The sequence below is a fragment of the Dyadobacter sp. HNCC25DJ185 genome (assembly GCF_056895195.1).
The window spans coordinates 173,015-230,685 of sequence record NZ_JBXHAR010000009.1 but is presented as its reverse complement, the minus strand read 5'-3'; the positions used below and the strand labels follow the sequence as shown (position 1 = coordinate 230,685).

Below are 57,671 nucleotides of genomic sequence, written 5' to 3'. Positions count from 1 at the left end.
GGGCGTTTTCCAGTTTGGCCAGGAAATTGGGAATGATACCGGTTACAAAACCCTTGTTATCCATTGCGCCGTCGGCTACCCGGCCCATCAGTCCCATGTTTCCGCCCCCGTAAATCAGTTTGATATTTCGTCTGGCAAGTTCTGCTCCAAGCGCATAGGCCGATTCGGCATAGATTGGTTTTTTCCCTGGATTTGAGCCACAGTATACGACAATGGATTGCATTGCATCGGGGTTAAATGTTTGACGATGATCCCTGTGAAAGAATGTTTTCAGCGAGCTCCCTTAAATCTAGTTCACCGAAAGTTCCCGAGCTCATCAAAAGCAAGTTAGCATCTTTCCAGGTGAGCGATTTCAAAAATGTCACGAGCGCTCCGGAATCCGTAAAAACCTGGAGGTCGTCCCTTTTGAAGGCTACTTTAATATCTTCTTCGGAAATGGGTTCAAGCCTTTTATGTTCTACCGTCAAAGGATTATAGTAAACAACGGCGATGTCAGCAGCTTTGAGTTTTCTTCGGTATTGTTTTAAAAAAGCTTTATTCAAACTGCTGAATGTGTGTAACTCGGCACAAGCCACTAACAAGCGGTCGGGAAACTGTTCTTTTAGAGCTGTTGTGGTTGCTTCAACTTTGGAAGGGGCATGCGCAAAATCACGATAGATGCTGACCGATCCTTTACTGCCAAGCAGTTCCATTCGTTTTGACGCACCCTTAAAAGTTTGAATGGAACGGTAAAACTCTTCGTCAGTGATTCCCAGCCTTTCACAGACGACCTTAGCACCGCTGATATTTTTCATGTTGTGACTTCCAAAAACCAGGACAGGCACATCACCTTGCTCTGCAGTAATCAAAATCGTTTTCCCATTCACAATCTTGTTGGGATGCACGTTGTAAGGGGCGCTTACCACATCGGGACGTCCTTTTTGTCCAATCACATCCAGCATATCATCGGTTTCGTCGAAAATAATGGCACCTGCCTTGGGCAAAGAGTCCGCTAGCAGCTCAAACTGTTTTACGTAAGACTCCCATGTTGGAAAAACATTAAAATGATCCCATGCAATCCCGCTTATTAACGCAATGTGAGGTTGGTAGTGCATGAATTTGGGCGTGTGGTCGATGGGAGAAGTAAAATATTCATCCCCTTCAATTACGATCAATGGAGCATTTTCCGACAACTTCACCATATTCTCGAAGCCTTCGATCTGGGCTCCGACTAGGTAATTGAAAATGCGGTTATTGAATTTGAGTACGTGGAGGATCATGGAAGTAATAGTCGTTTTTCCATGACTTCCTGCGATTACTACGCGTTGTTTGTTCTGGCTTTTTTCAAAAATATATTCCGGATAAGAGTAAACTTTTATTCCAAGTTCACGTGCTTTCGCAAGTTCGGGATTGTCCTGCCTTGCGTGCATTCCCAGTATTACCGCTTCCAGATCTGGCGTAATTTTCTCGGGGAACCAGCCCGTAGCTGGTGGTAGCAGCTCATACCTGGCCAGGCGGCTCAATGATGGTTCGTATATCTCGTCGTCCGAACCGGTGACAATGAATCCTTGTAAATGAAGTTCGATGGCAAGGTTGTGCATGACACTTCCACCGATTGAAATGAAATGTATTTTAGGCAAAGATGGATTTTGACTCATTGATGATTGAATACTGATTCAACACGAAAGTTAGCAAGAAATGGTCTTTGAGCCAATTACAACATCATCTTCCGTCCTCTTTCACAAATTTTACATGGTACTCCTCGCCATTCGTTCTGGTGATCGCAATGATGTAGGATCCGGAATGGAGGTTTTGTACATTGATTTCTGGCTCCGGATTATTGGAATGATACACAATACGACCCACAGGATTGATGATTTTAAGGGATTTTACATTCTTCCAGTTACTATCGGTAATGGTAATTTTATCGGTTGCCGGATTGGGGTAAGCCATTATAAGTGAGCCTTCTTTTCCGAAATTCACGATGACGATTCGGCTGTAAGCGAACGTTTGGTCCTGATCGATCATTTTCAAACGGTATAAATTCTCACCTGAAAAAGGTGTTTCGTCGGTGAAACCATAGTTTGTTACTGTTTCCAATGTTTCGACGCTCGCGGCGACGGTCCCGATTACCGCCCATGTCTTGCCATCGGGGCTGCGTTCTATCTCGAATTTCTGGCTGTTTTGCTCTTCTGAAGTTGCCCATTTCAGCTGGGCCGTCTGGTTTTCCTTACTGACAGAAAAACCGATCAGGGTTACCGGAAGGGGCGGCGTGACATTTAAGGTCAGGCCAGCCGTTTTGGCCCCGCACCCGCTCCGGTTGGAAGTCACCGAATAGTTATAGTCTCCCTGGACATCCGGTGCTGCAATGGTGATTGAGCTACCCGTTTTATTAGCGGCCCCTTGTCCCTTCCATGAGAAGCTGGCATCTTCGCATTCAGGACCGGAGCAATTGACAGTTAATGTAACAGTTGTACTTGTATTGGGTTTGGCATTGGAAGCGCTGGCCTGTATTGAAAAGTTGCAAGGCAGGTAATCTGAGCCATCCCAAATATTGGCCCAATACCCCAGATCGGTCATTTTAATGGATTTTGGTTTTAAATCAGTTTGAGCGAAATTTTGGCCGCCATTATTATTCCATGCTTCAAACAGAAATTGGCTGGTAAAAACAGCAGGGAAAATGTTGACTTTTATTGGTGTTGATCTTGCCGGAGGCTGATAGGAAGGTTTAATGAATTGCTCGCGGGCTGCTGCGATGGCGGGGGCAATTTGCTGGATCTCGTTATCATCGTAATGCATGGCCAGGTGAACGTATTCAGCCCCATGCTTAAAAGCCCTGGGAAACCATTCTGTGCCTATGCTGCCATTGATCCCGGATATCCCGATGGTTTGTCCCAGGTCTACTGGATCGAATTCTACTGCAGCGATCTTATTGCTTTTTGTCCCTTTGATGCAATCTATTCCCATGATCTTTTTCCACAGATCCGAGGGGTCGTTTCCGTCTGTATGATAAATCCCGTCGGATAATTCGAGGGCCAGAGGTAAGGTACTGCTGTGCAGATGCCAGTTGTTGCCCTGTATCGTCCCGAAATCCGAAATGAAGTGGAGGACTTTGATGGATGGGCTACGGTTTTTGACGGTTCCATAAAACCCTTTAAAGAGGTTCAAAAGTCCCCAGCCTGCGAACCTGTGCAAATCCCTGCCCATTTCTGAATTATAATTGCCATCTGTGGGCTGTGGGGCGGTGCTGATGGGATAAGTCTGTTTTCCCCAGATAACATTGGTTTGATGAGGATAGCGTGCAGGCAGAAATTTAGTCCGCCATGCCTGCTGTGCCTTGGCTTCGTACATGCCTGAATAAGTGACGGAATTAATGATTCTCAAAGGCATGTAAAATTCCTCAGACCCTGTGCAACCCATCGCCGCGTAGAGAATTCTGGAAGTGTAAGGCTGCAGTTGTGCCAATGCGTCGTCTACAAAAGCCAAAAACCTGCCGGTAGCATATTCGGAATAAACAGAGGGATTGGTATCGGCAATAGCGTCGCGAAGGAACGTGCCGTCGTAAAGCTGCGCGATATCGGCGGTGGCCAGGTAACTATCTGTCCAGTAACCTGGCCTTAAATAGGAAAAGTGCAGTGCTACCTTCATGTTCGGGTTCAAGTCCAGTATCGACTTGATAGCGAGTGTCATCTTTTGCCGTTGGTAGTTACCCAATGTGGGCTCATATTGCTGCCACTGGATATGAAGGCGCACTGCAGTCACGCTGGCATCCTTACCGTTGTATTTTAGTTTCGCAAATTTCTGAATGTATTCCCATTGGCCCGAGTGAATGCCGTTGGCAGCATTCCTGTCAAATCCATATCCCGTGGTATTGAGGATGATCTCCCGCTGGGCATTGACCGGAGATGCATAAACGATAACAAGCAGAATGAATGTTTGTAAGGTCGGGAGTTTTAAAATAGAGACAAACTTCAAGATAGATGGTGAACCGTTCTTCAATTGCATAAAAATTGCTTTCTGGTGGCTAAACTATTTTAGATTTAAACATACTACAAATTGTAGAATAAATACTATTAAAATGTAGAACTTATTGGAAATAAATCAATAAGTTATGAACAAGGCCTGATCAGGACATTGCCGGCGACAACAGAATAGAAGAAGAGAGTAATGTGTAAGATAGTGGTGGTTAAACCACTAGTTTTTGGTCTTTTCTGGAACTAGAATTGAACGGAGAGAATATTAATCTGGCTGAAAGTTAAAAGAATAAAAATAAAGTGCAATGGTTACAACGAAGAATTCGTACGAAGGAAAACAAAAAGAGCATTCGACCGTAACGTCGAATGCTCTTTTTGTATATTGAGTATTTAAGCTAACTTCTTGTATTTGATTCGTTTGGGCACTGCCTCCGTACCTAGTCTCTTTTTGCGGTTTTCTTCATATTCCGAGAAATTACCTTCAAACCAGTAAACCTGTGAGTCACCCTCGAAAGCAAGGATATGTGTTGCGACGCGATCGAGGAACCAACGGTCGTGGGAGATGATCACCGCACAACCAGCAAAGTTTTCCAGACCTTCTTCCAATGCTCTTAATGTGTTGATATCAAGGTCGTTGGTTGGTTCATCCAATAAAAGAAGATTGCCGCCTTCCTTTAGCGTCATTGCGAGATGTACACGGTTGCGCTCGCCACCGGAAAGATTTCCAACTTTCTTTTCCTGATCGCCGCCTCCAAAGTTAAACCGGCTCACATAGGCCCGTGCATTGGACTGCTTACCTCCAATCATGATCCAGTCATTACCGTCGGCAATGCTTTGATAAACAGTTTTGTTTGCATCCAGATTATCGTGTTCCTGGTCCACATAAGCTAGCTCAACGGTATCACCCACATCAAAATGACCTGTCAAAGGTTTCAGCTGACCTGTAATCAATTTGAAAAGCGTCGTTTTCCCAGCACCGTTAGGCCCGATAATGCCTACGATTCCATTGGGCGGCAGCGCAAAATTTAGATTTTCATATAAAAGCCGGTCGCCAAATCCCATGGAAACCTGATGTGCTTCAATAACCTTATTGCCAAGACGAGGTCCTGCCGGGATAAAAATTTCCAGTTTCTCTTCTTTCTCGCGACCTTCCTCCCCTAATAATCTTTCGTAGGCTCCAAGGCGGGCTTTCGACTTGGCTTGCCGCCCTTTTGCTCCCATTCTGACCCATTCCAGTTCACGCTGCAAAGTTTTTTGACGTTTGGATTCTGTTTTTTCTTCTTTTTTCAGGCGTTCTTGTTTTTGTTCCAGCCAGGAAGTGTAGTTGCCTTTCCAGGGTATCCCTTCGCCACGGTCCAGCTCCAATATCCAGCCAGCGACGTTATCAAGGAAATATCTATCGTGCGTAACGGCGATAACGGTTCCTTTGTATTGCCTTAAATGCTCTTCCAGCCAAAGTACCGATTCGGCGTCCAAGTGGTTGGTCGGCTCATCGAGTAGCAACACGTCGGGCTGCCTAAGTAAAAGCCTGCAAAGCGCTACCCGCCGCTTTTCGCCACCTGAAAGTGTGGAAACCAATGCATCCGAAGGAGGACACCGAAGCGCGTCCATGGCTATTTCCAGGCGGTTATCGAGGTTCCAGGCATCCGCAGCGTCCAGTTTTTCCTGTACCTCACCCTGGCGTTCCAGTAATTTGTCGAAATCGGCATCCTCTTCGCCGAAAGCTTCATTGATCTGATCAAACTCCTTCAGCAAGTCTACGATTTCCTGAACACCCTCTTCCACGATCTCCTTCACTGTCTTGTTCGGGTCCAGTTTGGGCTCCTGTTCAAGCATCCCCACGGAGTAACCGGGAGAGAACACAACGTCCCCCTGTATATCCTTATCAATACCCGCAATCACCCGGAGCAGCGTAGACTTACCTGAACCATTTAAACCTAAAACCCCGATTTTAGCACCATAAAAAAAGGATAGATAGATGTTTTTAATAATATGCCGGTTTGGAGGAATGATTTTGTTAACCCCCGACATTGAGAAAATAATGGTTTCGTTACTCATTTTTTGTTTAATTTGTGCGTAACAAATATCGTTATATATCCCTACACTTAGCAGATAAAAAAATTGAAAGAATGGAAAATGCCACATTGAATGATGAATACGGCTATGTCAAAGACAGCAAAGTATTTTTAAAGGGGTACCTGGATTTCCCCGACCGGCAAATTGGAGAAGTAAAAAGGACAGAGCAGGAAGCGATAGATTATTTCAAGAATCGTTTTAATATTGTCCTGAACAAAGTTGAGCAACTGGAACAGGAAATAGACGAGGCACTGAATAAAGGCTCTTACCTTACTAAACTGATCCAATTGCAGCGCAAGTTAAAAGGTTTTGATGCACTGGGTGATTTTGTCCCCCTGCTGCAGAGGCTGGAAGAAAAAGAAGAATACCTGAAAGGGCTTATCGAGGTTAACCAGCTGAAAAACCTGGAAATCAAAAGGGCGCTCATCGAGGACGTGAAAGCGGCCGCCTCAATAGAAGACTACGCGGCGGCTACCGACCAGATCCAGGAAATCAAGGCGAAGTGGATACGTACAGGGCCGGTTGAAAAAGAATTTCAGGAGGAGGTTGAAACGACGTTTCAGCAGATTCTGGACGATTTTTTCCAACGCCGCCGTGATTATTTCGACGAGCAGAATAAGATCAATCAGTCGCGTATAGAGGAGTATGAACGCTTGATCAAGATTACCAAAACATTAAGTTACTCGCGTGACCTGGACGACGCTTATGCAAAAGCTAGGGATGTACGCAACGCCTGGAACAATGTCGGTGAAGTACCTCCGAAACGTTTCTTTAAGGTCAACAAAGCATACCGTCACTTCCTTAAGTTGTTTTACGATAAGTACAACCTGGCCAAGGGAATTGAGCCGAAGGTACGCATTGACCCTCGTATCGTAGAACAGCAGAAGCTGCTGCAACAAGCCGAAACACTCTTGAAAGGTCCGGATATCATTGAGGCATCGCAGGAGGCAAAAGTTCTTTTGAGCAAGTGGAAAGAGATCAAAATACCGTTTAAGCTGGCGGACAAAGAGCTTGCAGAGCGTTTCCGGATGGTTTGCGATAAGATCTTTGAATTGAGCTATCTGGCACGTGTGATCAGCCGTAAATACCCGGCGTTTGAAATGAAAAGCCAGGAGGAACAGCTCCGTACCAAATACCGCGAACTGGAATGGCTTGCAAAACGTGAAAAAAGCGACCTGGAATTCGCGATATTGGAATTTGACAGAACGGCAACCGGAGACCCTGAAATCGACAAGCAGGCTGCGGGGCGCATTAATATTCAAAAACGCAAAGTCCAAATGAAGGAACGTATCCTTTCTGAGTTCGAAAGGAAATTGAAATCAATTACGGGGTAATGATTCACCGGGTGAAGATTCACCGGGTAATTCTTTCAAAGAAGATTTGTTAATCACAAGATTGGATTGCAATACCCTGGTCTCAAATTCGACCGGGGTATTTTTGCTTTCGATGAGGTCCAGTAACAATGATGTTGCCTGCTGGCCCATTTCAAAGGAAGGCTGAGTGATAGAACTGACCGGCGGGTCGAGCAATGAAGACATCGCCAGATCACAGAAACCAATTACCGCTACGTCGTCGGGCATTTTGTAACCGAGTTGCCGTAATGCCCAATGAACGCCCATTGTAATCCGGTCACTTGCGCCGAAAATGGCATCCGGCCGTTCACGTAACGCCATGAGCTGATAGGTCCTTTCTGTTCCTCCGGCCTGCGTGATCTCACTGTGTAAAACCCACTCCTCCTGGAAGGGGATGTTATGCTTTTTCAGTGCGTCTTTGTATCCTTCAAGCCTGAACCGCGTAATCGAAACAGTTTTAGGGCCTGCGATATGTGCAATGCGCCTGCAGCCCCGCTTGATCAGGTGTTCGGTCGCTTCAAAAGCACCCTTATAATCATCCACCCTTACTTTATGTGTCTGCATCGCATCGCTGACACGATCAAAGAAAACAACCGGAATTCCCTGTTCCTGCAAAGAAACAAAATGGTCAATGGTTTCGGATTGGCTCGAGATCGCCACCACCAGCCCGTCGACGCGCCTGGACGCAATGTGCCGGGAAGCAGACCGCTCTCTTTCCAGTTGCTCGTGACTTTGGTAAATCATGGTATGGTACCCACGGCTATATGCAATATCCTCTACGCCGCCTATTGCAGAAGAATAAAAGCGGTTTGCAATGTCCGGTACGATCACACCGATGGTCTGGGTACGGTTTTTCAACAGACTGATCGCGATCGGGTTTGGATAGTAATTAAGCTCCTCGGCCCTATCCATCACTTTTTTCTTGGTTTCCTCGCTGATTTCGCTGCTGTCGCGAAGGGCGCGTGACACTGTGGATTTGGATATGTTAAGCTGTCTTGCAATCTCTTTGATCGTAACGGAAACCTTCTTCATAGGTGATATTGGAATAATGCAATCATGCTATTTTTTCGGGAAATCAACAAATCGGTCCATGTTGCACAAATTGCCAAAATCCTGAAAAGGTTCCGGGAAATTTGCGCAACCGGGAACGGTTCCGGGAACGGTTGCGTAAATTAATTGCTTTTTTTCAAGATTTATTTTTGTGTATCAACGAATCAATGTTTAACTAGGTTTAGTCTTGACGTGACAATCGTACCAGGCACCACTACAAATCCAGGAAATTTTCTATAATTAAGCTAGCTCAAGTTAAATGGAACCGCAATCCTTTACCAACACATTAAAGTCTGTTTGCTCCCAAAAAAATGTACTGGAAAATCTGTTTGGCAGAGTGGTAGCGAGCGGAGACTACCATGCTTTCCGCGAGTTGTTTACGAACCATTACAGATCGCTTTGCAATTACGCTATGCGGGTAGTCGTTACCCGCGAAATTGCTGAGGAAGTGGTGTCTGATGTATTCGTGAAACTTTGGAAAAATCGTGACCAGATTGAGGTGCATACCTCATTTCAGGCTTACATTTACAGAGCTGTTCGCAACCAGGCGCTGGATTATCTGAAATTAAGGGTCCATCGCCAGAATGAAAGGGAATCGCTGGAATCAGTCCAGTGGAACCTGACACACGCAGATCATTTTACTCCAGTGGAGGAATTGTCTTTCAATGAATTTTACGCGTATATCGAAGGGTGCATCCAGGCGTTGCCCCGTCAGTGCCAGCTGATTTTCCGGCTGAGCAGAGAGGAGGGCCTTCGTTACAGGGATATCGCTGAGCGTCTGGAAATTTCCGTGAAAACCGTAGAAACGCAAATGAGCCGCGCGCTCAAAGTCTTGCGTGAGCGGGTACCCGAACATAGGCTGGTGGCTTAAAGCTGTAGGTATATTGGTGGGTAGCCTGTATGGTGGTTGCTAACGAGGGTGTCGTCTTTGAATAAAATTATAAATCATATTAACTCGTCAAGCGATCTGGGCCGCAAGGCAAAAGGCTAACAACTAAAAGCCAGCCCTGAGCCAATCGCTAACAGCTTTTTTAAAATGGCATTAGAACAAACATGGCGCTGGTTCGGTCCTAACGATCCGGTCTCACTGCAGGATATTCGGCAAGCAGGGGCAACAGGGATCGTAACTGCATTACATCATATTCCCAACGGCACGGTATGGGAAATAGCGGAAATCAAAGAGCGGAAGGAGTTAATAGAGTCTGCCGGATTAACCTGGTCAGTGGTAGAGAGTGTGCCCGTCCATGAAGCGATCAAGACCCGCACCGGTGATTTTGAAATGTACATCAGCAACTACCAGCAAACTTTATTCAACCTGGGTCAATGTGGTATTGATACTGTATGTTACAATTTCATGCCTGTTCTGGACTGGACGCGCACCGATCTGGATGCTCCGATGAAGGATGGGTCGACCGGTCTGAGGTTTGATGCAACACATTTTGCCGCTTTCGACCTTTATCTTCTGGACAGACCTGAGGCTGCGGAGTTGTACAGCGAGGAGCAAAAGACCAAGGCGAAAAGCTGGCTGGACAGTGCTTCTGACGAAGAAATTTATAAGTTAACCCGTAACATCATTGCAGGTTTGCCGGGTTCTGAGGAAAGTTTTACAATCGAAGAGTTCCGGAAAGTATTGGCGACCTATCAAAACATTGGCGACCTGGAATTGCGGACTCATTTGTACCAGTTTATCCAGGCTATCGGCCCTGTCGCAGAGGACGCGGGTATCAGGCTTGCGATCCACCCGGACGATCCTCCATACCCGATTTTAGGCCTTCCGCGTGTGGTGAGTACGGAAAACGACGCCCTGATGTTGCTGGAAGCTTATGATAGGCAGGCAAATGGGATTTGTTTTTGTACCGGATCTTATGGTGTCAGACCTGATAATGACTTGCCGGGAATGGTAAACAGGCTGGGGGCCCGGATTCATTTCATTCACTTGCGCGCTACTAAGCGAGAACACGACGGCAGTTTTTACGAAGCCGATCACCTCGATGGCGACGTGGACATGTACGGTGTAATGAAGGCGCTGGTATTGGAACAAAAAAGGCGTGAAACGGAAGGGAGAAAAGACCTCCGAATGCCTTTCCGTCCTGATCATGGGCACCGGATGCTTGACGACCTGTCGGCCAGCAAAAGGACAAATCCAGGCTACACCGCCATAGGCAGATTACGCGGGCTGGCAGAATTAAGGGGGTTGGAATATGGAATTGAAAGGGGTTTGTATTAATCCCGAAATCCCCAGAATGGGGACTTTTATATGAATAAGGCTTTCGTTCAAAAGCCTCCTCAGGGGGTTGGCGCGAAGCGAAAAAAGCTCACTAAAAAAATGACAACGATAGCTACCGCACAAAAAACCTTTATCTCCGAGGATTTCCTTCTTCGCTCCAAGACAGCGCGGATCCTTTACCATGACTATGCGAAGGAGATGCCGATTATCGATTATCATTGTCATCTTCCGCCGGACCAGATTGCAGGCGACAAGCAATTTGAAAACCTGACGCAGATATGGCTTTACGGTGACCATTACAAATGGAGGGCGATGCGGGCAAATGGCATCGCTGAAAAATATTGTACTGGTAATGTGAGCGATTGGGAGAAGTTTGAGCAATGGGCTGCGACTGTTCCCTATACCATGCGTAATCCGCTGTACCATTGGACGCACCTGGAGCTGTTGCGCTATTTTGATGTGGACATCCTCCTAAATAAAGATACGGCTCGAGAAATTTACGATGAATGTTCAGCCAAATTGAGACAGCCGGAATTCTCGGTCAGGAATCTGCTGACCCGCATGAATGTAAAGGTGATCTGCACTACCGATGATCCTACCGATCCATTGCAATTTCACAAGCAAATTAATGAAAGCGGGTTTGAAATAAAGGTTTTACCTACTTATCGTCCGGATAAGTCGATGCTGCTGATCGACTCTCCTGCGGATTTCACAGAATATCTTTCCAAACTGGGACAGTCTGCTGGAATAGAGGTTAAAACATATGAAGACTTACTATCGGCCTTGCAAAACCGGCATGATTTCTTCGCCTCTATGGGTGGAAAACTTTCGGATCACGGACTGGAACATATTTATGCTTCCTATGATGAAGTTGCGGCAAAAGAAGCATTTCAGCTTGCGGTGAACGGGCAGTTGCCGTCGGACGCTCAGAGAAATGCATTTAAATCGGTTTTGCTGTATGAGCTGGCCAAAATGGACCATGCCAAATCCTGGACACAACAGTTCCACCTAGGTGCACTGCGGAACAACAATGCCCGTATGCTGCGTGAAACAGGCCCCGATACAGGATGGGATTCGATTGGAGATTACAGCCAGGCGCAGACCCTGTCGAGATTCTTGAACAAACTGGATTCCACCGATCAATTGGCAAAAACAGTGCTGTATAATCTTAACCCGGCAGACAACGAAGTATTGGCGACAATGACGGGTAATTACAATGATGGGAGTATAGCGGGTAAAATGCAGTTTGGCTCCGGATGGTGGTTTCTGGATCAAAAGGACGGAATGGAGAGGCAAATGAACGCATTGTCCAATATGGGGCTTTTGAGCAGGTTTGTTGGAATGCTAACAGATTCAAGAAGTTTCTTATCGTATCCAAGGCATGAATATTTCCGTCGGATACTCTGTAATTTGATTGGAAACGATGTGGAAAATGGCGAATTGCCAAACGACCTTCCGTGGCTTGGAAAAATGGTTGCAGATATTTCCTACCATAACGCAAACAGCTACTTTGGTTTTTAGTAAATGATATTTGATGTGATATAAATCAATAGCCCCGGCAGATTGTTGTGGGCTATTTTGATGTTTAATACTTATTTTTGACTAATCGTCGATTTTTTCAGGCCTCTGTCGGATCGTTTCGGCAAACAGGTAATTATTAACTAAACATGGCTCAAATAGTTTCCTTCGGAGAAGTCCTGATGCGGCTCTCCACCCCTGGTTTTTCACGTTTTGAACAAGCCCGTCAATTCAATGTTACCTATGCAGGCGGCGAAGCCAATGTAGCTGCCGCACTCGCCTACTGGGGTCACCATTCTGCTCATGTAACGCGTTTCCCGGATTCACCCATAGGGAAAGCAGCTACGCAATATCTCAATTTTTTGGGGCTCGATACGTCGCATATCGTTTATGGAGGAAACCGGATCGCGGTTTATTTTTTAGAAACAGGCGTGGCCATGCGGAGCAGTCAGATTGTGTACGACCGTACCAATTCGGCCCTCGCAGAAATTAAACCTTCTGATGTCGATTGGGATTCTATTTTAAAAGATGCCAAATGGTTTCATTGGGCGGGTATAACCCCGGCGCTTTCTCAGGGAGCGGCGGATACCTTACTAGAAGGTGTCAAAACAGCCAGAAAGTATGGCCTGACCGTGTCAGGAGATATATTTTATCGCCCTAACTTATGGAAATATGGTAAGAAGCCTACTGAGATTTTGCCTGAGATCACAGCCGGGACCGACATCGTCATTGCGAACAGCGAGAATATCAAAGAGATTTTCGGGATAGGAGGAAACGATTTTGTTGCATCCTGCGTCAACTTACAGAGGGAGTATCCACAGGTAAGCACTGTGGTAGACACCAAAAGAACTTCAATAAGTGCTTCACACAATTTGCTAAAGGCTTTTTTATGGAACGGGAAACAGCTTCTGGAAACGGAAGACATTGAAATTAACCCAATCATAGACAGGGTGGGAGGTGGCGACGCTTTCATCGCTGGCCTGATCCATGGCTTGATCACTTTTGACGATCAGCAAAAAGCGCTTGAATTCGGAGTGGCCGCATCCGCTTTGAAGCATACCATAGAAGGTGATGCATTGATCGCCACTACTGCCGAAGTGGAGGCGATCAGGCAAGGAGAGACGTCAGGAAGAATCAAAAGATAATTAACCCATATTATGGACAGAGAAACAACATTGGTGCTGATTAACGAGGTAGGGATTGTACCCTTGTTTTATCATGCAGATATAGAAGTGGTGAAAGAGGTGATCAACGCAAGCTACCGGGGTGGCGCGAGGGCATTTGAATTTACAAATCGCGGCGACAATGCCTACCATGTTTTTACAGAGCTACTGGCTTACACTAAGGAAAGTCTTCCTGGTTTGTCACTGGGTATTGGTACCATTTACGACGCGGAAACTGCCCAGAAATTCATCGACGTCGGCACTGACTTTATTGTCACACCATGCCTGAACCCCGAAGTAGGCCATGCTTGTGCCAAAGCGAATATCCCTTGGATCCCCGGAGTTTCCACATTAACCGAGATATACAATGCTCAACAGGCTGGGGCAGAAGTAGTAAAACTTTTCCCGGGAGAAGTGGTAGGGTCCGCTTTTATACGCGCCATAAGGGGCCCGATGCCAAAAGTAAAAATCATGGTTACAGGTGGTGTCCAGCCTACACGTGAAAGTATCAACGAATGGTTTGGGGCCGGGGCTTATGCTGTTGGGCTGGGGTCTAACCTCTTTCCTAAGGACGTAGTAGCAGAAGGTAATTTCCCGTGGATTGAGCAGAAAGTTGCTGAAAGTATAGCGCTGGTTAAAGAATTCAGGCAGGGATAACTGAAAAGGAAATAAAACCAGAATTCGAGCATGTCGCTTAACCTGACCGACTTTTTGGTCAGGACAATTCCGTAGGATAACGCTTCGTCAAATCTGACTCGATAGATGCTTTTACTCGCTCGTATACGCGGGTAATCTGCTGATCAGCGTAAATCAACCAGTCAAGTCTTACACTATTCTCAACCCACTTGGACATTTTTGCCGAAAGTGGGAGTCGTGTTTGGTGAAGAGTTGTCCATGCTCGTCCCTTTCAACCGTCAGTTCGGGGTTAGCAATGCTGAAAGCTACCAACTCTGCATCATTGAAAAATTCATGTACCGGGATGTTCAAAGGAACAGTTATCCTCTTACACTTTATCAAATATTATTTGAAGACCGCTTTCCGAATTAAACGCCGCTAAGATATCTTTTAATCAGCGCGTTGAGCTGCCGCTGGAAATCAATTCAACCATGTTTTCTTTTACTGCGTCCGCGAAGCCTGGGAGCAAAGTAAGGTCGGTATCCCATAACGAGGCGTCGGCCAGCACCTGATCAGCGAGATCCAGCGGGGAGGCAGCATTTTTCCATTTTTCGTCAAAATAACCTGCGGAATCACACCTGATTGAATACGGTTGACCGTTCCTGTCGCCATAGTAAGCTCCGTCCTTGTGGACAACAGGCTTCATAAACCTGAGAAATGCAGCGAATCCTTTTGCAAAAAGAACGGGCGCCTGATCTGTTTTTTGGTAGTGGTTCAGCAATGTCGGAATATTCCGCATTTTCATTTTGGCTGTGTACTGAACTGTTATATCGATCAACTGATGACGTATAAACGGATTTTTGAAACGGTCCAGAACCTGATTCCCGAATTGAAGCGCTTTTTCGGGATCTACGGGATAGGGGATAGCCGGGGCCAGTTCTTTTAGCATGATATCGGAAATGAATGCAGCTGTCTCCGCACTTTCCATGCTTTCCCTAACCGTATCCAATCCATTCAGAAAACATAACCCCGATGCCAGCGTGTGCGTGCCATTCAGCAAACGAAGTTTGAGCTCGCGATAAAGGTCAATATTCGGTTCAATAACCACTCCATGATCCGCATCGGCAAAATTCAGGACAGACCGGACGTGTGAATCACCTTCAATTGCCCAAAGCCTGTAAACCTCCGAAACAATCAACAAATTGTCTGTAAACCCATGCTTTTCCGACAGTTCGCCCACTGCTTCTGCATCAGGCTTTCCCGGGACAATCCTGTCGACCAGCGAACTGCAGAAATGGTTATATCCTTCTATCCATTCCGTAAAAGCTTCTCCAAGATGATGCCTTTTAGCCTGTTCCAGCACGATTGCTTTAAGTTTAGGGCCGTTCCCAACAATTAATTCGGTAGGAACAATTACCATCCCGGAGTCCTTAGATCCGGTAAATGCCTTAAAGCGTTCATATAAATAGGCGGTCAGTTTACCCGGAAATGAAGCTGGCGGTGAGGCGAAGATATCATCTTCTGTTAATTGGATACCGACTTCGGTTGTGTTGGATATCGCAATCTTCAACTCCGGATTGTGCGCGCATCGGAGGATTTCTTTCCAATGACTTTGTGCCGAAATTGTCCGGCTGATCGAACCGTTGATGACCGACTCGTCGATCCGCGCGCCATTTTCAATGCCGCGGATGCTATGGGAATAAATGTTTTTTTGCTGCTCAAATGAATCGGTACCTCCGCCTGAAGTTGACTTCACCACCACAATACGTCCATTGAAAATGCCCTGCTGATTGGCTTTATTGACAAAATAGTCGGGTAAACCACGGAGTAAAACACCGGTGCCAAATTGAATGATCTTCTCAGGCAGAGAAAGTAATTCCTGATGATTGGGGAAAAGTTCAGGGCGTTGATCTAGTAATTCGGGCGAAAGTATGGGTAACGACATTTTCAATAGATATAAGTACAATATAGATGACGCGATTTTGAATCACAACCCCTAATAAAAAAGAGACGCTTTCAGGGTCTCTTTTTTATGTTTTCCAGAACTTATGAGCTTTATACGCCCAGCGTAACGTAGCCGCTTTCTTCTTTCTCCCTTTTTTCTTCGGGGAAAATGAAATTGGTGGCATTTTTGACTTTGTCTGGCAGAAGAGCGAAAGACAAAACTTCGTCAATCTGATCCACGTAATGGAAACTCAGGTCTTTGATATAGTTAGCCGGTACTTCTTCTACGTCCTTCTTATTTTTTATACAAAGAATAATCTCTTTCACTCCTGCGCGGCGGGCTGCCAGGATTTTTTCTTTCACGCCGCCCACCGGAAGTACCTTACCACGCAATGTGATTTCTCCCGTCATAGCGATATATGGTTTTACCCTGCGTTGTGTGAAGATAGACGCCATCGACGTAACCATGGTTACCCCGGCGGAAGGTCCGTCTTTGGGTACAGCGCCTGCAGGTACGTGTACATGCAGGTCGTAGTGGTTAAAAATGCGATAGTCGATCCCCATACGGTCTGCATTGGCCTTGAGATACGACAGCGCGGCGACGGCAGATTCTTTCATCACATCACCAAGCTGGCCTGAGAGGGTCAGATTACCCTTGCCACGGCTCAGGCTGGTTTCTATAAAAAGTATTTCCCCGCCAACGGATGTCCAGGCAAGGCCGGTGACTACCCCTGCGAAGTCGTTGTCCTGATATAAGTCTTTATCAAAAATCTCAGCACCCAGGTATTTTTCAATCTGTTCCTGCCTGATCGTTTTCGGATATTCCTGTTCCATGGCGACCGATTTGGCAATCTTACGTACAACCCCTCCCACTTTTTGTTCGAGGTTCCGAACGCCCGACTCTCGCGTGTACCCTTCGATGATCCGCAGCAGTGCCGAATCATCGATCTTGATATCGGTTGATTTCAATCCGTGGTCCTTACGCTGTTTTGGAACGAGGTACCGCTTTGCGATCTGCAATTTCTCCTCAATGGTGTAGCCAGTCATTTCGATGATCTCCATACGGTCGCGCAGGGCGGGGTGTATGGTGTCCAATGCATTGGCGGTGGCAACGAACAAGACTTTGGAAAGATCGTATTCTACTTCCAGATAGTTGTCCGTGAAAGATGAATTCTGTTCGGGATCCAACACTTCCAGTAATGCAGAAGAAGGGTCTCCACGGTAGTCCGAACTTACTTTATCAATCTCGTCCAGAATGAATACCGGGTTGGCAGATCCGGCTTTCTTAATATTCTGGATGATTTTCCCTGGCATTGCGCCAATATAGGTTTTGCGGTGCCCCCTGATCTCCGCCTCGTCGTGGACGCCACCTAGCGCCATACGGATGTATTCCCGGTTCAATGCTTTGGCGATGGATTTGCCAAGAGAAGTTTTACCAACCCCCGGAGGGCCATACAGGCAAAGTATGGGCGCCTTGAGGTTGCCTTTCAATTTAAGTACAGCCAGGTATTCAATAATTCTTTCCTTTACCTTTTCCAGGCCAAAATGATCAGCATCCAGCACCTTCTGTGCTCTTACCAGATCGAAATTATCCTTTGTATACTGACCCCATGGCAAATCCACGAGCGTTTCGAGATAATTCATGGTTACCGGGTACTCCGGTGCCATTGGGTTGATGCGCTGAAGTTTGTTAAGTTCTTTTTCAAAATGGTTCCGTACCTGATCCGGCCATTTTTTCTGACTGGCTTTCAGACGGATATCGTCCAGGTCACGTTCAGGGCTGTCCATTCCGAGTTCATCGTGCAGCACTTTGATCTGCTGACGAAGAAAATAATCCCTTTGCTGCTGGTCGATATCAGAGCTGGCTTTTGTCTGGATCTCTCTTTTTAATTCCAGCATTTCAATCTCCCGCATCATATACTGAAGCAAAAGTGTCGCCTGCTTGTGGCCATTTCTTTCTTCCAGCAGCTTTTGTTTGTCGGCTACTTCCACATTGATATTGGAAGACAAAAAATGGATCAGAAATATCGGGCTTTCGATATTATCCAGCGCAATCCTGGCTTCCTGAGGAATTTCAGGGTTTAGGCGCATGATCTTGTGCGCTCCGTCGCGCAAGGATTGCAAAAGTGCCTTCGATTCCTTTTTCGTCGGCCCTACAAAAGAATCCTCGATACCACGTACCTCGGCAGTGAGATAAGGTTCCTCATGGACGATTTTTTTAATTTCAAAACGCTGCCTTCCCTGTACGATGATCGTCACATTACCATCAGGAAGCGTGATCATTTTAAGGATCTGCGCTACGGTGCCTACATTAAAAAGGTCTTCGGCGGTGGGATCCTCTTTATTGGGGATCGCCTGTGTAACTGCGCCAAGTATGCGCTGATTGATGTCTGAATTGCGATATATCTTTTTAACAAGCCTGATGGCTTTTTGGCGCACGACGGTTACGGGAATCACCATTCCCGGGAAAAGTACTGTTTGCCTGATCGGCAGTATTGCTAGTTCATTGGGAAGTTCAAAAGGCTCATCGGAGCCATCGGGGCCACCAAGAGGGACAATTTCAAGGCTATCCATGTCTGAGTCAGACATCAGCAGCCGACTGTATAAGTCAGAAGGTTCAAATTTCATAGGCATTCTGTCAAAATGACAGATAACGTTTTCCCAATATATATATAATGACTCTCAAAAGAAAGGGTAGTATAAACAAAAATAGCCATGCCACCAAACATTGTGTCATGCCTTTTTATACGATCCTGGTGCTTAAAATGAATGTGTGGTCTGCCCTTTTTTGAATAAAAAAGTCTGCTTTTCGGAAGCAATTTTGATGTTCGTCATGTTGACCTGATCGTCAAAAACTTCCATTAGTGTGGTGTTTTGAAGCTTAAAGCCACTCGGAGGCCCCGGGATAGGAATTTCCAGGTAAATCCAGGTAGCATCCTCTTCCTGTTCCTTGCCTAAATAGCGGATATTTGTCGGCTTTTTTTGTTGATCAGTCAGAATGAATGATTTCCGGATATACTGTTCGACGAAAGAATCATTCTTATCATCGTTCCTGATCGTGAACCTGCGCTGATCATTACTCTCTGATAAGCCCTTTTCGAGATCATCGGTAAAAGTCCTGATGCTGATTTCAAATGATTTTTGCGCCGGATTGTACTGCATTTGGGTCACCGAAACATGGTACTGATGTTTTGGTGTGGCTGAAATAAGCAACAGAAATGGAAAGATGAATAACACTTTCCATTTCTTCATGTCAGAATACCGCTTTCCAGACATCATTGAAAATTGCAAAAGCCATTAAGCCAAGCAACAGTACCATACCGACTTTCTGGGCGTTTTCAAGAAATTTATCAGATGGCTTCCGGCCCGAAATGATTTCGTAAGAAAGGATAACGGCATGCCCGCCATCCAATGCAGGTATCGGGAGCGCGTTCATAAAAGCGAGGACCATGGAAAGAAGCCCGGTCAGATACCAGAAGCGTCCCCAGTCCCAGATACCACCAAACATTCGGGCAATACCGATTGGGCCACTCAGCGCTTTGGACGCAGATACTTCGCCACGAAATATTTTGCCGAAACCCTTGATATTATCAAAAACCACCTTGAAAGCATCCTGGGTACCGATTGCTATGGCCTGGTTCAGCGTATACTCAACCGTGGTGTAGTTCAATAGGCTCAATGGATAAAAACCCAAAGTGCCATCACTGGAAACGGTAGCAGTAAGTGTTTTCTGCTCGGCGTCGCGCTGCACAACCAATTGGGTTTTTTTGCCTTTTAGTTGCTGCAACTCGTTTTGCATTTCATGAAAAAACTGAATGGGTTTTCCGCCAATGGAAATCACCTTATCGCCTGTTTTCAATCCGGCTTTTTCAGCAGGTGAAGCAGGCACCAATTCTCCGATTTTGAAGGGCTCCAATGCACGGATGAAATTCCCCCTGTCCTGAGGACCACGGCGTGAATCCAGTTTTTCAACAAAATTATTGGGGATCTCAATTTGTACTTCTTTTCCGTCACGGTTTATCGTATAAGAGCTGTTTGTCCCCAGAAAGACCTCGGAGCTGACCACATCACCAAAATCTGCGATCGCTTTGCCATTGACCCTCACAATTTTATCGCCGGTTTTCAATCCGATCTCCTGGGCAAGCGGCCCAGCCACGATACCATATTTATTGACTTCGTCGATCGAAAGTACCTTGTCGCCCTCCTTATAAGCGATCACTATGAAAATAAAGATGCCCACAATCACATTGACAATAATCCCGCCGAGCATGACAATCAAACGCTGCCAGGCTGGCTTGGAACGGAATTCCCACGGCTGAGGCTCCTGGCTCATCGCCGCGGTATCCATAGATTCGTCGATCATTCCCGATATTTTCACAAACCCGCCAAGGGGGATTGCGCCTATTCCATATTCAGTTTCTCCTCTTGTTATGCTGAAAATTTTTGGAGGAAAACCGATAAAATATTTCTCTACCCGCATTCCGAACAGTTTCGCGGCAGCCATATGACCCCACTCGTGTAGTCCTACCAAAATCGACAAGCCCAATATGAGCTGTCCGGCCATTATTAATACTTCCATTCAGGTTTCGTAATCGTTATTTGTGTTATTTATTAAACCATTGAAGAGGGTTTCGAACCGTCTGCATTTTATTAGTACTTATAAACGTAAATGTAATCAGTAAAGTTACGCAAATCCTTTTGTAACATTAAAACCGCGTTTTCCCGGTTAATCAGGGATGCTTTTATTTGTCAGGTCAATGTCGATACCCATCATGCGCATTAACTCTGACGCATTGAAGCTGCGACATATTCCTTCATACAATCGATAATCAAAGCTTAGCCTGCCCTCTTCAACATCAGATCTGAAATGGAAATTGTGAACATAATCTTCCGTCGCACCCCATTCACCGAGCTCAAGGTCATGCGTCGATACCAGTCCGGAGGCATTTTTAGTATGCAACTGGCGAATCAGCGCTTCTGCGCCGCGGTGGCGGTCGGCGGAGTTGGTACCTTTTAAAATTTCATCCAATAAATAAAAGACGGGTGACTCCCCATTTGCATCGGCGAGTTCCAGAAGCCGGCGTAACCTTTTCAGTTCGGCATAAAATGATGAAGTGCTTTCTTCCAGCGAATCCTGTGTACGCATACTGCTGAATATCCTTACCGGAGAGGAGGTAAACCCGGCAGCGCTAACCACCGCACCCATTTGAGCTAACACCAGGTTGAGTCCGATTGTCCTGAGAAAGGTACTTTTCCCAGACATGTTGGATCCGGTCACCAAAATCGTGTTTCCGGTTCCGTCCAATTGAAAGTGATTGCTCACCCTTTTTTGCAGCGGGATCAGTGGGTGGCCCATTGCGGCCGTTTGGATCGACACACTATCGGAGGAAAGTATTGTAGGGAGAATACAATCCGCATTCGCAAATGAATGGCCTGCCAGGCTGTTCATCGCTTCGGTATCAGCAAGTACGTCTAGCCAATGCAGCAGTTTGGTATGATTGGCTTTTTTCCATTCCTCGATCCCTGCTAGACAATGCACGTCCCAGAGTGTAGGAATGCCGACGAAGAGCGAAAAAAACGGGTTGTTACGATAATCAAGCCGTTCAAAAAGAGTGCCTACCTGGTTCAATGCATGGGAGGCGCCGTTGATCAGGGCCTTTCGCTGAAGCCACCATTGTGCCTGGTAAGGGGCCGACTCAGCGTTTTTCAACAGGTCGCCGTAAGCAACAAGTGTTTTCCCGAGTGCGCCGGTCCTGTTGGTGATATCCTGAATAGTAGCCAGAAAACGCCTTAAAATAACAAGGTGAAGACTTAAGCTCAGGATCAACAGCCAGGCCGGAATTAATTCAGCGAACGTCAACACACCGATGATCAGCGTAATTACAGGAAACCAGCGCAGGCGGATAAAACGGGACAATTCTGGAGCCAGCGTTTCTGCTGTCCAGGCGCGAAAGGAGTCGATCTGCTGAGCCGCATGCTGATGTAACAGGGCAGTTGCCTCCCATTGCTGGACGAGGTGGGGGAATTCTATGAAGTTTTCCGAAGCCTGTTGCCGCATGCGTATTTCTTCCGGGCAAGCATGGTTTTTAAGCCAGTCTGCCAGTCTGCGGCTACCCTCTGCAGTACGCGTCCTGTTTAGTAGCTTGAACAAGGAATATTCTCCAAAAATGTCAAGGTCGGTAGCATACGCATGTTCTTTTTCCAGAAACTGAGATCCGGTGTCTGTTCTTTTAAACCGAAATGACAACCTTTCCAATTCGTCTTCATTGACGGTCTGGAGGTTCTTCTGGAAGTCCCTCGCTCTCCTGACCTGCTGGTGTTTTTTCATCAGAAATAGAAATAACACCAGCAATGCACCTATACCAATGGCTATGGTCGGCTGATTTGTTTTGTTCCAGAGCCAGGCAAGAACCAGCATCAGGATAAAAATACCAACTCTGACAAGTGACAGGTTACTGAATTTTTTTTGTGCTGCGGCTTCCGCGAGACGGGCTTTTTCGAACGCTGTTTCGAAAAAAATCCTGGAAGAAGTTTTAGTAGTCATTGAATTTTGCTCCATCAGTTGCTTTCGGTGGTTTCGAACTGCAGCTTGATCAGATTGGCATATAAACCATTGTCAAGTATCGTCAACTCCTGATGCGTGCCGGATTCCGCGATTCGGCCTTCGCGGATCACATAAATCATATCCACTTTCCGGATCGTGGCGAGCCGGTGCGCAATGACAATCGTGGTTCGGTTTTGCATGAGTTCGTCCAATGCGACTTGGACGAGCTTCTCAGATTCCGCATCGAGAGAACTTGTCGCCTCGTCGAGGATCAGAATTTTAGGGTTTTTCAAAATAGCCCTCGCAATGGCGATGCGCTGGCGCTGCCCACCTGACAATTTGATGCCCCTTTCGCCAACAATCGTTTCAAATTTTTCCGGGAACGTATCGATAAATTCCAGTGCATGCGCGCGCTTGGCTGCATCCTGAATTTCCTCACGGGTAGCAGAGGGCTTTCCATAGGCAATGTTTTCATAAATCGTCCCGCCAAACAGCATTACTTCCTGGGGTACGATCGCAATATTCTTACGCAATTCGGAAATACCGTAGCTGTTGAGCGGCTTACCGTCGATCAAGATTTCTCCTGACTGGTAATCGTAAAAACGCATCAACAACTGGATGATGGTGGACTTGCCGGCGCCGCTGTAGCCTACAAGCGCGATTTTTTCCCCTGCATTAATGTGAAACGATATCCCTTTGAGAACGGGCAAATCGGCCCGTGAAGGATACGAAAAATGGATATCCTGATAAGTAACTTCGCCAGTCATGCGGCCAGGTTCTGCTTTTTTAGCGTCTTCAATGGAAATTTCAGGGGTCTCTTCAAGGATTTCAAAAATGCGCTCCGAGGCGCCTATCACCCGGTTGATCTGCGCGTACAGATCACCCATTCCGCTGATGGATGCACCAATGAAAGTGGTATAGAGGATAAATGTAAACAGGTCGGAAAGCCCAAATTCACCGGCTTGGACCAGTGCCGCACCGTACCATACCACCCCCACGATTCCGCCAAACAAAGCGAATATGATAAACGAAACGAACCCGCCGCGAAATGTGGCCGCATACAAAGAGAGGTCCACGACACGGCCGAGGATCGTTTTGTAACGGTCAATTTCCAATGGCTCGTTGGTAAACGCTTTGACGACGTTGACAGATTGCAAAGTTTCTTCGACCACTACATTGGCAGCAGCCAGTTCATCCTGTGCTTTTTTAGCCAATCGACGCATATGCCTGCCGAAGAAAACGGAAGCAATAACCAGTACCGGAAAAGTAGCCAGCATGAATAATGTGAGCTTCCAAGACGTGTAAAAGAGGATCCCGATGCCTACGATCAGCGTTGCCAGCTGTCTGAAAACCTCGGCCAATGTAAAGGATAACAGGCCCTGCAACTGGGAAACATCGGAAGTAATGCGGCTGGTTAGCTCGCCTACCCTTCGTTGTTCCAGAAATGAAATAGGTAAGGTAATGATCTTGCTGAAAACGTCTGCGCGGATGTTGGTCATTGCAAGCTCACTGACTTTGGTAAACAGATAGATCCGGAAGTAGGAGAATACAGATTGGCAGATCAGGACGAAAAAGAGAAAGATCGTGATCTGGTTGATCGTGTATTTGGATTTGCCCTCGATTACCTCGATGATGTTCCCCACGAGCTTGGGGAAGGCGAGAGATGTTCCGGTAGAAAGCGCCAGAAATATCAGTCCGATAATAAAAGTGCCTCTGTACGGTCTCAGGTACCTGAAAAGATCAATGGTTGTTTTAAGCCCCTGCCAGCTGAGTTTCCTTATTGCAAACGGAGAAGGTTGCTCGCTGTTATTTTCATTGTTGGCCATTCGAGATAAATATTGTATTTGCCGGTGCTTTGTCCAATTGTATGGACGTCGCAAAAATAAGAAGGTAAAAATAGGCAATTAACTCAAACAAGTGAGTAGGTAAGGAGGTGCGGCGTCATGCGCATACCAGCGGCAAGCGCACTTCGATTCTTTGCTATTGTTTTCTCAAATGTTGTTCGCAACCTTCTTCCCATAATAGTTTCTTATGATCCGATTGCAGGGGACCTCAATGAACCGGTTGACCAGATAGGCCATCGAAATGCAGATCGTGATACTCAGAAAGAGTGAGAAGTAAATGTTGATTCGAAAATCATTCGTGAATTTTGAAATTAACCTGAGGCCGACGTACTGGTGGATGAGATACAGGCAATAGGAAATTTTGCCCAAAAATAATAACGGTTTGAATTTTAAGAAATGAAGTTTTTCCAGGCAGAAAAGGGCAAAAATTAGGTGAAACAAAGTGATCAGGAGGTAGTGCAAATTGGCTGAAATAAAGTATAGTGACCTGCCACCCTTGTCGTGCAGATAGAATGAAGCAAATACGCTACACAACATTAGGGGAATATACCTTCGCGAATTCGATTTGTTTTTCATATTGTAAAACAATATCCCGGAATAGAATAGGGGAAAGTGATTGACCAACTGGACTTTTTGAGTTACTCGATAGATATTGGGATAAAACAATGCAAACTCGTGAAAAGCAATCACAATCAAAATCGTGAGGAAGCCGATGAGCTCAATACGATTTATCCCTTTAAAAATATAAATAATTAATATCCAGAAATAAAAGGTGAGTTCGATGACAAGCGTCCAGTAAGAGCCGTCCAAGTCTTCCACACCAAAATAGCATGGGACCATCGTGGCGTTGGCGACGACATTGAACACACTGATGCGCTCTGGTTCAAAGAGCAAGGAAAAGAAAACAGTAATCAGTAAACAAGACCAGAACGCTGGATATAATCGGGCAAATCGGTTGACTACAAAGTCTTGCCAATTTTTAATTTTCGAAATTGAAAGAAATATGACAAAACCACTGATCATAAAGAAAATATCTACCCCTGTGACGCCCGGGTTGAATGCCCAGCCAAGCTTTTGTTTATTCGCATTGATCGTAAAATGGAAAAGCATAACACTGAGCGCAGAGATACCTCTAAGTGCATCTAATTCATGAAGCCGGGCAGTCGCTTTTTTTTGGGTGTTCATGGTAGAGTATGTTACATTCAGCGGCCAGTTGAACGGCTTGGGTTAGATCTGATCCGCTGAATATAGTATCAACTTTTTCTTTCAGCTTGGGAATAACTGGCCCGCTTTTCAACCGATCACATTTAGAGTTTTTTCGGTTCGCTCGTTGCGTTACAAACAAAAAATTAAGAAATTATTGAATATTTTAAAATTCGTGTGTGCTTCCAAGCAACCCTCATTTTGATTTGAGCGTATCATCCAAAAAAAGCGAATAGCATGCCCGAGTATAACTCCGCCGTTCTTCATGAACTACTCGACGGCTGTTTAAGTAAAAACCGCCGCAGTCAGGAGCTGTTGTATAAACAGTTTTACGGCTATGCTATGAGCATTTGTTTACGCTATACACGGAGCCGGGATGAGGCTAAGGAGATACTTAACGACGGATTTTTGAAGGTTTTTACCAAGCTCGAAAGCTTTGATTCAAACCGCTCATTTAAAACCTGGTTAGGTAGGATCATGATCAATACAGCGCTGGACCACTACAGACAGGAAGTTCGGAGAGATGTGTTTGATGATGTGGAAGTGGCCGAACAGGTGTCCGTAGACGAAACGGTGATCAGTAAACTGGCGCATGAAGAGCTGGTTGGGCTGATCCAGAAACTGACGCCCTCATACCGGATTGTTTTTAGTTTATCAGTGATCGACGGCTACACACACGAAGAAATTGCAGAACAGCTGAGTATTTCGGTTGGAGCGTCAAAATCAAACTTGTCGCGTGCAAGAGAAAAGTTAAGAGAAATGTTATCTAAAATCAACATTGACAATTATGATAGAGTTACCAGATGACGAACTGGATAAGCTCTTCAGAAAGTCATCAGAAGAGCTTGATCCAGAGTTTGACCCGGAAGATTGGAATAGTCTTAAAAAGCGCCTCGATCAACAGGATGGAAGGACTGCAGGTGCTTGGTTCAGGAAGTGGTGGCCCTTAGGGCTTCTGTTGTTGTTGATCCCGGCTGGTATCGTGTCTTATTTCTGGATATCGGGTTCAAGGGAAAACAACGAAACCAGAATTTCGGCGCAGGTTAAGCAGGGAGTTGCAACAAAAGCGAAAGACGAGGCGTCTTTATCTGCAAATGAGAAGCTGCCGGTTGACCCCAAAGTGGAAAGTGCAGGCTCCAGCGTAAACGAGGCCAGTAAAATCACCCCGGCAAACGAGAAAATTATTCCGGAGAAAAGTGTGGCATTGAAAGCAAATAAACTAGCTGAGGCTACTTTGAGCCGTAAGCCAGTTTCGATTAAAGAAACAATGGTATCAAAAAAATTGCCCCGGAGCCTATCTAAGGCAGGCGGAGTGTACTTAGAGCCTAACCGCTCAAAGACGGAAGGAGGCGACGGGGCTCTTATTTTAACCAATCAGAAAGAAGGACTTATAAGCGACTCTAAAGGAACCAAGGCCTCCGAACTTGGGGCAAGGCAGGCTATTGGTTCCAATGGGGTTGAAGAAGGGAATGCCATTTTGCCGGCGGGCAGTCCCGACAAGCAGGGTAACTCGGCAGGTTTAAATAATAATCCCGGAGCTGCCGGAGGCACAAATATTTCTGAGCAGAAAATGGTCGTTTCAGCGTCCTTACTTTCCAACAGACCATTATCCTGGAAAAATAAGGTAGGTTATCCCAAGATCATCCCGCCGCCTGCAGATGTTTTTACGGAGCAACCTGAAGCAGGCCAAGGCAAGATCGCAGAATCTCCCAAATGGGCTATCAGATTAGGTTATTCTCCTGATCTGACAACCGTCGGATTCAAGAATTTTACCAAACCCGGGAATGCTTTTTCGCTGCTTTATGAATATGGAATTACAAAAAGACTGTATCTGCAAATCGGCTTGATAAGAAGTGTAAAAGATTACAGCGCCGTCGGGGATGAGTATGAATTCTCCAAGTACGTGACGTCAATCAATACACCTTATGAGGTAGATGGAACATGTACAATGTATGAAGTACCGCTCGGGATCCGCTACGATGTTTCTCAAAAGGCTCAATCGAGATGGTTCGTGGGTACCGGGTTTTCATCTTATTATGTCCAAAAGGAGAAATACGAGTATCACTATGAACAAAATGTCGATCTGCAAAAAACTGGTTGGCAGGGAAAAACCGGCTTGTTTCTTCTAAGCCACTTGAATGCATCAGTCGGTTACGAACGAACGATTACAAAAAAGCTTTCCATTCTTGCCGAACCATACATACGAATTCCTCTGAAGGGTGTTGGTTATGGAAAAGTCAACCTCATGACAACAGGTATGTGGTTATCTCTTCGCTACACGCCGACATTCCGCTAGGTTCGCTCATTCGTAATGGCTCATTATATCTACTGATTTATTTTTTAACTATTCACCATGGAGACTCACAAACAAGCGACAATGAAAAGGGGAGAATTCCTGAGAAGCCTGGGGTTAAGTACCTCGACGTTAATGGCATTTTATTGCATGGGAACCACGCTCACTTCGTGCGGGTCGAGCACCGACGACCCCAGTCCGGATACCGGAAGCGGAACGGGTACCGGCATTACAGGGACTACAACAGGAAGTGCGGTAAACTTTACGGTGGACCTGACGGTAGTCACCAAAATCGCGACAGCAGGCGGCTTCCAGGTAATTGGAGATACGATTGTTGCACACACCAATAGCGGTTCGTACGTAGCACTTTCAAAAACGTGTACCCACGAAGGTTCTACGATCGGTTTCAGGGCGGCCCAGAATGATTTTTTATGCCCCACTCATCAATCGGAATTTTCAACAACGGGAGCCGTGGAACAAGGTCCCGCAACCGTCGCGCTCAAAGCTTACAAAACTTCGCTCTCGGCCGACGGGAAAACGCTAACAGTTACCGCCTAATCTACGTTACGATGAAATTACTCCGCCTGGTAATACTATTACTGTGCCCAATCACCATGGTTTATGCGCAGGATGATTTATTAAATGAACTTTCCAAGCAGGACAGCGCCCAGAAAGTGCCGGTTACGGCAACTTTCAAATCGACCCGGGTTGTAAACGGCCACTCGGTTGAAACCATGAAGAAAAACCATATGGATTTCAGGATCTCGCACCGTTTTGGAAGGCTGAACTCGGGAGCCTACCAGTTTTTCGGGCTAGACCAAGCAACAATGAGAATGGGATTTGAATATGGACTCACCGACGATTTGATGATTGGGGTTGGCAGAAGCACGTCGCAGAAAGTATATGATTTTCTTGCAAAATATAAGCTGCTGAAACAGAGCTCAGGCGCAAAGTCGGTTCCATTTTCTGTCACGCTGTTCGGCAGCACGGCTATTGCGACTGTCAACAAAGAATTGGAGTTCCAGGATAAAATTACTTACTCCGCACAGGTACTCATTGCCAGAAAATTTGGGGAAAGATTATCCCTGCAATTGTCGCCTACGTATTTGCACCGCAATCATCCCGACGTTACCGGAGACGAAAAGATCCTGTTTGCGTTAGGATTCGGCGGACGGTATAAGCTTTCCAAACGGGTTTCACTGAACGGCGAATATTTTTACACCGCCCGTAAAAAGAACACGGCAACTGCTCCCTATTATGATTCTATGTCATTTGGTGTGGATATCGAGACCGGTGGCCACGTTTTTCAACTGCATTTCACCAATTCACTCGGAATGATTGAAAAACAGTTTATCGGCGAGACGACCGGCACCTGGGGTAAGGGCGATATTCATTATGGATTTAATCTTTCCAGGACATTCAGTTTTGATAAAAAGAATAAAAAAGTATCCAACTGATCAACTAACAAACTATGAAACGGCATCTTATTCACACGGTCCTGCTCACCGTGCTAAGTATCGCTTTGCACTCGGGTCACGTTTTGGCCCAGGGAGGCATGTTTTCGACTTCAAGCGGCAATACACGGTTTCTGTCTGTCACACCTTTGGAAAACGTGGATGCCCGGAACAATAAGTGTCAGGCTATCCTGAATACGGCCAACAATCAGCTCGCGATCCGGATGAATATGAGGGACTTTGATTTTCCCAATAAACTGATGCAGGAGCATTTTAACGAAAATTATATCGAGTCGGCTAAATATCCCACGGCAACGTTCAGCGGGACAATTGATAAAGCGCCTGATTATTCGAAAGACGGCGAATACGACGCTTCGGCGACCGGAAAATTTACGGTTCATGGCGTAACTAAAGAGCGTACGATTGCGGGAAAAATAAAAATTGAGGGAGGGAAAATTACGATTACCTCAGACTTTGAAGTGCCCTTGACGGATCATAAGATCGAAGTTCCGCAGGTGGTATTTGTAAAAATCGCGCAGGTGATAACCGTTAAAACACAATACGTATTGGTGCCGAAGAAATAATTGGGCGCAGACTTACCTATTCTGGAGACACCCGTCTTCAAGGCTTGGTAAGTCTAGCTACCTCCGTCTGCGGCGACGGGAGGAGCTCCGTCTGCGTGCAGGTTTCTTCCTGACAGCGGCTTTTTTAACTGCCGTTTTGCGTACCGGTTCCGCTACTTCCTCCGCTTCCGGATCTTCATCCGTGGTTACTGATTCAGCAGTTGGATGATTGGACGTTTTGCCCGTGTAGGGCAATTGGCTACCTGCGATTTGTTCGATATTGGAAGTGTTGTCGATCGCTCTTAACCGGAAGCTGTAAGAGTAAGTTTTGGCCGGCAGTAGATAGGCATCATGGACCCGGGGCGACCAGCTGTCGTCGCCGCCTAGTCCCATTTGGGCCAGATCGACATTTACTGTTGTAACATTCCCTCGTTCTAAGACAGATGCACGCTTTTTGGCAGCCAGCAATGCGCGCGCCGTATAATCATGTACGTTAAAGTTGAAAACAGAGTCGCTGATCACAAGAATACCGCTCCCTTCCTGGTTCGTGACTGCTGCCCAACGCACGTTTGTTTTGTTACCATTCTCCTGCGGCATCATGTATGGAAAATGCTGGTCGGCGACTGGCCCGCCATAAATTCCAATTTTGCCACTCGTTTTTCGGTCAGCATAAGTCTCGTGAGGGCCATTGCCGTACCATTGCGTTTTGTTGAAGGACGCAGGCATGCTGAACTGCATTCCGATCTTGGCAAGAGGCGGCCATTCGCCCGACGGGCTAAATGTGTTTTGAACATACACGTCGCCCGAGGTATACACCAGGTATTCTGTATGGACGTCCATTTCCCCCTTAGTGCTCCTTAATGTTTTGTCTAAAATGACTTTGTAAACCTGCGCAGTGACCCTCTGTGTCTTCATTTCAGAAGTTACCACTTCAAGGGTATCGAGGCTGGCATTCCTCCATTTCGAGGCATAGCTATTCGCACCGCCGCCCTCATCATTGTCCGTGGGGACACGCCAGAAATCAGGATATGGGCCGCTGTCGACCATTTCCTCTTTTTTGTTTTTAAAGGAAATAATCCGGCCAGCAGCTTTGTCAAAAGTGACTGAAAAGTCCTGGCCATGAATGGCCACCCTGCCTGAGCTGACCTGGGTGATGCGCAATGGTTTTTCTCCATATAAGCTAACCTGCGAGGCTTGCGGTACGGCTTTCAGCACCGGTACCTGTTGCCAGGCAATTTCAAAACCTTTTGCCGACCATATATTAGCGTCTTTTAATCTCAGACTTAGATTGAGAAAGTATTCCGCCTGGGGTTTTGGGCTGGCCGGCAGTTCGTAAGGAATTGTGACCAATTGTTTTTGTCCTGGCTGCGCATTGAGGTTTGTGATCGTACCCCCTTTTCCGATTACCTTTCCATTTTCCTGTACAGACCAGACCAGGTCGTACCCGTTTAAGGATTGGAAATCATAGGTATTGCGGATTGCAATTTGTTTTTCTCCGGCACGCAGGGTGTCCGGCGTTTCAAATTTTATAGATTGGTAAACTTTCTTTACTTCATTCAATTCAGGCTGAGGGGTACGGTCAGGGTTAACGAGCCCGTCACCCGCATTTGCGCCGTCTATGTAATTGAAATAGTCCCAATACGTACTGCCGTCGGTTTTTTTTAATTTGAGGCCCTGGTCAACCCAGTCCCAGATAAAGCCGCCCTGCATGGTTGGGTTTTTTTCAATAACCTCCCAATATTCTTTCAGGTTACCGATGCTGTTACCCATTCCGTGGGCATATTCGCAAACAATCAACGGCCTGGTCTTGTCCTTTTTCACAAGGTCCAGCATATCCTGCGTGGACGGATACATGACGGATATGATATCAAAATTGCTCAGCGTGGTAGGCCTATAATCTTTTCGTCCTTCGTAATGAATAGGCCGGGTAGGGTCGGCCAAATGTATAAAATCGCCCATAGCCGTAAAATTTTCACCCATTCCCGACTCATTTCCCAATGACCAGATGATCACCGAAGGATGGTTCTTGTCCCGCTCGATCATGGCATTTCCCCTGGCAAGAAAGGCGGCCCGCCATTGCGGATTGTCGGCCAGGATTACACCTTTGCTCCAAAGCTCATGGCTTTCGATGTTTGCCTCATCCACCACATACAAACCATATTGGTCGCATAAGTCGTACCATTCTGATGTATTGGGATAATGGGACGTCCGGACCGCATTGATATTATTTTGCTTCATTAGGGTAATGTCCCTGACCATTAATTCGCGGCTGATCACCCTGCCGGTTTCAGGATCAAATTCATGTCGGTTAACCCCCTTGATCGTGATGGCCCTGCCGTTGACGAGCAATTGTCCGTTCCTGATTTTTACATCTCTGAAACCTACTTTCTGGCTCGTCGCCTCCAGCACCTTGCCGTCAGAATTCATAAGCTGCACCGTCAGCGTGTACAGATAAGGATTTTCTGCATTCCACTTGACAGGGTTAGGGACCGGAACCTCGACCCTTACGGATCCTTCCTTGCCCACTTCCAGCGTGCTGACCATTTGGCTTACAGGTGTCACCACAACCGCTTTATTAGCATCGTACAGCGTGAACAACACCTGGTGTGCATGGATGGGCTGCGTGTTGAAGTTTTTTACGTAAGCGCTCAGCTTAAGGGTAGCATGCTCATGATTGGCATCCAAAGTCGTTCTGACGGAGACATCGGTCAGGATTACTTTGGGCAATAGCAATAAATTGACGTCCCTGAAAATTCCGGAAAGCCGCCAGAAGTCCTGATCTTCCAGGTAACTGCCGTCGGACCAATTGATGACTTCGACAGCCAATAAATTAAGTCCCGGCTTTGCATCTTCTGTAATATCGAATTCAAAAGGCGTCATGCCGTCCTCGTGGTAGCCGATCGCAACACCATTCAGCCAGACATAGCAGGCGGATTGCACTCCCGCGAACCTCAGGAAAACCTGTTTGTCTTTTACATCTTCGGAAAGGGTGAATGTGGTCCGGTACATACCCACTGCATTGGTATCGGCAGTGATCCTGGGGGGTGTTGCTTTAAACGGGTGCTGGATGTTTGTGAAAATCGGCCTGTCGTAACTCCGTCCCTCCCGGGCGCCAAATACCTGCCAGTTGGAAGGTACCGGTATATTTTCCCAATTGGCGTCGGAAATTTTCGGATCGAAGAAATTGAGCTGGGCCCTGGATGGATGAGAAGCCCATTTGAATTTCCAGCTCCCATTGAGGGATTGTACAAAGGGCGTCTTTTTGTCCCCCGTTAAGGCGCCTTTTTCAGTAGCATAGGGAATGAAATCAGCGTGCGGCTTCTCGGTATTGATACTGATCACCTGCGGGTCCTGCCACTCGGGAATTGCTTGTGCGTGTGCATAATTGACAAAACCTATCAGTGTAAGTCCCAGAAAAAGAAGACTATAACGATTGGGAAAAAGCATATAAATGTATGTGAATAGATACAGGCCGGTTTGTTAAAAGCGCAGATGCGACGGCTCGGGTTATTTTTTGTTAAAATTATAGATTATCAAAAAAGAAACAGATGTAAATGAAGGATGCAATGAAGTTTTATTTGAATAATGCCTTTAATTTGCCCCCGGATGTAAATTGAAAGTTATGCTTCTAGCAGTCGATGTTGGCAATACAGATACCGTTTTTGGGCTTTACCAATCAGAAAATTGGGATTATATCTGGCGGACGCGCTCGCTTGTACAGGAAAATGAAATCCATTACGAATCTAAGCTCAGGCTGCATTTTCTGGAAGCTGGGCTTTGGTTCGGAGATATGGAGACGGTTGTGCTGAGCAGCGTTGTTCCTGCACTCACGCCAATCATAACAAGAATGCTCCGGTCGCTGTTTGGGGATGATATTATTGTGGTCGGTCCTGAGATCTATCCGGCCCTCGACATAGCCATTGACCATCCGCACGAAATTGGTGCCGATCTGATTGCCAACGCGGTAGCGGTATCCAACCGGTATAAACAGAATTGCGTCGTTGTCGATTTCGGCACAGCACTGACATTTACGACCGTTTCCAAAGACAGTAAAATACTGGGAGTTGCAATATTGCCGGGCCTGGTTACTGCTGTAAAAGCGCTATTTGCCAATACAGCCCAGTTGCCCGAAGTTCCGCTTCAGCTGCCGCCCACGGCGATAGGGCGTAATACAACGGAGGCTATACAGGCGGGTATTTTGCTTGGATATGAAGGTTTGGTCAAATCCCTGTTAACCCGTATCCGTGCCGAGCTTGGTGGTGAGTGTATTGCCGTGGCTACCGGCGGCTTATCATCGATCATCGAAACACTCAAAGACGAGTTTGTTGAAATTGACCAGCGCCTCACATTGGACGGCCTACGGATCATTGGAGAGAGTATCAATGCCTAGCCTGCAAAACGGCCCCCTTCAATGAGGGGGAATCCGGTTACCGGCTGGTTGTATAGATAGGTCCAGCAAGTTACTTCAGTGCCAATTACTGTCTTTACCGGAATTATTTTCCGCAGGTAAATACTTGCAGCTTCGTCTTCCATAACGTCTTCGTATTCATCCAGCTCTTTCAGTATTTCAAGAGAGGTCAGTTGATATATTTCACCATGCACTTCTGATTGGGCCGATAGGTCATAAACCGCACCCGGGTACCAACTTACGCGATACAGATAGCCGTTGAAGCACCCCTCTCCCTCGAAGCGGGCGGACAAGCTGAGCTTTTCTGCAAACAGATTGGTAAATCCGCGCATCAAGGTTCCGTATACAAATAAACAGGCTGGGGCCGGGGTCATGATTTTAGCATAAAAAATCGTGTTACTTCAATATTAGGTTTTAGAACTTTTCCATTCTGAAACCATAACTCAATTAAATGTAGTTATATGGTAGTGTATTTTTCTTATATTTACAAGTAAAGCTTTTCATCTTACCCATTAAAGTTATGTACGAAAAGAATCTTGGTACAAAACAAAAAGCATTAAGGATTAACCTGGATCGCGCGATTTACGGTTCTTTCGCTGAAATTGGGGCTGGCCAGGAAACGGCTGCCTACTTTTTTAAGGCAGGTGGTGCTTCGGGAACGGTTGCGAAAACAATGTCGGCCTACGACATGACCTTCAGTGATGCGATATATGGAACGGAAGAGGGAGGCAGGTATGTGGTGGAATCCCGTCTCATGAAAATGCTCAACCGGGAATATAACCTGGTCGAAAAAAGACTCTCAGAGAAGCGTGGAGAGGACAGCCAGTTCTTTGCTTTTGCTAATACAGTAGTTGCCCTTAACTTTCAGAAAACCAATGAATCCCACGGTTGGATCGGCCTGCAATTCCAGCTTACGCCCATGGGGCCTACGAACTATGTGGTGATCCATGTCAGGATGCGGGACGACGAGAATATTCTACAGCAACAGGCATTGGGTATCATTGGTGTGAACCTGATGTATGGCTGCTTTTTCTACTACAAATCCCCGGAAATTCTTTTGCTGTCCTTGATGGACGATCTGACGACGGATCGAATTGAGATCGACATGGTCCGTTTCAGCGGGCCGGATTTTGCAAAAGTGGACAACCGGCTGATGAGCCTTCGTCTGGTGAAAAACGGTTTTACGGACGCGGCGCTTTTCGGAAGCGACGGCGGCGTTTTGCAGCCTTCCGAAGCATTATACAAAAAGCACATCCTGATGATGCGCGGCCGTTTGAGACCAATTACCAACGTGCATATTGACCTGATCAGCAACGGGCAGAAACAGTTTCTTGCAGAGCCGGATGTGGACGAGTCTAAAGTGGTGCTGATCTCAGAACTGACATTGCATAACCTCAAAGCCGGTGACCGTGATATCGACGAAAAGGATTTTCTCGACAGGGTAGACATCCTTTGTTCGCTTGGGCATATGGTGATGATCTCCAATCATCATGAATATTACCGTCTGGTGGCTTATTTATCCAGGTTAACCAAGCTTAAAGCCGGGCTTTTACTGGGCAGTCCCAGTTTGCAGGATATTTTTGAAGAGAAACACTATGAATTTCTTCCCGGGGGTATCCTCGAATCCTTTGCTACGCTTTTCAGTAGAAAAGTGAAGCTTTTTATATACCCGACGCTACAGCCTGACGGTTCGGTTTACAGTTGCGAAAACTTTGTTGTCCCGGACCATTTGCGCCCGCTGTTCCAGTACCTGATCATCAATGATAAAATTGAAGATATCAGGAACTACAACAAAGAGAGAATGCATATCACGACCGACTATGTGCTGGAAAAAATCAAAAGAGGCGAGCCTGGTTGGGAAGATCTCGTTCCGGAAAACGTCGCTAAGATGATCAAGGAAAAGTCGCTTTTCGGGCTGCCTAACGAAGATAATTACGTGGATACGGTGACGCAGATCCATCAGGCGGTTGGAAATCTTTAAGTTTTAGTGCCACGAATACGCGAATGCGCGAAAGCTGTCGAGTTCATTCACTGCTGCCGTGACCGTGTATTCGTGGCTAATTTTTTGGAGTCGCCCCAACCTTCTTCCGAAACTTCTTGAAAGAAATCTTCAATTCTACTTCTGAATTCAAAAAATATAGCTCTTCATAGTACTAAAGCATCGCTAAGTAGTACTTTTTAGTAAGGGCCGAATAAGGGAAGATCGTGCTGATGTCGTCTACCTGATTGCCTTCAAACTGTTTCCTCATCTGGCGCAAATACCTTAACCTTAATCCTATGGAAAAATCAAACGAAGTCTCAAGAAGGGATTTTATTAAAAACTCGACCAGTGCGGCCGTGGCACTATCGATTCCCTACATCATACCTGCCAGCGCATTTGGCGCGAATGACAAGGTTCGCGTGGCCGTTTTAGGCGTGAATGGTCGCGGCCAATCCCACATTGCAGGATTTAATAACCTGGTAAATGTAGAGGTAGCTACACTTTGCGATCCCGATAACAATATCCTACAGACCAGGGCCAAAGAGTTTGAAACGAAAACTGGCAAAAAAGTAGAGACCGAAAATGACCTTCGTAAAGTATTTGAGGATAAATCTATCGACGTAGTCAGTATAGCAACACCCAATCACTGGCATGCACTTGCTACGATATGGGCTTGTCAGGCTGGTAAAGATGTTTATGTTGAAAAACCAGGCTCCCATAACTTGCACGAAGGCCGTAAAATGATTGAGGCCGCCCATAAGTATAAAAGAATTGTACAGCACGGTGTGCAGCTGCGAAGTTCGGAGGCATTAAAAGAAGCTGTAAAGCATCTGCGCGATGGCTTGATTGGCAACGTTTACATGGCGAGGGGATTGGTTTATAAATGGAGGCCGGATATCGGTGACAGAGGTACCGAGCCAGTTCCTGCCGGTTTGAACTACGATTTATGGACTGGCCCGGCTGAAATGAAGCCTTTTTCTAAAAATTATGTTCACTATGATTGGCATTGGCATTGGAACTATGGTAATGGCGACATCGGCAACCAGGGAATTCACGAAACGGATATGTGTATGTGGGGATTGGGGGTCGAAAGTTTTCCCGAAAAGATTACTTCTTCAGGCGGCAAGTTCCTTTGGAACGATGCCAAGGAAACGCCTGAGGTGCTGAGTTCTTCATTTATTTATCCAAAAGAGAAAAAGATCATCGAGTTTGAAGTTCGGCCCTGGATGACAAACGATGAAGGCGGGACGGGCATTGGGAATATTTTCTATGGTTCGGAAGGATATATGGTGGTGAAAGGCTATGATTTTTACGAGACTTTTCTGGGAAAAGACAAAAAGGCGGGCCCTACGCGCAAAGCCGGTGGCGATCACTTCAAAAACTTTATTGATGCGGTGGTAGCAAGAGATCCGAAAATATTAAACGGCCCGGTTGAAACCGCGCATTTATCGTCGGGCTTGGCCCATTTGGGAAATATCGCATACCGCACCGGCAGGGCACTGACATTTGACCCTAAGGCTGAGAAGTTTGTAGGTGATGATGAGGCGAATAAATTGCTCACCAGAAAGTATCGTTCTCCTTATTCACTACCGGGGGTGGTTTAAGCGTTTTAGAATGACCTTTTTTAAGTTCTCTTTATGAGAACTTTTTATAGTCACACACTTATCATGAAAGTGCACCAGTGATTTGCAAACTTGCTGATCATTTCAAATTGTGGCAGCAGGCTTTCAATCGCCCGTATAAACTTGTGTCCGATTGTCCGATGTATCACAGGAAGCAGTTTTGAGCTGATTATTGACTAAAAGAGAAGCCCCTGCAAACATTCCGTTTGCAGGGGCTTCTCTTTTTATTGTCTTATTTTTAAAGAGTCGAAAAATCGAACGTTTCCAGATACTTGGTAGTGAAGTTTCCTGATTTGAAACCAGGATCGTCCATTAACTTGATGTGGAAAGGAATGGTGGTTTTGATGCCCTCAATCACAAATTCCTGCAAAGCGCGCTTCATACGGGTAATTACTTCTTCTCTCGACTGGCCGCTTACAATGAGCTTGGCAATCATGGAATCATAATTAGGTGGGATGGTGTAGCCGCTGTAAACGTGGCTGTCAATCCGAATGCCATGTCCGCCAGGGAAGTGCAGATTTGTAATTTTTCCGGGAGCCGGCCTGAAATTATTGGCAGGATCTTCGGCATTGATCCGGCATTCCATTGCGAAAAGCTTGGGAGTATAATTTTGTCCTGAGATAGGTTCTCCAGCTGCCACTTTGATCTGCTCTTTAATCAAATCAAAATCAGTAACCTCTTCAGTTATAGGATGTTCCACCTGGATACGGGTGTTCATTTCCATGAAGAAGAAGTCGCCATGCTTGTCCACCAGAAATTCAATCGTTCCGGCACCTTCATAACCAATGGCCTGTGCACCTTTAATTGCAGCAGCACCCATTTTTTCACGAAGCTGTGGGGTAATAATCGGAGAGGGAGTTTCTTCAACCAGTTTCTGGTGACGACGCTGGATGGAGCAGTCGCGCTCAGATAAATGGCACACCTTGCCAAACTGGTCACCAATGATCTGAATTTCAATATGACGGGGCTCCTCTACGAATTTTTCAAGATATAAACCATCGTTGCCAAATGCAGCGGCAGATTCCGTCCGGGCATCGTTCCATGCCTTTTCAAATTCCTCCGGCTTATTGATGATCCGCATACCGCGCCCGCCGCCGCCTGCGGTTGCTTTGATGATAACGGGGTAACCAATTCCTTCCGCCAGCTTTTTACCATGTTCGATGGAATCCAGAAGGCCCTCTGAGCCTGGTACCACGGGTACACCGGCCGCGATCATCGTCGCTTTGGCGGTTGCCTTATCGCCCATTCCGTTAATCTGGGTAGCGGTAGCTCCAATGAACTTGATGCCGTAATCGGCGCATATCTGTGAAAACTCAGCGTTTTCAGACAAAAATCCGTAACCAGGGTGAATAGCATCCGCTCCAGTGACTTCCGCCGCTGAAATAATATTTTGGATACTTAGGTAAGATTGTCGGCTCGGCGGAGGACCAATACAAACGGCCTCATCTGCAAATCGAACATGGAGGCTATCCCTGTCGGCTGTAGAGTATACAGCAACAGTTTTAATCCCCATTTCGCGACAGGTCCTGATAACACGCAAGGCGATTTCGCCCCGGTTTGCAATGAGTATCTTTTTAAACATGAAGGTCAATTTGGTTTTACAGATCGTCCGTTACCTTAGGCAGGCTCAACGAGGAATAGGGGCTGGTCAAATTCTACTGGTGTAGCGTTTTCAACCAATACTTTGACGATTTTTCCTGAAATTTCAGACTCGATTTCGTTAAAGAGTTTCATTGCCTCAATGACGCATACCACCTTTCCTGGTTTGATCTCATCACCCACACTTGCGAAAGAAGGCGTTTCGGGACTTGATGCGCGGTAAAAAGTGCCGATCATCGGAGACTTGATCGTTACCAGGTTCTGGGAAGCTGGTTCGCTGGAGACCGTTGGTTGAGAAGTACTTGCTGCCTGGGTAACAGGTGTAGTAGGTACAGGTGGCGCAAAAGAAGGAGCAGGAGTAACTGAGGCCGCCGAGGAAGTTGTGGCAACAGGGGCTGAGCCATAACGCTTCACCTTTATTTTCAAATCTGCCGTTTCAATATTCACTTCATCTAAGCCGGACTGGGCAATGAAGTCAATCAGTTTTTGGATTTCTTTGGTTTCCATTTATTCAAATTTAAAACTGTGGTGGCTGACCCGTTAACGGCTTACTTATAAGCATTTGAGGAGGGTCATTTACCTCTCACAGAAAACAAAAATTAAGATTTTACTCTCTCTACGTAGTCGTAGGTGCGGGTATCGACTTTGATTTTCTGGCCTTCTTCAATGAACAACGGCACCATGATTCTTGCGCCGGTTTCTACTTCAATAGCCTTTTTAGGAGAGTTGGCCGTGTCGCCTTTTAGGCCAGGTTCAGAATAGGTAACTTCTAATTCAACAAATGGAGGAAGCTCGCAAAGTAAAGCGGAATCGTTCTCAGTATTGATCAAAATCTCTACTTCCTGGCCTTCCTTCATCAAATCGGCATTCGTAACCAATTTCTCATCGATCAAGACCTGGTCAAAGGTTTCGGCATTCATGAAGTTATAGCCTACTTCGTCCTTATATAAATATTGAAATTTGTGTCTTTCAACGCGTACAGGTGTGATACCTGCCCCGGAAGAGAAAGTATTGTCCAATACTTTTCCCGAGGTAAGGCTTTTCAGTTTGGTGCGGACAAATGCATTGCCTTTGCCTGGTTTAACATGCTGAAATTCAATTACCTGAAACAGATCATGGTTGAAGTTTATTACCAGTCCGTTACGCAAATCTGCAGTAGTTGCCATTTTTAGTCAGTAAAATTTAATAAAAGCCTTCAATCAATGAGTTGCCTCAGTAAGCCCATTTAAGATAAATAGAGCCCCAGGTAAATCCTCCCCCGAAAGCAGCCAGAATAAGATTGTCGCCTTTTTTAAGTTGTGATTCATAATCCCATAAACATAAGGGAATAGTCGCAGCTGTGGTATTACCGTATTTCTGGATGTTGACCATCACTTTATCCATGCCAACGCCCATTCGGTTGGCAGTAGCTTCTATGATCCGGCGATTTGCCTGATGCGGCACCAGCCATGCAACATCGCTACCCTTGAGTCCATTTCTTTCCATAATTTCGGCGGAAACGTCTGCCATATTCGTTACAGCAAACTTAAAGACCTGTGCCCCGTCCTGGTAAACAAAATGCTGCCGATTTTCAACTGTTTCGCGGGTGGGTGGATAGCGGCTACCGCCTGCTTTCTGGTTCAGGTAAGGATATCCTGCACCATCGGATTTGATGATCGAATCGAGGATTCCATTGCCTTGGGTATCCGGTTCCAATAACACAGCTCCTGCTCCGTCCCCAAATAGGATACAGGTTTTTCGATCCGTATAATCTACAATTGCGGACATTTTATCCGAACCTACGACAATGATCTTCTTATATTTTCCGGTCTCGATAAACTGGGAGCCTAGGGTAAGGGCATACAAAAAACCAGAGCAGGCGGCCTGTATATCAAAGCTTCCTACGTTCCGGATCCCAACCATGTCACAGATGAGATTCGCGGTACACGGAAAAACAAAATCGGGTGTGGTTGTTGCGCAAATCAGCAGATCAATATCTCCGGCACTAGTGTTGGTTTTGGCGAGCAATCCCTTCACAGCTTCAGCACCCATATGTGAACTCCCTAAACCTTCCCCTTTCAGAATACGCCTTTCTTTAATACCGGTGCGACTTACGATCCACTCGTCATTTGTCGCTACCATTGTTTCCAACTCGGCATTTGTCAAAATATAATCAGGCACATACCCTTGTATTCCTGTTATGGAGGCTTTTATATGGGTCATGATAAAATTAACTATTCAAAATCCGAATAGGTTTTGGTAAAATAGACAGTATCGATTTATGCATGTGGTTGTCTGTATCCGGATTAATTCAATGCTTGTGCAATATGTAAATAAGCCTTGGCTTTCACTTGCTTGTAAGCCCATCCAATCATATTCTTGATAGCAAGGGGCGAAGAGATTCCATGCGCGATCATGACATTACCGTTCACGCCGATAATGGAACTTCCTCCAATAGATTCGTAATTAGTCTGGTCAATAAAATCGTCCTGAAAACCTCGTTTCTTCGAAATTTCGTAAAGAGACTCTCCCAATTTGAAGAGAATGTTACCCGTAAAACCGTCGGTAACGATTACGTCAGCTTTGTTGGTAAAGAGATCTTTGCCTTCAATGTTGCCAATAAAGTTGATTCGCTTGTTTTGTTTAAGAAGGGGGAACGTAGCCTGCGAAGTGAGGGATCCTTTTTGCTCTTCCTCACCAATGTTCATAAGCGCAACGCGTGGCCTGTCGATCTGGAATGTATATTGGGCAAATAGGGAGCCTATTTCACCAAACTGGGCAAGCACTTCTGGTTTGCAATCTGCATTCGCTCCAATGTCGAGCATAATTGCGTATCCTCCACCCACTTGCGGCACAAACCCTGCAATGGCCGGCCGTAAAATTCCTTCTATTGCCTTAATGCTAAAAAGAGCTCCTACATGCATAGCCCCGGTGTTGCCAGCACTACAGAAAATATCTACTTCTTTTTCTTTCAAAAGCTTGAAGCCAACGCCGATACTGGAATTGGGTTTTTGAGAAAGGGCCTTGGTAGGATGCTCCCCCATCTCAATAACATCTTCTGCGTGAACGACGTCAACATTAGTAGGAGTGAAATTGTTTTGGTTGAATATGTCCCAAATTGCACTTTCACGGCCAATCAAAACGATTCTCGCCTCGGATGGTAGTTCAGAAGCGGCCTGGATGACCCCTTCAACAATTGCCTGTGGAGCTAAATCTCCCCCCATAGCATCTACCGCAATTTTCATTTACACGCTGTTATTTTAGACTAATAAGTTAGAAATCGAAGGTGTAAATTTAGCAGATGTGCCGCAGTAAAAAAGAATTTCGCAACAACTTTTATAGGGCTGCTGCGAAATTGATATCTCCATCGACTGAAACTAAACTGTTTTGGTGTAGTTTTCAACCACCACTTTTCCTCTGTAAACGAGGTTACCTTCGTGAACGTGAGCGCGGTGTAATTGGTGAATTTCTCCTGTCGAAGAATCTGTACCTAATTGCTTTCCGGTAAGGAAGTCATGTGCTCTGCGAGTATCGCGACGAGTAGTGGAATGTCTCCGCTTAGGATGTGCCATGATGCTTTATGTCTATTGTTTATATTTTATTACTATATGATATCCATCGGCTTTAGCCGACTTTACTCTTGCTTCCGTTGGCTGAAGCCGAACGGCATTAAAATTCATTTTTCAATTCCCGTCGGTTTCAACCGACGGCGGGCATTCATTCACCCTTCAATTTTTTCAATGCCTCCCACCTCGGATCGATCTTCTCTTCTTCCTCACTTTCAAGATCGTCTATGTCTCCGGAAGAGTATACTAAAATGCCTTCTTCGTCATCTTCGATCAGATCCAGCTCGTCGTCCTCTGTTCTGAGGTCCGGGTGTATTTTTTTAACAGGAAGAGATAGCGCGATAAAATCGAAAATGTACCGTGCTATGTTAATTCTATTGGTATTCCTGTTGATAATCTCAATTTCGTCCGTAAGCTCCTCATTGTGATCCCCGAATTTCAGGATAATCCTTTCATTCGAATCAATTGGCTCCTCGAAAGGTTCCAGACTGCGGTCACAAATCAAAGTTACGCTCCCTTTGGTCTCGAAATGAAGCTGGATCATGGTGGCCGATTTGTTCAGGACAACATGTGTTTTGAAGTGTCCGTGTTCGATCAGGTCTTGTTCCAGTTCTTCAAAAAAGGCATCGCCAGATTCCATGTCATAGTCATACTGTTTGTCTTCCAAACCGTAAATGTCTATGTTGTATTTACTTAGCTCTTTCACTTTTTCTGTCAAAAGGACTGCAAAGGTAATGTCTTTCAAATTAATAAAAAAACGAAGAAACGAATTTTATTGATAGCAATGCTATGCTTTCCCGTGCCCTTAAATGTGCGATTTGGATAATGTAAAGTCTTGCTTCGGGGGACTTGGGGCTAAATCTTCTTCGCGGGGTTGCCAAAGTAGGTAGCCTTGGCAGGCACATTCTCAACCACCACCGATCCGGCGCCGATTCTGGCGTTCTTGCCAATTTCTACACCTGCCACGATGATCGCCCCCGAACCGATAAAAACGCCGTCACTGATTTTTACCCTGTCATTGATTATGGCGCCAGTTCCGATGGTCACAAAATCGCCGATCGTGACGGAAGTATCTACTACAGAAGCAGTCTGGATCAGGCAATGATGGCCGATTTTTGAATTTGCGCCAATCGTTGCCCGGGCACCAATCAGGTTGCCATGCCCAATCACCGCCATCCCGGAAATGATTGCACTGTCGTGAATCGCATTGACGGGCATTGCTTTATGTTGCTCGGTCAATGTCTCTACGAGCCGCTCTCTGACCGAGCGTTCGCCAATAGCCACAAACGACTCACATTTATCTCCGATAATATTGAGGAAATTGCTGTCGTCGGTGTCGCCGAGAACACTTACGTCGCCAAATTCTTTTCCGTGAAGGTCTTTGTGGTCATCCAAAAGACCGTAGACCAATACATTGTTTCTTCTGAAAATATCAAGTGCCTGCATTCCAAGATCACCTGCACCAAAAATTAAGACCGGATTTTCCATATCAATGTTTAAGATTAAAAAGTCTCCATTCACCATTAAGGTTTCAAATGGAAGACAAAAAATAAATCACTGCTAGACATAACAGCGATTTAAGGGCAAAGTTAGCATGTAATAGTTTACAGAAAGGTCACCCGAAAAACGAATGGGCTTCCATAAGGGGAAAGGTTTTGACCGCTATATTTATCAATCTGATTGTTATAGTTCAGATTATACAATGCCGTAAAGTGAACAGCTTTGATAAATTTTCCTCCGATCGGCTGAGAATAGGATGCACCAACCAGCGGGGAACCCAGCCACTGTCGTTTCTGATAAGATCCAACCACGTTCATCGACTCAAATTCCGCAATTAGATTGACCATTGGAAAGACAGAGTACATCAGAAAAGCGCGCCCGCCATAATAAGCGGTATTAATGTCATAATATCTGTAACGGAAATACATTAACGTTGCGCCGATTCCTCCAACCAGCTTTTCAGTAAGTTCATAACCAGCCATCGGCGATAAATTCACATTGGTAACCGTTCCAAAGCTCAGTCCGAAACTTCCTCCCAAGCGAACCCTCTCGATAAAAGGCCGTTGTTTAAAATCCAGAACTGCCTTTTTCTCCTCCAGCTTTTTGTTCTCCACCGGCGGAACCTCCCTTTCCTGGGGCTTTTCCTTGCTGATGGAATCTGGTCTGTAATAGTCGTCCTGCGCCAAAACGGCGGGCGAAATCAGGACTGTAAGCAGAAATATGCAGGATAGGAGGATTTCATTTTTCATCTTAAAATCGTTTATTTTATAATATGGTAACAAGTAACGTATAAATCCGGGATTTTGGTTTACCAGTCGAACAGCGCTTCAAAGCTCCTCTAAACACCCGTTAAAGGCTTATGCATTATCACATTTCGGTATCAGATCCGCAGTCCCACCTTTTACAAATCACTTATACGATTCCAGAAATTAACAGCGACTTCATCGAAATTCAGCTGCCAGCGTGGAGGCCCGGACGATACGAAATTCAGAACTTTGCCAAAAATATTCAATTTATCGAAGCGCTTTCAGAAGCTAACGAGAAACTGCCCTTTCACAAGGTAACCAAAGACCGGTGGCGCGTTGGAACAGAAGGCCAAAAACAGGTGAGTATCCGGTATGCTTACTACGCAATCAGCCAGAATGCGGGGAGCAGCTATGTGGATGAAGAGCTGTGGTATCTGAACTTCATTAATTTTTGCATGTACGTGGAAGGGCGCATTGGTGAGACCTATACCATCAAGCTGGAATTGCCGGAGGCGTATCAGATCGCCTGCGGCCTTCCGCTGGCGGAAAGGAACATACTTCATGCAAAGGATTTTTACCAACTGGTTGACAGTCCCCTGCTGGCTTCCGAATCCATCCAGAAATGCGAGTACCAGGTCCGTGGCATCAAATTCAAGATTTGGATGCATGGTAACCTGCGTCCAAACTGGCGCAGAATTGAAAGGGATTTCCGGAGATTTTCTCGGGAGCAGATTGCGATGATGCGTGAATTTCCAGAAGCCGATTACCATTTCCTTAATTTGATACTCCCCACGGCCTTTTACCACGGCGTTGAGCATCATAATTCTACGATGATCGTTCTAGGGCCGGACGATGAAGGTGAAGGTTTATATGCCGATTTGCTGGGCGTAAGTTCGCACGAGCTTTTCCATGCATGGAACATCATCAGGATACGGCCAGTGGAGATGTTGCCTTATGATTTTACAAAGGAAAACTATTTCCGCACTTGCTTCGTGGCCGAAGGCTGCACAACTTATTATGGAGATCTTTTCCTGAGGCGGGCCGGGGTTTTCAATGATGAGGCCTATATTAAGGAGCTGCAGGTGTATATGAAGAGGCATTTCGAAACCGCGGCGCATGCCACCCAATCATTGGCGGATTCGTCTTTTGACCTTTGGCTGGATGGTTATGAAAAAGGCATTCCAAACAGAAAGGTTTCAGTATATCATAAAGGCGCACTGGTTGCATTGATCCTGGATCTTTATTTAAGAAAAAAAACCAATCACGCTTTTTCATTGGATGACGTGATGCGCCTGCTTTGGGTGCGTTTCGGGAAACCCTTTGTAGGTTATTCACTCGAAGACTATATTCAGATCGTCGAAGAGGTGGCCGGAGAATCCCTGGAATGGTACTGGCACGACTGCATTTTTACAAGCGAGCCTCTTGAAAACAGATTGAATGAGGCACTGGCATTCGTCGGGTTACAAATGTCCACTTTCAGCAACGGTAACATTCAGTTGAATGTGCTGGATGATTTTAAAGCGAAATTACAGAGAGATAAGTGGCTGTCTACGGTCCAGGTTTTAACTATTGAGGAAGAGGAGGAATAGTCCGGTTATTGCAGAATGTTTTTTATTGCTCCTTCAATTTCCGGAAATGTGTATCTGAAATCCGTTTCGTTTTTTATGCGTTCATTGACCAGATAGCTGCTTCCCAGAACGACATTCGCCATTTCTCCAAAAACAAGTCTTAATGCGAAACCGGGCACACCGGGCAGCCACTGTGGTTTGTTCAGAGCTTTACATATTTGTTTGGTAAGTTCTTCATTGGTAACCGGTGGCCAGGCCACCGCATTGTAGGCTCCCTCCCAGGATTCATTTTCTAAAGCCTCTATATACATCTGACAAATGTCATCGATATGTATCCAGGGAATCCATTGCTTGCCTGAGCCAAGTGGCGCCCCCAGTCCCAACTTCGCAGGTGCTGCCATACGCGGCAATGCGCCCCCTTCTCCGGAAAGAACTACACCGGTCCTTAGCTTCACAGTTCTGACCCCTTGGTCTTTGATCAGGTCTGCGGCTTTTTCCCATTCAATAGTGACTTTTGACAAAAAATCATTTCCGGGAAGCGAAGATTCTGTATGTGCTGCATTGCCAGTGTCTTCGCCGTAATAACTACTTCCGGATGCGGATACAAAAGCGACGGGCAAGATGTTTTGCTCCCTCAACTGATTTGCCAGAAAAGCAATTGTATCCGTCCTGCTCGATAGGATTGTCTTTTTTTGCTTTTCAGTCCAGCGGCCTTCGGCTACACTTGCCCCGGCAAGATGGATCAGGAAATGCAGGTTATCCAAAGCCCCGTCTTCCAGATATCCCTTTTCTACATCCCATTCAAAGACCTTAACAGACGGGATATTCTTCCTTTTCCGGCTTAGATAAGCCACTTCGTAGCCCTTATTAAGGAGATTTTTGGTTAAAGATCTTCCGATTAAGCCAGTTCCACCCGTGATCAATACTTTTTTACCCATCCTATATTCATCCAAAAAAGTGTACCAATAAGATTTAAAAAGGTGCCGCAGAGACATCAGTGGGCGGTTCCTGCTCGATCGCTTTGGTAACCCTTGCCACCATACTTTCGACGGATTCGCCTGGCAGGAACTGCATGGGCGGCTTAAAATGGACGGTCAACCTGGTATTACGCTTCTTGAAACGCAGGCCTTTTTTGTCAAAGGCCCTTCGGAACCCATTGATCACTACCGGAATTACAATAGGATGGTGATCTTTAATTAAATGGGCAGTTCCTTTACGTACAGGGGCATACGGCTTTGTTGTCCCCTGCGGAAAACTAACCACCCAACCATGGGACAGGCCCATTCCAATTCGGTCCTGGGCAGAATTATCCAATTGCCTCTTGACGTTTTCACCGTTGGCCCGCCATGACCTTTCGATAGTGATCGCACCGCCCATGCTGAATAATTTGGGTAGGATACCTTCTTTCATCGTTTCTGCTGCGGCAACATAATAGCACCGTGCGCGAGGAGAAAACAGATAAAATGGCGGGGACAGCGTATCTTTATAGCCCCATTTGGCTGCACAGAAAATATGGTAAAATGCAATAACGTCTGCAAAATAAGTCTGATGGTTGGAGAGAAAGAGAACACCGTGATCCGGTAGTTCAAGCAATTGTTCACCTCCAATGATATTGATCTTGTTTACTGCGGTATATCTGTAATAGGTAAACCAGCCCAGTATAAAAATGAGTAATCTCTTAATAAACAAATAGTTGCCAAAGGGATCCTTTTCGAAAAGACCAAATACGTCAAAGCGGATGAGCCAGGGGGGAAGCAGACTGTATGTACTCTTTTTTAAATTCATAGGGCATGTAAAGTATGGAGCATATCAGTTCTGCGTTGGATTAAGGATAACAAACAACTTTTGTACCAATGAATAGGTAATTTATATAGAAGGCGAGTGAATGTAAAAATTTAATTCAAATGGACGTGCTGTCCTGTTCTGCGAATTGGCATGATTCTTTCAGGAATCCAATACTTAAGTTAAATTTGAGGAACTCCAAAGTAACAGTCCATTTATTTTAATTATATGAAAATAAAATTCCAGTTTCACATCCTTACGGGTTTTGTGGCGATCAGCCTGTTGACAGGATGTTCCAAAAATCCTGTCACTGGTAAGAAGGAAATTATATTCATGTCCAAGGAAAAGGAAATTGCCCTCGGCGCGGAGTCGCACCCTGGTATCGTGGCTACAATGGGCATATATAATGATAAAGGCTTGCAGGCATTCATTAACGAGAAGGGGAAGGCAATGGCTAACATCTCTCATCGCCCCGATTTACCCTATCAATTCTTTATTGTAGATTCACCGGTTGTCAATGCTTTTGCTGTGCCCGGTGGTTACGTATATTTCACAAGGGGGATCATGGCACATTTCAATAACGAAGCCGAATTTGCCGGTGTTCTGGGTCATGAAATCGGGCACATTACTGCGCGCCATTCGGCACGGCAGCAGACTACGCAAATATTTGGGCAGGTAGGTTTATTGGCTGGGATGGTCCTCTCGGAGACCGTGCGCGGGCTGGCAGACCAGACACAGCAGGCCCTTGGACTTTTGCTATTGAGCTACAGCCGTGAACACGAAACAGAATCCGATAAAATCGGCGTAGAATACTCCAGTAAGATTGGCTACGATGCCCATCAGATGGCGGATTTTTTCGGGACTTTGAAGAAGATAAGCGAAAAGAGCGGCCAAACGATTCCTACTTTCCAATCGACACACCCGGATCCGGGCGACAGACAAAATAAAGTGGAGAAGTTGGCCACTCAATATCAGACGGAGCATCCCGCCAAGTACAATGTAAACCGGGATATTTATTTGCGAAAAATAGACGGTATTATATACGGCGCTGACCCTAAGCAGGGATTTGTCGAGAACAATACATTTTACCATCCCGAATTGCGATTTCAGCTGCCAGTGCCGAACGGCTGGCAATATGAAAACTCACCTTCGCAATTTCAAATGGCGGCGAAAGATGGAAAATCAATGATGTTGTTTATGCTAGCGCCCGGAAAGTCGCTGGAGGAGGCGGCACAGGCTGTGGCGAAGAATTACAGTTTGCAAGTTTCCGAAAATAATAAGACCACCATCAATGGTAACCCGGCTATTGCAATGGTATCCACACAAGTGGCCCAGTCTCAAACAGGCCAGCAAGCAGCTGCAACTGCGAATTCGTTACAGGTAGCAACCTGGCTGATCCAATATGGCAGCAATATTTATGCAATCCACGGAGTTGCTCAGGCTGCGAATTTTGCGGGCAATCTGAACCAATTCAGGAGTGTGGCACAAGGCTTCAAATCAGTAAATGACCCCAATATCATTAACCGTCAGCCCGAACGTATCCGGATTAAAACGGTTCAGCGTGATGGCACTTTGAGGGACGCTTTGAGAGATTATAACCAAGCTGATAAGCAAATGGATGATCTGGCGATAATCAATGGAATGTCGCTTTCGGATAAGGTAACGAAGGGGATGTTGATCAAGACGCTGAGTAAATAGTTAAAACTTTGTCAGCGCAGTCGAAGGGCCGCTACTAAGAAGCACTATGCATTTTTGCAGGTGCACCTGAGTAGCGGCCTTTCGATTGCGCTCCTGGCTGACAAGTGTGTAAAGCCGCTCGTCCCGCAATTTCTTCCATTCACAAAACTTTTTATTAAAACATTTGGTTGATATGTCAACGCAATATACATTTGTACCATGGTAAATGCAACAATTAACAAATGGGAAAATCTAAGGGAAGAATTAAAGAACTCTCTTCAGTTTAAGCTGGGAGCCGTTACAAAGGTTGTTTTCAAAAAGATGAATGCAGAGCTCATCAATGAAGGTATTCCGGTACTGGCCGAACAACTGCCTATTCTCATGGTTGTATATTTTCAAGTTAATGCCATGACGCAGCAGGACATTGCCAATGTACTTCAAAAGGATAAAGCCGGTATTCAGCGTTCTGTGCAGACATTACATAAAGATGGTTTTCTTAGAATTGAAAGTGACATTGAGGATAAAAGAAAGAATATGATTTCCCTTACGCCGAGCGGGAAGTTTGTCTGCGAGCGTATCCAAACATTAGCCATAGCTTTTAACAATCAAATTATGGAGCATTTTTCAGAAGAAGAAAGGAAGACCTTTATCGGCTTTCTGGACAGGGTGCTCACAGTCATTGAAAAATAAAATTTTTATCATAATGGTTGATATATCACCAGTAGATATGTCAACCATTAAAAGATTAGCCACAATAAATACATGAAAAATCCAATGAATCTAAAACAGATATGGGCGCTCCTCGCTTTGGTGCTGATTGCGGATGCAGCATCGGCCCAAACGACCAAGCTGACCCTGAAAGACTGCATTGCTTACGGGATCAAAAACAATAGCAATGTTAAAATCGCACAGTATAAGGAAAGTGTTGCGAATGAGCAGTCACGCGAGGCGCTGTCTTACTACATGCCTCAGGTTGCAGGTACCGGTGCGCTGGATGACAACCTTAAACTGCAATCGACCGTACTTCCGGGCGCGTTGTTTGGAGGCGAAGATCGCCGGGTTGCGCTGGGTACCAAGTACACGACCAACGTTTCTGCGCAAGCAGATCAAGTGATTTTCGACCAGCAGCTTTTGGCAGGTATCAAAGCAAATAAACCGAACATTGCCAATGCAGAGCTGAACTCACGAAAAACCAAAGAAACGATCATCTACAACATTACAAATGCATATTATCAGGTATTTGTGACAACCGCTCAGATCGATCTTTTAAAGGATAATCTCGATAAAACCAGGCGTATCCTCGAAACGCTGCAACTCCAGCTGGACAATGGCGTGATCAAAAAAGTAGATTACGATCGTACCAAAGTGAGCCTGAACAACATTCAATCGCAGCTAACATTGGCGGAGAGCAATCTGATCCTGGCTAACAACCAACTGAAATTTCAAATGGGCATGCCACTTTCGGAGCAACTGGAATTGACGGACAATCCTTTGAATAAACCATTCAAGCTGATCGAGCCTGGAACATTTGAAGCTTCGAACCTGACCGATTTCAAGATCCAGAATGTGAATATGCAATTGCAACAAATTGAAAAAGATCGTATCAAGGCGGGTTACCTTCCAAAAGTTTCTATTTACGGCCGCTATGGTATGCAGGCATTGGGCAGCCACCTGGGCGAATCCTGGGGAAACTGGTTCAGTTACGGTGCAGTGGGCTTGAAATTGACGATCCCGATTTTCGATAGTTTCAGAAGAGATGCCCAATACAAGCAAGCCGACCTGAACCTGATGACGCAAAGGGAACAGCTGAAACTCAACACGCAGAACTACGAATTGCAAAACAATAATGCGACGACTCAGCTTCAAAAAGCCAAACTCAATCTCGCCAACGACGAAAGTAATGTGAACCTGGCCAAAGAAGTGTACGATGTGACGACGCTCCAATACCGCGAGGGCACCATTCCACTATCGGATTTATTGAATGCCGAAACTTCCTACAAGGAAGCGCAAAGCAACTATATCAACTCCATGCTGAGCTACTACCAGGCACAACTGGGCATCGAGCAATCGCAGGGAACACTTAACGACTTTTATACAGCTCTACCGTAAAATTGAAATATCCATGAAAAGAAAACTCATCATCATCGGTTCTATCGCCATCATTGGCGTATTGATCGGCTTCCGGCTGGTGGCCAATAAATCCAAGATGGACGCAAAGAAAGTAATGCCGGATAACAAGAATATCACAATCCCGGTGACAGCGGTTGCAGTTAAAGAGGGCAGCACAGATCAGCAATTGATCCGCACGGGAAGCCTGATTCCCTTTAAACAGGCAGACATTATGGCGACCTCGGCCGGTAAGGTATTGGCTGTCAAATATGAACTCGGTACCTACGTTTCACAGGGCGCGCCGCTGGTGAAGGTTGATAGTAAATTAAAAGAGCTTTCATTGCAGGCTACGGAGTTGAATATCAATAAGTTGAAAAAAGACACAGAGCGCTACAACAAACTTTTGGCCGGAAATGCGGCGACGGAAGTGCAGGTGAACGATACCAAATATAACTACGAAAATGCGTTGAACCAGGCCGAGCAAATCAAGCAACAGATCAGCGACGCCTCGATTGCGGCACCAATCAGCGGCCGGATTATCAAGAAGAACATTGAGCCGGGCGAGTTTGTGAATGTGGGTACTTCATTGGGAACGATCCTGGATGTTTCACGCCTGAAAGTGCAGGTAATGATCTCTGAAAATGATGTGTATAAATTGAAAGAAGGCCAGCACGTGAAAGTAGGATCAAGCATTTTCCCTGATAAAAAAATCGACGGACTGATCTCCTACATTGCGCCCCAAGGCGACGAATCGCACAATTATCCGGTGGAGATTGTGATCAAAAACTCGGATCAGTTGCGGGCCGGAACATTCGTAACGGTTGAATTCAGCCAGAAAAGCAGCCAGCAGGCATTGATTATTCCAAGAAGTGCATTGGTGGAAAGTGTACGTAATCCTTATGTGTACACCGTCGAAAATGGCAAGGCGAAACAACGTAAGATCGAAGTAGGGCGTGAATTGGGTGACAACATTGAGGTTTTGTCGGGATTGAAATCGGGCGAAACGGTTATTACAACCGGCCAGATCAACCTTAGCGAAGGTGCGGCAGTGAATGTTACCAAATAATATCCACCAGTAAATCAGATTATTATGTCAATCACCGAAGTAGCAGTAAAAAGACCGCTCTTCATCATAGTAGTATTCACGGTGTTGATACTATTTGGTGTGATCAGTTATAAACAATTGTCCTATAATTTGTTACCCAAGTTTGAGGCCAATGTAGTGAGCGTAATGACGACTTATCGCGGCGCGGCTGCGGATGAAGTCGAAACCAATGTGACCAAACACATTGAGGACGCCGTTTCGGCGATCGAAGGTTTGGATCAGATCAATTCAACTTCTCAGGAAGGTGTTTCGTCCGTGATTGTCCAGTTGAAACAGGGCGTGAGCGTCGATTTGGCGCAGCAGGAGGCGCAGCGCAAAGTGGAGCAGGTAATTTCACTGCTTCCCGACGACGCCGACCGTCCAGTCATCAATAAATTCTCCACCGATGAAATTCCGGTTTTGAGAATGGGTGTTACCGCCAATTTGTCGCCGTCGGCACTTTACGATCTGATCGACGACAAATTGAAACCACAGCTTTCCAATGTGACTGGTGTAGGTCAGGTGACGATCATTGGTGGTACCGAGCGTCAGATCCAGGTCAACATTGATCAGAACAAATTGAAAGCATACCGCTTGTCGATTGCTCAGGTCTCTGCCGCGATCAACAATGCAAATACTTCATACCCAGCCGGTCAGGTGAAAACCCAGGAGGATCAGCTTTCGATCCGTTTCGATGCGAAACTGACGACCGTTGAAAATCTGAGAAATGTGATCGTAGGTCGCAATGCGACTGGCGGACAGGTATTTTTGAAAGATATCGCCGAAGTATATGATGGTACTGCCGACGCAACTGCGGTGAACCACATCAATGGTCGCCCGTCTGTGGCCTTGCAAATTCAGAAACAATCCGACGCCAATGCGGTGGATGTGAGTAAGTTAACCCGCGAGCGTCTGACTACTTTGGAAAAACAATATGCTTCGTCAGGTTTGAAGTTCAACATCGCGTCCGACCAATCTATCTATACATTGGCTTCTGCCGATGCGGTGGTATTTGACCTTGGATTGGCGGTTCTGATTGTATCCGTAGTAATGTTGCTATTCCTTCACAGTGTTCGCAGCTCGATGTTTATCCTGGTGGCACTGCCTTCCTCCATGATCCCGACTTTCATTTTGATGAGCCTTTTAGGTTTTTCACTCAATTTGATGACGTTAATGGCGCTTTCGCTGGTGGTAGGTATCCTGGTTGATGACTCGATTGTGGTTCTGGAAAATATCAACCGCCACATGGAAATGGGTAAAAGCCGATGGAAAGCCGCATTGGATGGACGCGCGGAAATCGGTTTCACCGCCCTGGCGATTACGTTGGTAGACGTCGTGGTATTTGTGCCGCTGGCGATGACGCAAGGCTTGATTGGTAACATCCTCAGAGAGTTCTCCCTCGTGGTGGTGTTCTCCACATTGATGAGCCTATTCGTCTCCTTTACATTAACTCCGCTTTTAGCTTCGCGTTTTGGTAAAATTGAAATTTTGGACAAAAACACCCTTTGGGGCAAGCTGAACATTGGTTTTGAGAACTTTTTGGACAGAATCAAAGACGAATACGGCAGAATGTTGACCTGGGTTTTGGGTCACAAAAGATACATTTTCATCCTTGCATTCGCATTGATCGTCGGCTCAATCGCGCTGGTACCAGGCGGTTTCATCGGAGCAGCATTTATGCAGCAAAGTGACCGAGGCGAGCTGAATGTTTCGCTTGAACTGGCGCCGACGGCTTCCATTTACCAGACCAATCAGGTTGCGCAACGGGTAGAAAAACTGCTGTTGGGCAGAAAAGAAGTGACCAAAGTGTTTACCAATGTCGGCTACAGCAGCACCGGTTTGGGAACTACTTCCAATAGTAACATTGCGGATTTGACGGTTCAATTGGTTGATAAAAAAGAGCGTACGATGTCTTCGGAAGAGTTTGGTACTCAGGTTCAGAAGGAAATCCTGCAAATTCCCGGGGTGAAAGTAACGGTTGCACCAACTTCCATTACGGGTAATGCTAACCAGGCGCCGATCCAGGTGGCTGTAAAAGGTACCGACATGGCGGTGATCCGCAAAGTAGCTGCAGAGGTAAAACAAGTCGTGGCTTCGATACCCGGTACTGCAAACGTGGACTACTCGGTGGATGATCCGAAACCGGAAGTAGGCGTGACGCTTGATCGTGAGAAAATGTCGCAACTGGGTATCAATGCTGCCGAAGTTGGTGCTGCATTGCAAACTGCCTTCCGTGGCGACGACCGTTCGAAATTCAAGGAAAAAGGCAAGGAATACGATATTATGGTAACCCTCGACCAGTTCAACCGGTCCAGTGCCGATGATATCCGCCACTTGAGTTTCGTAAACAGCGCAGGTCAGGCATTTGAATTATCTCAATTCGCGACCATCAAGGAAGGTATGGGCGAAAGCGTGTTGCAACGGATCGACCGTTTGTCTTCGATCACCATCAACTCGCAGGTTGTAGGTCGACCATCCGGTTCTATCGGTGCCGACATTCAGGCCAAAATGGCGAGCGTAAAACTTCCTGAGGGTGTTTTCATCGAATACCGCGGTGACCTGAAAAACCAGGCCGACGCATTCGGAAGTCTGGGATTGGCGCTGGTACTCGGTATCGTCCTCATTTACCTGATCATGGTCGCGCTTTACGAAAGTACCATTTATCCATTCGTGGTCTTGTTCTCGATCCCGGTTGCATTAGTGGGCGCATTGACGGCATTGGCCCTGACAATGGAAAGTTTGACCATCTTCTCAATTGTAGGTATGATCATGCTGCTCGGTCTGGTAGCAAAAAATGCGATCCTGATCGTCGATTTTACCAACCAATTGAAAGAAGAAGGCCACGCATTGAAAGATGCATTGATCGAAGCCGGCAAAGAACGTCTCCGCCCGATCCTGATGACCACCATCGCGATGATCGCCGGTATGCTTCCCATCGCCCTCGCCTCAGGCGACGGTGCGGAAGTGAAAAACGGTATGGCGTGGGTAATCATCGGTGGTTTGACGAGTTCGTTACTGCTGACAATCTTCCTGGTTCCTAGTGTTTATTATGTGGTAGATCGGGTTAAAGAGCGATTTGCAGGCCGCAAGAAGAAAAAGCAACGGAAAGAAGAGTTGGTTTTGGAGGCGTAATTCCAGACCTTAAAATGCCAAAATCCCCGGAAGGGGATTTTGTGTTTTCCTGGCCATGTAGTCCGATGATAGCATTGTTGATTCACTGTCATCGGATTTTTTGTTACGGTGCGCTGCACCTTGCGAATGATAGTTTATGGTAGCATTTTTCTACAATCTTTCGGTGCGCTGCACCTGGTGTTTGAAAATACAAAGCGATATTTTTCGGTCTTAGCAATGTTGCATAGACGCATCTCGGCACAATGCAAGGTGCAGAGCACCGCAAGACTTGTAGAAAAAGCCAAATCACATAAATTAGTGCAAGGTGCAGCGCACCGTAACAAAGTAATTCCAAAGGCTTCTCATCGATCTGAACCTCAAAATGCCTTTGGATTCACTTTCTCGCACTTACGCCGCCTTCATCGCACCAATCTTCTGGCAGAAAAACACCAAATCCCGAAAGGTGTAAAAAATGTCCAGCTTGCGCGGGTTGTGACCGGCTTGCTGCTCATACATCTGAAACCCGCTGTAAATCTCCCAAAGGTGCTCCGCCATTTGGGTGGGTGTGTTGAGCTCGAAGAGCTGCTGAATTTGCTCGGCATAAGCCGCGCACTTCGGGTCCGGAGACTCGGAAGCGTGTGTTTTTTGGTTCATTTGTACTGTATTTTAGGGTAAATGGGGAGCCCTGTTTTAGGCGTCCTAATGCTACAGTACGTGCATCCGGGGGCTTTCGCCGGCCCGCGCCATGACAGGGCAGATCGTGTAAGTTTTTCATTTGTGCTGTATTAATAGGAATGCGAATATTCCGATTTTGTGAGGAGAAATGCAAATTGGGGTAGGGGGAGATTTTTGACGAAGACATAGATTTTCGTGATTGTTCGCCTGAAAAATTGTGTTATCTAGCAAGTTGAAAATTTGTTTATGACAGACAAGCAAACATTTCATGGAAATTGGCATTTGCCGCTGCTGAGCGAAAACTCAGTGGGAGGGATTTTATCATTTGACCCTGAGGAAGGGGGCTCACTAGAGCTTTTTGAAAAATTTGCTTCATGGGATCCATTTGATTTCCCCAATGGTGTGGATATAATACAAGGAATGACGGTAGATGGTAAGGAAATAACATTGCTAGAATGTTTATTT

47 protein-coding genes (2 of these 47 running past the window's edge) are annotated in these 57,671 nt (G+C 46.0%); 21 read left to right on the top strand and 26 right to left on the bottom strand.

The window, feature by feature from the left end:
* From AC1XUF_RS24935 to ettA, 4 genes are all read right to left on the bottom strand, one after another.
* Window positions 1-223 carry the beginning of an LOG family protein gene (locus AC1XUF_RS24935; protein ID WP_483344575.1) on the bottom strand. It extends 374 nt beyond the left edge of the window, so only the first 223 of its 597 coding nucleotides appear in the window; its start codon is at window positions 221-223; its stop codon lies off the left edge, out of view.
* 10 nt (window positions 224-233) lie between these two features.
* Complete coding sequence (locus tag AC1XUF_RS24930; RefSeq protein ID WP_483344574.1) at window positions 234-1,637, bottom strand: UDP-N-acetylmuramate--L-alanine ligase; 1,404 nt, start codon at window positions 1,635-1,637, stop codon at window positions 234-236.
* A gap of 64 nt (window positions 1,638-1,701) precedes the next feature.
* The gene (locus tag AC1XUF_RS24925) at window positions 1,702-3,984 is read right to left on the bottom strand and encodes a T9SS type A sorting domain-containing protein (protein ID WP_483344573.1); all 2,283 of its coding nucleotides are present in this window, start codon (window positions 3,982-3,984) and stop codon (window positions 1,702-1,704) included.
* A gap of 359 nt (window positions 3,985-4,343) precedes the next feature.
* Window positions 4,344-6,011, bottom strand: coding sequence for an energy-dependent translational throttle protein EttA (ettA, locus tag AC1XUF_RS24920; protein WP_483344572.1), 1,668 nt, complete (start codon window positions 6,009-6,011; stop codon window positions 4,344-4,346).
* Window positions 6,012-6,082: 71 nt separating this feature from the next.
* On the opposite strand from ettA, the gene AC1XUF_RS24915 reads away from it, so the two are divergent.
* Window positions 6,083-7,363: a DUF349 domain-containing protein gene (locus AC1XUF_RS24915; RefSeq protein ID WP_483344571.1), complete on the top strand. Its 1,281-nt coding sequence runs from the start codon at window positions 6,083-6,085 to the stop codon at window positions 7,361-7,363.
* Here AC1XUF_RS24915 and AC1XUF_RS24910 read toward each other — a convergent pair.
* Window positions 7,349-8,413: a LacI family DNA-binding transcriptional regulator gene (locus tag AC1XUF_RS24910; protein ID WP_483344570.1), complete on the bottom strand. Its 1,065-nt coding sequence runs from the start codon at window positions 8,411-8,413 to the stop codon at window positions 7,349-7,351. The genes AC1XUF_RS24915 and AC1XUF_RS24910 overlap by 15 nt on opposite strands.
* Before the next feature lie 277 nt (window positions 8,414-8,690).
* On the opposite strand from AC1XUF_RS24910, the gene AC1XUF_RS24905 reads away from it, so the two are divergent.
* The 5 genes from AC1XUF_RS24905 to AC1XUF_RS24885 all read left to right on the top strand — a co-directional run bounded on the left by AC1XUF_RS24905 (window position 8,691) and on the right by AC1XUF_RS24885 (window position 13,996).
* Window positions 8,691-9,302 (top strand): RNA polymerase sigma-70 factor, encoded by a 612-nt coding sequence (locus AC1XUF_RS24905; protein WP_483344569.1) that lies wholly within the window; start codon window positions 8,691-8,693, stop codon window positions 9,300-9,302.
* A 165-nt stretch (window positions 9,303-9,467) separates the two neighbouring features.
* The gene (gene uxuA / locus AC1XUF_RS24900) at window positions 9,468-10,658 is read left to right on the top strand and encodes a mannonate dehydratase (RefSeq protein ID WP_483344568.1); all 1,191 of its coding nucleotides are present in this window, start codon (window positions 9,468-9,470) and stop codon (window positions 10,656-10,658) included.
* 99 nt (window positions 10,659-10,757) lie between these two features.
* Window positions 10,758-12,179 (top strand): glucuronate isomerase, encoded by a 1,422-nt coding sequence (gene uxaC / locus AC1XUF_RS24895; protein ID WP_483344567.1) that lies wholly within the window; start codon window positions 10,758-10,760, stop codon window positions 12,177-12,179.
* Window positions 12,180-12,325: 146 nt separating this feature from the next.
* Window positions 12,326-13,321, top strand: a complete 996-nt coding sequence (locus tag AC1XUF_RS24890) for a PfkB family carbohydrate kinase (RefSeq protein WP_483344566.1) — start codon at window positions 12,326-12,328, stop codon at window positions 13,319-13,321.
* A 12-nt stretch (window positions 13,322-13,333) separates the two neighbouring features.
* Window positions 13,334-13,996: a bifunctional 4-hydroxy-2-oxoglutarate aldolase/2-dehydro-3-deoxy-phosphogluconate aldolase gene (locus AC1XUF_RS24885; protein ID WP_483344565.1), complete on the top strand. Its 663-nt coding sequence runs from the start codon at window positions 13,334-13,336 to the stop codon at window positions 13,994-13,996.
* Window positions 13,997-14,408: 412 nt separating this feature from the next.
* Here AC1XUF_RS24885 and AC1XUF_RS24880 read toward each other — a convergent pair whose 3' ends face one another.
* The 7 genes from AC1XUF_RS24880 to AC1XUF_RS24850 all read right to left on the bottom strand — a co-directional run bounded on the left by AC1XUF_RS24880 (window position 14,409) and on the right by AC1XUF_RS24850 (window position 25,471).
* Window positions 14,409-15,899 carry a tagaturonate reductase gene (locus AC1XUF_RS24880; RefSeq protein WP_483344564.1) on the bottom strand — a complete coding sequence of 497 codons (1,491 nt, stop codon included), beginning with the start codon at window positions 15,897-15,899 and terminating at the stop codon, window positions 14,409-14,411.
* Between the two features lie 110 nt (window positions 15,900-16,009).
* Entirely contained in the window at window positions 16,010-18,526 is a 2,517-nt protein-coding gene (gene lon, locus AC1XUF_RS24875) for an endopeptidase La (RefSeq protein ID WP_483344563.1), read from the bottom strand.
* A gap of 132 nt (window positions 18,527-18,658) precedes the next feature.
* Window positions 18,659-19,150 carry a DUF6702 family protein gene (locus AC1XUF_RS24870; RefSeq protein WP_483344562.1) on the bottom strand — a complete coding sequence of 164 codons (492 nt, stop codon included), beginning with the start codon at window positions 19,148-19,150 and terminating at the stop codon, window positions 18,659-18,661.
* 1 nt (window position 19,151) lies between these two features.
* Window positions 19,152-20,477 (bottom strand): RIP metalloprotease RseP, encoded by a 1,326-nt coding sequence (gene rseP, locus AC1XUF_RS24865; RefSeq protein ID WP_483344561.1) that lies wholly within the window; start codon window positions 20,475-20,477, stop codon window positions 19,152-19,154.
* Between the two features lie 147 nt (window positions 20,478-20,624).
* Window positions 20,625-22,442 carry a MutS-related protein gene (locus AC1XUF_RS24860; protein WP_483344560.1) on the bottom strand — a complete coding sequence of 606 codons (1,818 nt, stop codon included), beginning with the start codon at window positions 22,440-22,442 and terminating at the stop codon, window positions 20,625-20,627.
* A gap of 14 nt (window positions 22,443-22,456) precedes the next feature.
* Window positions 22,457-24,268, bottom strand: a complete 1,812-nt coding sequence (locus AC1XUF_RS24855) for an ABC transporter ATP-binding protein (RefSeq protein ID WP_483344559.1) — start codon at window positions 24,266-24,268, stop codon at window positions 22,457-22,459.
* Window positions 24,269-24,433: 165 nt separating this feature from the next.
* The gene (locus AC1XUF_RS24850; RefSeq protein ID WP_483344558.1) at window positions 24,434-25,471 is read right to left on the bottom strand and encodes an acyltransferase family protein; all 1,038 of its coding nucleotides are present in this window, start codon (window positions 25,469-25,471) and stop codon (window positions 24,434-24,436) included.
* 255 nt (window positions 25,472-25,726) lie between these two features.
* Here AC1XUF_RS24850 and AC1XUF_RS24845 point away from each other — a divergent pair, with 255 nt between their 5' ends.
* From AC1XUF_RS24845 to AC1XUF_RS24825, 5 genes are all read left to right on the top strand, one after another.
* The gene (locus AC1XUF_RS24845) at window positions 25,727-26,296 is read left to right on the top strand and encodes an RNA polymerase sigma factor (protein WP_483344557.1); all 570 of its coding nucleotides are present in this window, start codon (window positions 25,727-25,729) and stop codon (window positions 26,294-26,296) included.
* Window positions 26,277-27,785 carry a hypothetical protein gene (locus AC1XUF_RS24840; protein WP_483344556.1) on the top strand — a complete coding sequence of 503 codons (1,509 nt, stop codon included), beginning with the start codon at window positions 26,277-26,279 and terminating at the stop codon, window positions 27,783-27,785. The genes AC1XUF_RS24845 and AC1XUF_RS24840 overlap by 20 nt, the downstream gene beginning before the upstream one ends.
* An 81-nt stretch (window positions 27,786-27,866) precedes the next feature.
* Window positions 27,867-28,340 (top strand): QcrA and Rieske domain-containing protein, encoded by a 474-nt coding sequence (locus AC1XUF_RS24835; RefSeq protein WP_483344555.1) that lies wholly within the window; start codon window positions 27,867-27,869, stop codon window positions 28,338-28,340.
* Between the two features lie 11 nt (window positions 28,341-28,351).
* Window positions 28,352-29,239: a DUF5777 family beta-barrel protein gene (locus tag AC1XUF_RS24830; protein ID WP_483344554.1), complete on the top strand. Its 888-nt coding sequence runs from the start codon at window positions 28,352-28,354 to the stop codon at window positions 29,237-29,239.
* A gap of 14 nt (window positions 29,240-29,253) precedes the next feature.
* Window positions 29,254-29,820 (top strand): YceI family protein, encoded by a 567-nt coding sequence (locus AC1XUF_RS24825; RefSeq protein WP_483344553.1) that lies wholly within the window; start codon window positions 29,254-29,256, stop codon window positions 29,818-29,820.
* 57 nt (window positions 29,821-29,877) lie between these two features.
* On the opposite strand, the gene lacZ is transcribed toward AC1XUF_RS24825, so the two are convergent.
* On the bottom strand, window positions 29,878-33,246 hold the full coding sequence (lacZ, locus tag AC1XUF_RS24820) for a beta-galactosidase, LacZ type (protein WP_483344552.1): 3,369 nt from the start codon (window positions 33,244-33,246) through the stop codon (window positions 29,878-29,880).
* A 175-nt stretch (window positions 33,247-33,421) separates the two neighbouring features.
* Here lacZ and AC1XUF_RS24815 point away from each other — a divergent pair, with 175 nt between their 5' ends.
* Window positions 33,422-34,189: a type III pantothenate kinase gene (locus AC1XUF_RS24815; protein ID WP_483344551.1), complete on the top strand. Its 768-nt coding sequence runs from the start codon at window positions 33,422-33,424 to the stop codon at window positions 34,187-34,189.
* Here AC1XUF_RS24815 and AC1XUF_RS24810 read toward each other — a convergent pair.
* A complete protein-coding gene (locus AC1XUF_RS24810; RefSeq protein ID WP_483344550.1) occupies window positions 34,186-34,581 on the bottom strand; it encodes a gamma-glutamylcyclotransferase family protein in 396 nt (131 codons plus the stop codon). The two genes, AC1XUF_RS24815 and AC1XUF_RS24810, sit on opposite strands and share 4 nt — an antisense overlap.
* 146 nt (window positions 34,582-34,727) lie before the next feature.
* Between AC1XUF_RS24810 and AC1XUF_RS24805 the strand changes: the two genes are divergently transcribed.
* Both AC1XUF_RS24805 and AC1XUF_RS24800 read left to right on the top strand, forming a co-directional pair.
* Window positions 34,728-36,188, top strand: coding sequence for a TonB-dependent receptor (locus tag AC1XUF_RS24805; RefSeq protein WP_483344549.1), 1,461 nt, complete (start codon window positions 34,728-34,730; stop codon window positions 36,186-36,188).
* Window positions 36,189-36,484: 296 nt separating this feature from the next.
* Entirely contained in the window at window positions 36,485-37,792 is a 1,308-nt protein-coding gene (locus tag AC1XUF_RS24800) for a Gfo/Idh/MocA family protein (protein ID WP_483344548.1), read from the top strand.
* 256 nt (window positions 37,793-38,048) lie between these two features.
* On the opposite strand, the gene accC is transcribed toward AC1XUF_RS24800, so the two are convergent.
* The 9 genes from accC to AC1XUF_RS24755 all read right to left on the bottom strand — a co-directional run bounded on the left by accC (window position 38,049) and on the right by AC1XUF_RS24755 (window position 45,203).
* On the bottom strand, window positions 38,049-39,392 hold the full coding sequence (gene accC, locus AC1XUF_RS24795) for an acetyl-CoA carboxylase biotin carboxylase subunit (protein ID WP_483344547.1): 1,344 nt from the start codon (window positions 39,390-39,392) through the stop codon (window positions 38,049-38,051).
* 35 nt (window positions 39,393-39,427) lie between these two features.
* Window positions 39,428-39,916 carry an acetyl-CoA carboxylase biotin carboxyl carrier protein gene (accB, locus tag AC1XUF_RS24790; RefSeq protein ID WP_483344546.1) on the bottom strand — a complete coding sequence of 163 codons (489 nt, stop codon included), beginning with the start codon at window positions 39,914-39,916 and terminating at the stop codon, window positions 39,428-39,430.
* A gap of 92 nt (window positions 39,917-40,008) precedes the next feature.
* Window positions 40,009-40,575, bottom strand: a complete 567-nt coding sequence (efp, locus tag AC1XUF_RS24785; protein ID WP_149640315.1) for an elongation factor P — start codon at window positions 40,573-40,575, stop codon at window positions 40,009-40,011.
* Window positions 40,576-40,621: 46 nt separating this feature from the next.
* Window positions 40,622-41,611, bottom strand: a complete 990-nt coding sequence (locus tag AC1XUF_RS24780; RefSeq protein WP_483344545.1) for a beta-ketoacyl-ACP synthase III — start codon at window positions 41,609-41,611, stop codon at window positions 40,622-40,624.
* Between the two features lie 83 nt (window positions 41,612-41,694).
* The gene (plsX, locus tag AC1XUF_RS24775) at window positions 41,695-42,633 is read right to left on the bottom strand and encodes a phosphate acyltransferase PlsX (RefSeq protein ID WP_483344544.1); all 939 of its coding nucleotides are present in this window, start codon (window positions 42,631-42,633) and stop codon (window positions 41,695-41,697) included.
* A 132-nt stretch (window positions 42,634-42,765) separates the two neighbouring features.
* Window positions 42,766-42,960, bottom strand: a complete 195-nt coding sequence (gene rpmF / locus AC1XUF_RS24770; protein WP_215234912.1) for a 50S ribosomal protein L32 — start codon at window positions 42,958-42,960, stop codon at window positions 42,766-42,768.
* A gap of 145 nt (window positions 42,961-43,105) precedes the next feature.
* Window positions 43,106-43,699 (bottom strand): YceD family protein, encoded by a 594-nt coding sequence (locus tag AC1XUF_RS24765; RefSeq protein ID WP_483344543.1) that lies wholly within the window; start codon window positions 43,697-43,699, stop codon window positions 43,106-43,108.
* 110 nt (window positions 43,700-43,809) lie between these two features.
* Entirely contained in the window at window positions 43,810-44,442 is a 633-nt protein-coding gene (locus AC1XUF_RS24760; RefSeq protein WP_483344542.1) for an acetyltransferase, read from the bottom strand.
* Window positions 44,443-44,558: 116 nt separating this feature from the next.
* Entirely contained in the window at window positions 44,559-45,203 is a 645-nt protein-coding gene (locus AC1XUF_RS24755; protein WP_483344541.1) for a porin family protein, read from the bottom strand.
* A gap of 110 nt (window positions 45,204-45,313) precedes the next feature.
* Here AC1XUF_RS24755 and AC1XUF_RS24750 point away from each other — a divergent pair, with 110 nt between their 5' ends.
* Window positions 45,314-46,789 carry a M61 family metallopeptidase gene (locus AC1XUF_RS24750; protein WP_483344540.1) on the top strand — a complete coding sequence of 492 codons (1,476 nt, stop codon included), beginning with the start codon at window positions 45,314-45,316 and terminating at the stop codon, window positions 46,787-46,789.
* Between the two features lie 5 nt (window positions 46,790-46,794).
* Here the strand turns inward: AC1XUF_RS24750 and AC1XUF_RS24745 are convergent, their stop codons facing one another.
* Together AC1XUF_RS24745 and AC1XUF_RS24740 are read right to left on the bottom strand one after the other, a co-directional pair.
* Complete coding sequence (locus AC1XUF_RS24745) at window positions 46,795-47,706, bottom strand: TIGR01777 family oxidoreductase (RefSeq protein WP_483344539.1); 912 nt, start codon at window positions 47,704-47,706, stop codon at window positions 46,795-46,797.
* 34 nt (window positions 47,707-47,740) lie between these two features.
* Window positions 47,741-48,553 carry a lysophospholipid acyltransferase family protein gene (locus AC1XUF_RS24740; protein ID WP_483344538.1) on the bottom strand — a complete coding sequence of 271 codons (813 nt, stop codon included), beginning with the start codon at window positions 48,551-48,553 and terminating at the stop codon, window positions 47,741-47,743.
* 225 nt (window positions 48,554-48,778) lie between these two features.
* Here AC1XUF_RS24740 and AC1XUF_RS24735 point away from each other — a divergent pair, with 225 nt between their 5' ends.
* The 5 genes from AC1XUF_RS24735 (at window position 48,779) to AC1XUF_RS24715 (ending at window position 56,552) form a co-directional block, all read left to right on the top strand.
* Window positions 48,779-50,248, top strand: coding sequence for a M48 family metalloprotease (locus AC1XUF_RS24735; protein ID WP_483344537.1), 1,470 nt, complete (start codon window positions 48,779-48,781; stop codon window positions 50,246-50,248).
* Window positions 50,249-50,446: 198 nt separating this feature from the next.
* Window positions 50,447-50,917: a MarR family winged helix-turn-helix transcriptional regulator gene (locus AC1XUF_RS24730; protein ID WP_483344536.1), complete on the top strand. Its 471-nt coding sequence runs from the start codon at window positions 50,447-50,449 to the stop codon at window positions 50,915-50,917.
* An 84-nt stretch (window positions 50,918-51,001) separates the two neighbouring features.
* Complete coding sequence (locus tag AC1XUF_RS24725) at window positions 51,002-52,336, top strand: TolC family protein (RefSeq protein WP_483344535.1); 1,335 nt, start codon at window positions 51,002-51,004, stop codon at window positions 52,334-52,336.
* Window positions 52,337-52,349: 13 nt separating this feature from the next.
* A complete protein-coding gene (locus AC1XUF_RS24720; RefSeq protein WP_483344534.1) occupies window positions 52,350-53,402 on the top strand; it encodes an efflux RND transporter periplasmic adaptor subunit in 1,053 nt (350 codons plus the stop codon).
* 24 nt (window positions 53,403-53,426) lie between these two features.
* Window positions 53,427-56,552: an efflux RND transporter permease subunit gene (locus tag AC1XUF_RS24715; protein ID WP_483344533.1), complete on the top strand. Its 3,126-nt coding sequence runs from the start codon at window positions 53,427-53,429 to the stop codon at window positions 56,550-56,552.
* Window positions 56,553-56,939: 387 nt separating this feature from the next.
* On the opposite strand, the gene AC1XUF_RS24710 is transcribed toward AC1XUF_RS24715, so the two are convergent.
* Complete coding sequence (locus AC1XUF_RS24710) at window positions 56,940-57,185, bottom strand: hypothetical protein (protein WP_483344532.1); 246 nt, start codon at window positions 57,183-57,185, stop codon at window positions 56,940-56,942.
* A 267-nt stretch (window positions 57,186-57,452) separates the two neighbouring features.
* Between AC1XUF_RS24710 and AC1XUF_RS24705 the strand changes: the two genes are divergently transcribed.
* On the top strand, window positions 57,453-57,671 hold the 5' portion of the coding sequence (locus AC1XUF_RS24705) for an ApeA N-terminal domain 1-containing protein (RefSeq protein WP_483344531.1). 1,047 nt of this gene lie beyond the right edge of the window; 219 of the gene's 1,266 nt are visible here — the first part of the coding sequence; its start codon is at window positions 57,453-57,455; the stop codon falls past the right edge of the window.

What these genes read in the sequence shown, in the direction of transcription:
- AC1XUF_RS24930 (WP_483344574.1), bottom strand. Translation starts at nt 1,637, where the DNA reads ATGAGTCAAAATCCATCTTTGCCTAAAATACATTTCATTTCAATCGGT.
- AC1XUF_RS24925 (WP_483344573.1), bottom strand. Translation starts at nt 3,984, where the DNA reads ATGCAATTGAAGAACGGTTCACCATCTATCTTGAAGTTTGTCTCTATT.
- ettA (WP_483344572.1), bottom strand. Translation starts at nt 6,011, where the DNA reads ATGAGTAACGAAACCATTATTTTCTCAATGTCGGGGGTTAACAAAATC.
- AC1XUF_RS24915 (WP_483344571.1), top strand. Translation starts at nt 6,083, where the DNA reads ATGGAAAATGCCACATTGAATGATGAATACGGCTATGTCAAAGACAGC.
- AC1XUF_RS24910 (WP_483344570.1), bottom strand. Translation starts at nt 8,413, where the DNA reads ATGAAGAAGGTTTCCGTTACGATCAAAGAGATTGCAAGACAGCTTAAC.
- AC1XUF_RS24905 (WP_483344569.1), top strand. Translation starts at nt 8,691, where the DNA reads ATGGAACCGCAATCCTTTACCAACACATTAAAGTCTGTTTGCTCCCAA.
- uxuA (WP_483344568.1), top strand. Translation starts at nt 9,468, where the DNA reads ATGGCATTAGAACAAACATGGCGCTGGTTCGGTCCTAACGATCCGGTC.
- uxaC (WP_483344567.1), top strand. Translation starts at nt 10,758, where the DNA reads ATGACAACGATAGCTACCGCACAAAAAACCTTTATCTCCGAGGATTTC.
- AC1XUF_RS24890 (WP_483344566.1), top strand. Translation starts at nt 12,326, where the DNA reads ATGGCTCAAATAGTTTCCTTCGGAGAAGTCCTGATGCGGCTCTCCACC.
- AC1XUF_RS24885 (WP_483344565.1), top strand. Translation starts at nt 13,334, where the DNA reads ATGGACAGAGAAACAACATTGGTGCTGATTAACGAGGTAGGGATTGTA.
- AC1XUF_RS24880 (WP_483344564.1), bottom strand. Translation starts at nt 15,899, where the DNA reads ATGTCGTTACCCATACTTTCGCCCGAATTACTAGATCAACGCCCTGAA.
- lon (WP_483344563.1), bottom strand. Translation starts at nt 18,526, where the DNA reads ATGAAATTTGAACCTTCTGACTTATACAGTCGGCTGCTGATGTCTGAC.
- AC1XUF_RS24870 (WP_483344562.1), bottom strand. Translation starts at nt 19,150, where the DNA reads ATGAAGAAATGGAAAGTGTTATTCATCTTTCCATTTCTGTTGCTTATT.
- rseP (WP_483344561.1), bottom strand. Translation starts at nt 20,477, where the DNA reads ATGGAAGTATTAATAATGGCCGGACAGCTCATATTGGGCTTGTCGATT.
- AC1XUF_RS24860 (WP_483344560.1), bottom strand. Translation starts at nt 22,442, where the DNA reads ATGACTACTAAAACTTCTTCCAGGATTTTTTTCGAAACAGCGTTCGAA.
- AC1XUF_RS24855 (WP_483344559.1), bottom strand. Translation starts at nt 24,268, where the DNA reads ATGGCCAACAATGAAAATAACAGCGAGCAACCTTCTCCGTTTGCAATA.
- AC1XUF_RS24850 (WP_483344558.1), bottom strand. Translation starts at nt 25,471, where the DNA reads ATGAACACCCAAAAAAAAGCGACTGCCCGGCTTCATGAATTAGATGCA.
- AC1XUF_RS24845 (WP_483344557.1), top strand. Translation starts at nt 25,727, where the DNA reads ATGCCCGAGTATAACTCCGCCGTTCTTCATGAACTACTCGACGGCTGT.
- AC1XUF_RS24840 (WP_483344556.1), top strand. Translation starts at nt 26,277, where the DNA reads ATGATAGAGTTACCAGATGACGAACTGGATAAGCTCTTCAGAAAGTCA.
- AC1XUF_RS24835 (WP_483344555.1), top strand. Translation starts at nt 27,867, where the DNA reads ATGAAAAGGGGAGAATTCCTGAGAAGCCTGGGGTTAAGTACCTCGACG.
- AC1XUF_RS24830 (WP_483344554.1), top strand. Translation starts at nt 28,352, where the DNA reads ATGAAATTACTCCGCCTGGTAATACTATTACTGTGCCCAATCACCATG.
- AC1XUF_RS24825 (WP_483344553.1), top strand. Translation starts at nt 29,254, where the DNA reads ATGAAACGGCATCTTATTCACACGGTCCTGCTCACCGTGCTAAGTATC.
- lacZ (WP_483344552.1), bottom strand. Translation starts at nt 33,246, where the DNA reads ATGCTTTTTCCCAATCGTTATAGTCTTCTTTTTCTGGGACTTACACTG.
- AC1XUF_RS24815 (WP_483344551.1), top strand. Translation starts at nt 33,422, where the DNA reads ATGCTTCTAGCAGTCGATGTTGGCAATACAGATACCGTTTTTGGGCTT.
- AC1XUF_RS24810 (WP_483344550.1), bottom strand. Translation starts at nt 34,581, where the DNA reads ATGACCCCGGCCCCAGCCTGTTTATTTGTATACGGAACCTTGATGCGC.
- AC1XUF_RS24805 (WP_483344549.1), top strand. Translation starts at nt 34,728, where the DNA reads ATGTACGAAAAGAATCTTGGTACAAAACAAAAAGCATTAAGGATTAAC.
- AC1XUF_RS24800 (WP_483344548.1), top strand. Translation starts at nt 36,485, where the DNA reads ATGGAAAAATCAAACGAAGTCTCAAGAAGGGATTTTATTAAAAACTCG.
- accC (WP_483344547.1), bottom strand. Translation starts at nt 39,392, where the DNA reads ATGTTTAAAAAGATACTCATTGCAAACCGGGGCGAAATCGCCTTGCGT.
- accB (WP_483344546.1), bottom strand. Translation starts at nt 39,916, where the DNA reads ATGGAAACCAAAGAAATCCAAAAACTGATTGACTTCATTGCCCAGTCC.
- efp (WP_149640315.1), bottom strand. Translation starts at nt 40,575, where the DNA reads ATGGCAACTACTGCAGATTTGCGTAACGGACTGGTAATAAACTTCAAC.
- AC1XUF_RS24780 (WP_483344545.1), bottom strand. Translation starts at nt 41,611, where the DNA reads ATGACCCATATAAAAGCCTCCATAACAGGAATACAAGGGTATGTGCCT.
- plsX (WP_483344544.1), bottom strand. Translation starts at nt 42,633, where the DNA reads ATGAAAATTGCGGTAGATGCTATGGGGGGAGATTTAGCTCCACAGGCA.
- rpmF (WP_215234912.1), bottom strand. Translation starts at nt 42,960, where the DNA reads ATGGCACATCCTAAGCGGAGACATTCCACTACTCGTCGCGATACTCGC.
- AC1XUF_RS24760 (WP_483344542.1), bottom strand. Translation starts at nt 44,442, where the DNA reads ATGGAAAATCCGGTCTTAATTTTTGGTGCAGGTGATCTTGGAATGCAG.
- AC1XUF_RS24755 (WP_483344541.1), bottom strand. Translation starts at nt 45,203, where the DNA reads ATGAAAAATGAAATCCTCCTATCCTGCATATTTCTGCTTACAGTCCTG.
- AC1XUF_RS24750 (WP_483344540.1), top strand. Translation starts at nt 45,314, where the DNA reads ATGCATTATCACATTTCGGTATCAGATCCGCAGTCCCACCTTTTACAA.
- AC1XUF_RS24745 (WP_483344539.1), bottom strand. Translation starts at nt 47,706, where the DNA reads ATGGGTAAAAAAGTATTGATCACGGGTGGAACTGGCTTAATCGGAAGA.
- AC1XUF_RS24740 (WP_483344538.1), bottom strand. Translation starts at nt 48,553, where the DNA reads ATGAATTTAAAAAAGAGTACATACAGTCTGCTTCCCCCCTGGCTCATC.
- AC1XUF_RS24735 (WP_483344537.1), top strand. Translation starts at nt 48,779, where the DNA reads ATGAAAATAAAATTCCAGTTTCACATCCTTACGGGTTTTGTGGCGATC.
- AC1XUF_RS24730 (WP_483344536.1), top strand. Translation starts at nt 50,447, where the DNA reads ATGGTAAATGCAACAATTAACAAATGGGAAAATCTAAGGGAAGAATTA.
- AC1XUF_RS24725 (WP_483344535.1), top strand. Translation starts at nt 51,002, where the DNA reads ATGAATCTAAAACAGATATGGGCGCTCCTCGCTTTGGTGCTGATTGCG.
- AC1XUF_RS24720 (WP_483344534.1), top strand. Translation starts at nt 52,350, where the DNA reads ATGAAAAGAAAACTCATCATCATCGGTTCTATCGCCATCATTGGCGTA.
- AC1XUF_RS24715 (WP_483344533.1), top strand. Translation starts at nt 53,427, where the DNA reads ATGTCAATCACCGAAGTAGCAGTAAAAAGACCGCTCTTCATCATAGTA.
- AC1XUF_RS24710 (WP_483344532.1), bottom strand. Translation starts at nt 57,185, where the DNA reads ATGAACCAAAAAACACACGCTTCCGAGTCTCCGGACCCGAAGTGCGCG.